The sequence below is a fragment of the Sphingomonas sp. GW821-FHT12D09 genome, from assembly GCF_058807215.1.
In genome coordinates, this window is the sequence record NZ_JBXAQL010000001.1 from 109,107 (window position 1) to 166,777 (window position 57,671).

The following is a 57,671-nucleotide window of genomic DNA, read 5'->3' on the forward strand; positions in this document are numbered from 1 at the left end:
CGGCGCAACGCACAAGGTGGAAGTCTATCCGCCGCACGTCGCGCAGTACCGGCACCACATGATCGAGAAGACCCCGCCCGACATGAGCCGCTTCCTGCTCGCGCCGATGCCGGGCCTGCTCACCCAGCTCCATGTCGGCCCAGGCGACAGGGTCGAGGCGGGCCAGCCGCTCGCCGTGGTCGAGGCGATGAAGATGGAGAATATCCTGCGCGCGGAGCGGGCAGGGGTGGTCAAGGCTTCCAACTTCGCGCCGGGCGAGAGCCTGGCGGTGGACGCGGCGATCCTCGAGTTCGAATGAGGCGGTGGGGCCTGCTCAGGGATCGAGCAGGCCGTACTGGATCAGCGCATCGTTCCAGAAGACGCGTTTGCCGAAGGGCGTGAGCAGAGAGTCGCGCGTCTGGCGCCAGCGGCAGATCAGCGATTCCGGGTCGCGCGGATGGCCGTAATCGGCATGGACCTTGGCGAGGTCGAGGTCGCCGAGCTTCGCCCAGTGCATCGAATAGCGGATGCCGGCACCATCCAGCGCGCCGCGCACCATCGCGGCGCCGGTGGGCAGCGTGGCGGCCAGCACGTCGAGCGCGTCGGCCAGCGCCGGGGCGTAGTTCAGGTTCTGGTTGATCCGTGCCTTGGTCGCCAGGCAGATCAGCGGGGAGAGGCCGTCGATCTCGATCACGGCGTTCTTCTCGAACCGGGTGAAGGCCAGGGTGCCCGCCGCCTTGTCGACGAAGCGCAGCGTGAACACGAAGGACGGGGCCAGCCCCTGCACCGCGGCGCAGATCAGCGGGATCGCCTTGGCGACCTGTTCGAGCGGTATCGCGAAGGAAGCGTTGTAGAGCGCGCCGGGCTTGCCGCCGGTGATCGTGCCCTTGTGCAGCTCGCTCCACAGATAGGGCTTGGATCCGAGCGGGGCGTCGGCTTCCGGATCGAAGGGCGCATCGGGCGTGTCGTAGGTCTTGAGGCCGCGATAATAGCCGAAGATCGATTCATCTCCGATCAGCATCGGCAGCACCCAGGGCGGAATGGGTTGGGCTGCCGGCGGGACAAGCGCCTCGGGTGCGGCTGCCTTTGCCGTCTCCATCCCCGCCGAGACCATCGATGTGCCGAGCTGGGAGATTGCGTCGGCCGGGTGGAGGATGTCGGCGGGGCCGGAGGGCATCAGCGCCTGGCGGCTGGTGGCGAAGTACATGATGTTCGTCGCCGGATAGGCGAACGGGGCGTGCGGGTTGATCGTGAGCTCGTAGAACAGGGGCTCCGCCGCGCAGTTCAGGCGCACGGCGATCTCGTTGAACTTGCCATCGGCGAGGTCCTGCAGGAAATCGGGGGTCAGCATGGTGACACGCTGCATCAGCGCGAACTTGTGGTTGTCGACCAGTTCGATCGCCATGCCGTTGACGATGCCCATCGCACCCAGATGGACCAGCGCATCCTCGAACTGGTCATCGTCGCGCACCAGCCGGGGCAGCTTGCCGTCGATCGCCAGCCTGGCGAGCCCGGCCTTGCTCAGCACCGGCGCGCAGGCGGGCTCGATCCACACATGCTCGCCGCTGCCGACGATCAGGTGCATGCCCAGCACCATGTTCTGGATGCCGCCAAAGCCGAGACGCGAGCCGTGGCTGGACGTGGCGGCGCCACCGGCGATACTGGGGTAGAGGTAGGTGCCACTGCTGTGGAGCGCGCAGCCGTTCTGCTCGGCCCATAGCGCGATCGTCTCCATCGTCGTTCCGCCGCTGGCGAGTGCGACATGGTCGGCGGGCGCACGGCAGCCGGGATCGCGCTCGTCCTCGGCGAGCATCGTCACGCTTGCCAGCCCCAGCGCGTCGAGCTGGGAGACCGGCGTGCCGATCAGCGGGGCAAAGCTCCAGCCCTGGCCCACCGTGCCGGCGGCGAAAGACGTGGTGTCACCGGGCACGTCGAGCGTGCGCAGATGGCCGAACAGCGCCGCGCCGGTCGCCGCGAAGCGCTCCAGCCCCGATGGCTGGTTGGCATCGCTGGCGTCGATGCTGGCCAGGCTGTGGATCAGCATTTCCGGCCCGTCCGGTCCCATCTGCCCGCGCGTGAGGTGGAAATTCTGCCAGGCGACGTCGTTTTCGTAGGTGACGTGAGGCATGGGAATTGTCCTGGAGATCGGGGGTCAGCGGGGCGTGGCGGACAGGGGCTTCATCTGCAGTTCCTGCAGCTCGATGAAGCCGGGGCCGTTCTTCGCCTTGTAGACCCCCCAATCGGCCAGGCAGCGCATGAAGGGGGCGTTGAACAGGTCCGAGGGCCGCGGGCCGCAGGGCTTGGGATTGGTCGGCGCGTTGAAGCCGTCCGCCGAGATCACGCTGATCGGCCCCTTCGGGTAGTTGAGGCGCAGGCTGGCGACCGACATCAGTTCGTTCTGGTTCACGATCGTCGAATAGCCGCGCATGCCCAGGCGCAGGATGTCGGGCCGGGCATCCACCTCGGCGACCTTCTCACCCTTCGCATCCACCGTCTCGGCATCGCGGAAGACGATCGTCGGGCCGTTGCGGATCACATAGAGATGGGGCCGGGCACGGGCCTTCGCGCTGGCCAGGAACTGCGTCATCCGCTTGCCGATGCCGGTATCGAACACCGAGCTGCGCACGCCGCCATCGGTGTAGGTGTGCCCGTCGATCTGCACGGGCGTGAGCCGCACCGGGATCGAGCTCGACGCGATCGCGGCGCCGGCGACGCATTCTGCCACGCGCGGCAGCGGCTGATTGGCGTCTAGCGCGCGGCGGACCAGCTGGGTGATGTGGATCACCTTGAGGTCGCCGCTGCGAGCCTCGACCGTGGCGACCGAATAGGCTGGGCTGTCGGGCTGGGCGATGCGGACCAGCGGCGATTGCGCGCCGCCGGACGGGAGCAGATAGGCCATGACCTTGGCCCGGAGCGGCGAAATATCGTTTTCCGATCCGCGCGAGAGCATGCGGAGCAGCCCGTTCGGCTTGGCCAGCTCGCCCCCGTCGCTGATGCGATAGGCAGCCTCCAGCCCGGCATAGTCGCCGGCGGCGATAAACAGCCCCTGGAGCGCGCCGGTGCTCACGCCGGTGACCACTGCCCAATCGCGCTTGCCGAGCGTGTCGAGATAGCCGGCGCCGAACGCGCCCCAGGCGCCGCCGCCCGAAAGCATGAGCACGGGCACTTCGGGCGCAGTCTCTCCCTCTGCCGAAACCAGGCCCGGCCGGCGCGCCTGCCAGCCCTCGAGCGCGCCAAGGATCGGATCGTCGCCGCTGGTGCTGTTTTCGGCATGCAGCGGCACGCCGCCGCAATCCGGCCTGCCATTCGGGCATTCGTCGAACCCGGCATCGCGCTGCAACTCGGCGAACAGCGGCGTCGCCTGATAGGTTTCGATGTTTCCGGTCAGCAGGTCGCCGCAGGCGAACCGCATGGGCCGGGCATCCAGATGGACGCAGCCCCCCAAAAGGACCGGGACGGAGATGATTGCCACGATTCGCATTTCGGTTGCCCCTCTTTGCCGTTAGGAATGAAGCATCGCTGCCCCGGGGCTTAGGCAGCGCAGAGTCCGAAAAGCGTGAAACGGGTTTGGTGGCGTAACGCGTTCGGCAACGGCCTGTGGGGGGCGGGGAATTGGGGATGCAGCGTTATCGGCTCAATCTGGTGGGCCCCTTCGGGTTGTTCGCGCCCGATGGGAGCCGCATCGAGATCAGCAGCCAGAAGGCCGCGGCGCTGATCGCGATCGTCGTCGTTTCTTCCGGCGGCGTGCGCGCGCGCCGCAAGCTGGAGGCGATGCTGTGGGGCGCCCGCGCGCCAAAGCAGGCGCAGGACAGCCTGCGGCGAGAGCTTTCCAATCTGCGCAAGGTGCTGGCCGAGCATGGCGCGGGCGACCTGCTAATCTGCGAGACCAAGCGCGTGGCGCTGGCGATCGACCGGCTCGAAGTCGATGTGTTCGCGCTCGGCCTGAGCGCGCCGGACGCCCGTACCCGCTTCGCCGGCGATTTCCTCGAGGGGATCGACCTGGCCGATTGCGACGCGTTCGAGGAGTGGCTGCGCGAGGAACGCGAGCGGGTGCGCGACATGATCGAACTGTCGCTTCCCGAGCCGTCCGAACCGCTGCCCAGCGCGGACGAGATCTTCGGCGGCGCCGTGCCGAGCGCGCGCGAGACGCTGGCTTCGGGCACGCGGCCCCTGCCGCCGCCCAAGCCCTCGATCGCAGTGCTGCCCTTCACCGTGCTCGGCCCCGATGCCCAGGCCTGGCTGGGCATCGGGCTGGCGGGCGAGATCAGCGTGTGCCTGAGCATGTTCCCACAGCTCTTCATCGTCTCGAGCAACGCCTCGCGCATCCTGGCGGAAGAAGGCAGGTCGCGTGCCGAGATCGCCGGCCGGCTGGGCGTGCGCTATCTGCTCGAAGGCACCATCCTGAGCGACGGCGACAATCTGCGCGTGCTCGCCTCGCTGATCGACGGGCAGAGCGGTGAGCAATTCTGGTCGGACACCTTTGTCGGCCAGGTCGATGCAAGCTTTGCCTTCCAGCAGGAGATCGCCGGCAAGATCGCCCCGCAGATCTGGACCAAGGTCGATAATGCCGAGCGCCAGCGAAGCCTGAGGCTGACCGGCCCGATCTCCGGCGACTATGAGCGGTATTGGCGCGCCAATGCGCTGTTCCGTAGCTGGGAGAAGGAAGCGATCACCGAGGCGCTCGACCTGACGCTCCAGCTGGTCAACGACGATCCGACCTGTCCGTGGTCGACCTCGCTCGCCGCCTATTGCTGCAGCATCGCCTATCTCATGAACTATTCGCCGGACAGCGAGGCGACGCTGCGGCGTGCGATCCAGAACTATCAGGCGGCGATGCGCTTCGGCGCCGAGAATGTGGAAGCGCTGGGCTATTGCGCGGGCACGCTGATGAACATCGGCGGCGACCTGGATATGGCCGACCGCATCGTCGCCAAGGCGCTGCACTTGCTGCCGGCCCACCAGCCGACCTTGTTCTGGGGCGGCTGGGTGGACGTGCTGCGCGGCGATGCCGATCGTGCCTCCGAACGGTTCGAACTGGCGCTGCGGATCAATCCGGCGACCGGCGCACTGGGCCAGACCCTGTCCGGCATCGGCTTCGCGGCGCTCCAGCGCGGGGCGATCGAGGATGCCTATCACTTCTTCGTCGAGGCGGACCATGCGACGCCGGGATTCCCGCCGACACTGCTCGGCTTGTGCGTGAGTGCGCAATTGCTCGGCAAGCAGGAACAGGCGCGCACGCTCGCCGGGGCGCTGGCGAGCGGGCCGGGGCTGGCGCTGGCGCGGCAGATGCGCCGTCCCGAGCATCGTCAGATGCTGGAAGCCATCCTGCAGGCGGCGGAAGCCTGACCGGGATAGTCTTATCCGTTTCGGAGCGAATTCGCTTTTCACGCACGGCGGACAGGAATTTCACGCTGCCCGGACCCTGATGGGCAGAGGGTGCCCCTTGTTGCGATCGACCGGATCGCGGAGGGCAGGAGACCCGACCCATGGCTACCACCCGTTTCCGCATGCGTGCGGCCTGTTCGCTGGGCGCCGTCGCGCTGGCTCTGTCCGGCTGCGCCAGCGTGCCGCGCGGCCCGGCGCTCAGCCTGGCCAATGCCGGGATCGACACGACCAACGCGTTCGGCACCGAGATACGCAGCACCGCGCAGAAGGTGCAATATGTCGATGTGACCGAGGCGTTCGTCGCCACCTATCTACGCTGCAAGAACCCGAACCTGACCTGCTCCTCGCAGCTCCAGCCCAGCGCGAACTTCCAGCTGCGCCAACAGCTTGGCAGGGCGATCCTGCTTCGGGCCAAGGCCGTGGACGCGCTGGGCAAGGCCTATGCCTCGTTGAAGACCGAGGCGGAATATGACGCACGCGGCGATCTGGTCGGCGCCACCAACGACGCGATCGATGGGGTGAACAACTTTGCGACCGCAATCGCGGCGATCGGCGGCGCGGCGCCTGCGGCGGCGCTCATAAGCGAGCCGCTGAAGCAGATCACCGGCTTCGGCGTCGGCTTGCTCGCCGATCGCAACCAGCGCAAGCGGCTCGTCGCCGGCAGCCATGCCATCGCGCAGGCGACCAAGCGGCTGCGCGATGCGCTGGAGGTCGAGGCCTTCGTGTTCGACAGCCTGGCCGAGTATCTGGTGAAGACCCGTTCCGAGGCGCGGCAATCGCTGCTCGACGCCGGGCTGGTCTCGAATGCGGATGCACTCCAGGCCTTCACGACCAATCTCGAGCTGAAGCCGGTGAGCACGTCCGACGCCGTAGTCGCCAAGTCGCCGGCGGCGAAGCAGGCGATCTTCGCGATGCTGGAGGCCCAGTCCCGCGCCGATGTGATCGCCGCGCGCAACAAATACCATGCCTCGATCGCGGCGCTCGATGCGCTGCTGCGGGCGCATGACGAGCTCGAAACGGGCCAGAGCGTGTCGCTCGCCGATGTCGAGCGCTTCCTTGCCGAGCTCGATACCGCGCTCGGCGCCGCCAAGAAGGAGTAAGGGACATGGCCAGCACAGCACAGGAGCGCCTGGACGCGGTCTACAACGCCTATAGCAAGGCATATGACCGGCGCGATGCGGACATCGCCGTGGCGACGAGCGACGCAGAGGCCGACAAGATTCAGGCCAATGTGGACGCGCTCGACGCGCAGTTCCTCGACGCGAGCGCCAAGGCGCTGGATGCCAATGGCCAGGCGGTCGAGGATGCCTATGACGCCGCCGTGGCGGCGCAGGAGAAGGTCGACAAGGCCTATCAGGACGCCAAGGGCATCGCGGAGAAGATCCGCCTGGTCGGCGGCGTGATCGGCAAGGTCGGCGATCTCATCGACAAGGCGACCGGTGGCGGCGCCGCCGCAGCAGCGGCCGCTGCCGGCTGACCCGATAGCCGCGCCCGCTCGGCCGAGGGAGCGGCCGCCATATTCCAGAAATATCATAGACCCTTGCGTGAAATATTTGAGATAGTGCCGGGCCCTATCCATGATGCAGGCTGGCCGGGGCGCGGGGAAACGGAATATGGCCGGCGCGGCAAGGGGGCAGTGCGGGTGCGGCTAAGGCAAATCGAGGTTTTCCACGCGGTTTACGTCAACGGCTCCATCAGCGCGGCAGCGCGGACGCTGAACGTTTCGCAGCCGGCGGTGAGCAAGGTGCTGCATCATACGCAGGACCAGCTGGGATTTCGGCTGTTCCATCTGGTGCGGGGACGGCTGGTGCCGACGGTGGAAGCGCATGCCTTGGCGCGCGAAGTCAGCGACGTGTACGGCAGGGTTTCGTCGCTCCGGCAGGCGATCCGCAACATCAAGAGCGTCGGGATGGGCGGGCATCTGCGCATCGCCGTGGTGCCGTCGCTCGGGCTGGCGGTGGCGCCGCTGGCAGTGGCGCGCTTCCGCGAGGAATTCCCCGATGTGACATTCGACGTGCAGACGCTGCACCATGTCGATCTCTTCCGGGCGCTGTACGAACGCGAATGCGACATCGCGTTCGCCTATGATCCGCCCTCGCATCCTCGAATGACGCGCGTGACGCTTGCCAAGGGGCGGCCGATGCTGCTGCTCCATGAGGAAAGCTATCCCGACCTGCCCGATCCGGTTCCGCTCAAGCGACTGGAGACGGAGGACCTGATCGGGCTGGGCACCACCGGGCCGGTGGGCGACCTGCTCGCGGCCGAGATCGTCCGCCAGGATCTGATGATTCGCGAAGTTGTATCGGCGCAGACCTTCTACATCGCCGCGGCGATCGCGCGTTACGCCCGGGGCATGACGATCATCGACGAGTTCACTGCGCGGGCGTGTGCTGGCGACGGAATGGGATTTCGCGCACTCGAGCCGAAGATGGAATTCGCCGTCCAATATGTATTCCTGGAAGACATACCGCCATCGTCATTGGCGAAAAAGTTTATAGAAATGTTCCGTAAGTCATTGATTGACCAGCAGATAGGCTCTGCTGCGAAACCATAACCCTGCGTTATGTCATGATAATGTAATCTTGGGTTTGCTCGCAGCCATTTCGGATCAATCGTTAACACCTGGCTCACGCTCGCCAGGGGCCGCCCGATTCCGGCGGTAGCGAGTGGGGTCCGAAAAGGGGTGGGGTTACATATGATCGTTGGGGTCAGGGTTCGCCGCGCGTGCATGTGCGGCGCGTCGGTGTTTGCGTTCGCAACCGCACAGGCGCACGCGCAGGATGTTCCGCAAAAGGCCGCGGCATCGCCACAACAGCACGTCGAGGCGGCATCGCCCGCGGCGCCGATCGAGGATCCCCAGAGCCGGGGCGCACAGGTGACGCCGGCGCCCGAACCCGAATCGAACATCGTCGTCGTCGGCAGCCAGATCCGCGGTGTGCAGATGGAGGGCATCCTGCCCGTAACGGTGGTCGACAGCACCGATATCGAGGCGGTCGCGGCGACGGACGGCGACGACCTGTTCCGCGCAATCCCGCAGAACGGCGACGTCGCGTTCAACGAATCGCGCGACACCGGCGGCATCAACGATGCGCGCGGCGATGTCGGCTCGGTCAACCTGCGCGGCCTGGGCACGGGCAACTCGCTGGTGCTGCTCAACGGCCGTCGCCTCGTGCTGCATCCCGGCGTCCAGTCCGAGAACCTGATCCCGGTCGTCAGCGTCAACACCAACGCCATTCCGGTGACGGGCGTGCAGCGCGTCGAAGTGCTGCTCGAGGGCGCCGCGGCGATCTACGGCACCGATGCGGTGGCCGGCGTGGTCAATACCGTCCTCAAGACCCGCTTCGACGGCCTCAGCGTCGAGACGATGGTCGGCCAGGCGACCGGCACGCAGCAGACCGAGCGCCAGATCAACTTCGAATGGGGCAACACCTTCAACGGCGGCCGCACCAACATCTCGATCTTCGGCACCTACAACAAGCGCGACCCGCTCTATGCGAGCGAGCGCCGCAACTCGCGCTCGAGCGACCTGCGTCCGCTGGTCGCGAAGACGGCTTTCGCGGGCGACGGCGACTTCGACAATCGCAGCCTCGACACGATGTGGGGCGAGTTCGTCCGCCTCGATTCGAGCTATCAGCCGGTGACGACCACCGCCCGCTATAACGGCACCGCGCTCACCACCAGCGGCGTCTTCCACGTCCAGCCCGCGACCAACGAGGGCTGCATCGCGCCGGCAGGCAACGGCATCTGCTTCGACAACAGCACGCTTTCGACGGCCAGCACCGACTCGAACCTGAAGTACGAGACCAACGCGGACCGCACGATCCAGGGCGAGAACGAGCGGCTGAACCTGTTCGGCTTCATCAACCACGAGTTCAGCCCCAGCCTGAACTTCTATGGCGAGGTCGGCGTCTACAAGTCCGACTTCAATTCGGAGCGTGAGCAGGAGACGCCGCTGGCCACCCAGCGCGTGATCATCCCGGCCACCGCCTATTGGAACCCGTTCGGCGTCGCCGGCAGCCCCAACCGGCTGCCCGGCCTGACCGGGGTCGCCAACGAGGGCGTCGCGCTCGAGCTGCAGGACTATCGCTTCGTCGACGCCGGGCCGCTCAACATCAACGTGAAGAACACCACGCTGCGCTTCCTGGCTGGCCTGCGCGGCAATTTCGGCGCTTTCGACTTCGATACCGCGGCGCTCTATTCGCGTGCCGAGACGACCGACACCATGGAAACGATCAGCATGACGCTGCTCCAGAAGTCGATCGCGGGCACCACGGCAGCGGCGTACAACCCGTTCAACGGCGGCGATCCCACCAATCCGGGCAGCGTCGACAGCACGCCGAACCCGCGCACGACGATCGACAGCTTCCTGGTCGACGTCTATCGCAAGAACAGCACTACGCTGGCGCTGTGGGACTTCAAGGTCTCCAACTCGCGCCTGCTGCGCCTTCCGGGCGGCAATGTCGGCTTTGCCGCCGGCGTCGAAGTGCGGCGCGAGACCTACAAGGACGATCGCGATCCGCGCCTGGACGGAACGATCACCTATACCGCGCTCGACGGCACCTTCAACGGCAGCGACGTGATGGGCGCCAGCCCGACGCCGGATTCGGGCGGTGCCCGCACGGTCGAGTCGGCATTCGCCGAGCTGGCCGTGCCGCTGGTCTCGCGCGGGATGCGCGTGCCGTTCGTCCGCAGCCTGACGATGCAGCTTGCGGGCCGCGTCGAGAACTACACCAGCTTCGGCCTGGTCGCGAAGCCCAAGGTGGCGGTGGGCTGGACGCCGATCGACGGCCTGCAGTTCCGCACCGCTTGGTCGCTGGGCTTCCGCGCGCCGAACCTGCCGCAGCTCTTCGAGAACGGCGTACAGCGCAGCAATACGCGCACCGACTGGATCAACTGCGAGGCCGATGTCCGCGCCGCCCGGATCGCCAATTTCGACGCCTGCACCCGCTCGGTCGCGGTCGTATCGAACCGTTCGGGCAGCCAGTCGCTCAAGCCCGAGGAATCGAACAACTTCACTGTCGGCGCGGTATTCGTGCCGCCAATGCCGTCGGGCCTGGGCCGGTTGACCTTCACCGCGGATTACTGGCGGATCCATCAGACGAATCTGATCGGCCTGTTCGGCGACAACAACGCGCTGACGCTGGATTATTACATGCGCCTCCAGGGCGCCTCGAATCCGAACGTACAGCGCGCCACGCCAACCGCTGCGGAGATCGCCAACTATGCCGGCACCGGGCTCACCGCGCCGGGCCGGGTGATCCAGGTGATCGACAATTATGCCAACCTCAACCCGCGCACCGTGCGCGGGCTCGACCTCGGCATGGCGTACCGCCTGCACAAGACCCCGATCGGCGACTTCGATTTCAAGGTGAACGCAGCGCACCTGATCGAATTCTACCAGGAGCCCGATGCGCAAAAGGCAGCGCTGATCGCCGCCCAGGCGGCGGGCGCGATCGACTCGACGATCTCGATCAGCGGCGCGGAAAGCCTGTTGCGCCAGAACGGCCGGCCGACCTGGCGCTTCACCAGCACGATCACCTGGCGCAAGGACGGCTGGGGCTGGGGCTATTACAACAGCTATGTCGGCGGCGTGGAGGACACGTCCGCATCGCTGCCGGACGGCACGCTCTGGCAAGTGAGCGACGTGCTGACCCATAATTTCTATGGGCAGTACACGTTCGGCCGCAAGGCCGGCCTGCTCAGCCGCACCCGCATCAAGATCGGCGCGCGCAACATTTTGAACACGCTGCCGCCGATCGCCGACGGCTCCTATGGGTATCTGGGCGAACTGCACAGCATCCGTGGGCGCTACGTCTATGCCTCGCTCCGCAAGCGGTTCTGAGGGGTAGGCCGATGAAGCGGATCTTCCCGCCCGCTGCGCTTGCCGCATTGTCGCTCCTCCTCGCCACGCCGGCGCTTGCCCAGGTGGCGGCGGGGGATTCTGAAGCCGATGAGGCGCCCGGCGCCGAAAAGCCCAATGCCGACGCGAAGGTTAAGGTCGAGAGCGTCAAGTTCCTCAGCGTCGACGGCAAGAACATGATCAACGGCTATGTCTTCACCGCCGAGGGCGGGGCAGGGCGCAAGCCGGCGATCGTGATGGAACATGGCCGAGGCGGCGCCTATTCGAGCCTGGCGGACGGCGTCTACAACGCCAACACGCTTTCCTCGCGCCACAAGATGTGGGGCAGGATGTGGGCGAGCCGCGGCTATGTGGCGATCATGGTCGATGACTTCGGGCCGCTGGGCTATCCCCAGGGCTTTGGGCGCTTCACCTATGACAGCCGCCCGGCCGCGCTCGACGAAGTCACCAACCGGCCGCTTCATGCCTATGGCGCGCTCAAATATCTGAAGACGCGCAGCGACGTCGATCCCAAGCGGATCGGCCTGATGGGCTGGTCGAACGGCGGCAGCCTGACGCTGGCGGCGATGGCCAACGACAAGCCCGAGGGGATCAAGGAAGCCGGCTTCCGCGCCGGCGTCGCCTTCTATCCCGGCTGCGGTCTGAAGAACCGCTTCGATAAGACCGGCTACCGGCCATATAATCCGGTGCTGCTCATGATCGGCACGGGCGATGTCGAGGTGTCGGCCACGCTGTGCGATCGGCTGGTGTCGCGCAGCCGCAGCGGCAAGGGCGATATCGAGATCGTGCTCTACAAGGACGCCGAGCACAGCTTCGACACGCCTACCAAGTCGCGTCAGTCCGTGCCCGCCAACGCGGCCGCCAAGGAGGACGCGATGCAGCGCACCGTCACCTTCTTCGACGAGAAGCTGCGCCCACGTCCCTGACCTGATCCATCTCCAGCGGGAAGGATCGGTCGAGATCCTCCCGAACCTTCAAATTCATTCCGTTTTCCGGGGGAATCTCCATGACCGCTGTCGCCGCCAAAACGCCTTCGCCGACTCGCCGCCGCAATTTGCGCCCGCTGCTGCTCGCCTCCGTGTTTGCCGCGGGCGTGGTGCCCGGACTGGCGCATGCGCAGGATACTACAGTTGCGGCGGGCACGACGCGGACCACGCAGATTACGATTGGCGGTGAGAGCACGGTGACCGTCGAGGCGGGTGCCACCGTTACCTACAGCACCAGCGGCAGCACCGCGCGCGCGATCACGTATCCCACGACGACTTTGCCGACGAACGCCGGGCCCAAGATCATCAACAGCGGCACGATAAAGGCGGTCGGCGCCTATATCGTCGACACGACCGGGACGACGAGCAACGGTATCCGTCCGCTCACGGTGATCAACAATGCCACTGGCCTGATGGAATCGGGCCTGGACGTGATCCGCATCTATAATGGCGGAAACGACGTCACCCAGCCGACCGCGATCAACATCACCAACTACGGCATGATGACCTCTTACACTGGGGATGTGCTCGATCTGAACTCGGTGCCCAGTGCAGTCCTGACGCTGATCAATACGGGCACGATGCAGGGCGGCGCGGGAACGCCCGGCACGGGTGGTTCGGTTACGGCAAGCACGACCGGCAATGGCGTGATCATGGGCGCAGGCACGATCACCAATTCGGGAACGATCAAGGGCATCTACGGCGTTTCCGGCGTCGGCACGCAGACCCGCACGATCACATCCAATTCGGGCTCGATCCAAGGCGTCACTCGCGGCATCTCCTTGGCTGCGGGTAGCAGCACTGTTGCGCTGAACGGCACGAGCCTGGTCTCCGGCAACTACGGAATCTATCTCGGCGGCGGCAACAACACCATCACGCTGTCCGGCACTTCGAGCGTTACCGGCGTGACCGCCGGCCTCTATATGGTCACCACCGGCACGAACCTGGTCACGGTGGGTGCGAACACCAGCGTTACGGCCTCCGGAGCCGTCGATACCGACGGCAATGCCGACAGCGACGGCATGTATCTCACCGCGGTGACGCTCAACAATTACGGCACGATCAGCGGCACCAACTACGGTATTTCGGGACAGTCCTCGACGGCTTATGTCCGCGACATCACGCTGCATGCCGGCAGCACCACCAGCGGCGGCACCAGTGCGATCGACTTCTACGGCGGAATGAACACGATCTCGATCGAGACCGGCGCGATCGTGATCGGCGAGATCAGCGGCGGCGTGACCAGCACCAACGGGTACGACACGCTGAAGCTCTACGGCAACGGCGTGGCCGTGATCCCGACCATCTCGAATTTCGAGGCGATCCAAGTCAATGGCGGCGACTGGACCGCGACCGGAACGCTGAACGTCACGGCTGCCGGCGCGACGGTCGCCAGCGGCGCGATCCTTCGCCTCGGCAATGGTGGCACCCTGGGCAGCGTCAACGGCGCGATCGTCAACAACGGATCGCTGATCTTCAACCGCAGCGACACCTACACCCAGGCGGCGGCGCAGACGATCAGCGGCGCGGGCACGCTCGCGATCACCGGCGGCACCTATTCGCTGCTCAATGCCAACAGCTATACCGGCGCGACGACGATCACCGGCGGCGCACTTCGCGCCAGCGCCGACAACGCCTTCTCGGCCGCCTCGGCGATCACGATCGGCGCGGCCGGCACGCTGAACCTCAACGGCTTCAGCCAGACCGTGACGGGCGTCGCCGGCGCCGGCAACATCCAGCTCGGCACTGCCAATGCCACGCTCACCTTCGGCAGCAACAACGCCGATGCGACGCTTTCGGGCGTGATCTCGGGCAGCGGTAACCTGACCAAGACCGGCACCGGGCTGCTGACGCTGAGCGGTGCCAACAGCTTCCTGGGCCTGACCACGATCAACGGCGGCAGCCTGCGCGTGACCGGTTCGCTCGCCAGCGACGTCGCGATGAACACGGGCACGCTGAGCGGCGCGGGCACGATCGGCGGCACGGTGACGATGGCCGCGGGCACGGTGATCGCGCCGGGCGGGGCGGGCACTGCCGGCACGCTGTCCACAGGCACGCTGCTGCTCAACGCCGGCACGACGCTGGCCTTCGACCTCGGCGCGCCCGGCAATGCGAACGCCGCGCTGAGCGACCGCATCGTCGTCACCGGCGACCTGACGCTCGACGGCACGATCAACGTCAACGACGTCGGCGGCTTCGGCCTCGGCGTCTATCGCCTGATCAGCTACAGCGGCACGCTGACCGACAACGGCCTGCTCGTCGGCACGCTGCCCGCCGGCACCGATGCCAGCCTGGTCACGATCCAGACGTCGGTCGGCCAGCAGATCAACCTGGTCTATGGCGATGCCAGCACGCTGGTGCCCGCGGTGCAGTTCTGGGACGGCTCAGGCACTTCGGGCGACGGCGTGATCAGCGGCGGCTCGGGCAGCTGGGTCAACGCCGTCGACAACTGGACCCGCAGCAACGGCGTGCTCAACGATGCCTGGGGCGAGCAGTTCGCCGTGTTCGGCACCACTGGCGGCACGGTGAGCGTCGACGATGCGATCCGCTTCGGCGGCATGCAGTTCATGACCAACGGCTATGAGATCGCCAGCGGCACCGGCACGCTCCAGGCGATCGAGGCCGTCACGTCGATCCGCGTCGATCCGGGCATCTCGGCCACCATCTCGGCGGCGATCGGCGGCACCGGCGGGCTTGCCAAGCTCGACAGCGGCACGCTGACGCTTACCGGCGCCAACAGCTATACGGGCGGCACCGTGGTGAATGGCGGGCGCCTGCGCCTTGCCGGCGCCGGGGCACTGCCGGGCGGCTTCACCGTAGCCTCGGGCGCAGTGGTGGAAATCGCCACGGCGCAGAACGCGACGACCATCGCGGGCGACGGCACTGTCGAGCTTGGCGCGACGCTGACCATCGGTGCCGGCAACGCCGACAGCAGCTTCGCCGGCACCCTCACCGGCACCAGCGGCATCGCCAAGACCGGCACGGGCACGCTGCTCCTGAGCGGCGCCAACAGCTATACCGGCACCACCAGCCTGACCGGCGGTACGATCCGCCTGGCGACGGGCGGAGCGCTCGGCACCGGCAATGTCTCGATGACCTCGGGCACGACGCTCGACCTGGCCGGCATCGCCACCCAGATCGGCACGCTCGCGGGTGGCGGCACGGTCGCGATCGGCACCGACGGTTCGCTCACCACCGGCGGAAGCGGCAATACCAGCTTCGCCGGATCGATCACCGGTACGCGCGGCGCGCTGGTCAAGACCGGCACCGGCACGCTGACGCTGAGCGGCTCGAACAGCTTCAGCGGCGGCACGACGATCGCCGGCGGAACGCTGCTGATTGCTGCCGCCAACTCGCTGTCGAACAGCGGCACGGTGCGGATCGAGGCCCCCGGCACGCTCCAGATCGGCGTCAGCAAGACGCTGGGCGGCGTCAGCGGCAGCGGCGCGATTACGCTGGGCGCCAACACGCTGACCGTCAGCACCAGCGGAACCTATGACTTCTCCGGCATCGCCAGCGGCACTGGCGGCATCACCAAGGCCGGCACCGGCACCTTCACGCTGAGCGGCGCCAACGCCTATATCGGTGCGACCGCAGTGAGCGCGGGCACGCTGCTCGTGAACGGCAGCGTGGCGGGCGACGCAAGCGTGGCGAGCGGCGCGACACTGGGCGGCAGCGGCACGATCGCCGGCACGGTGACCGTGGCGAGCGGCGGCAACCTCACCGCCGGCACCGCGGGCAGTGCCGGAACGCTGACGCTCGGCAACCTGGTGCTGACCAGCGGCTCGAACCTGAATTACGATCTCGGCGCGGCCAGCATCGCCTTGGCCAGCGACCGGTTGAACGTGCTGGGCGACGTGACGCTCGCCGGCGCGCTCAACATCACCGATGTCGGCCAGTTCGGCACCGGCGTGTACCGCCTGATCGACTATGGCGGCACGCTGACCGACAACGGCATCGCGTTCGGCACCTTGCCGACCGGCGTCGCGGTCGCGCAGCTCGATCTCCAGACGAGCGTCGCCAAGCAGGTGAACCTGGTCGTCTCGGGCACGCTGCCCGAAGTGCAGTTCTGGGACGGCAGCGGCACCGCCGGGGACGGCGCGATCGCGGGCGGCGGCGGCAGCTGGAACAACAGCGCCTATAACTGGACCGGTGCGAGCGGGCTGGAGAACACCCGCTGGGGCGCCCGGTTCGCGGTGTTCCAGGGCACTGGCGGCACCGTGACGGTGGACGCCGCCATCGCCTACACCGGCATGCAGTTCATGAATGACAGCTATGTCATCGCCGCCGGTACGGGCACGCTGACCACCACCACCGCGGACGGCAACATCCGCGTCGATCCGGGCGTCACCGCGCGCATCGATGCGAGCATCGCCGGCACCGGCGGGCTGACCAAGCTCGACAGCGGCACGCTGATCCTGGGCGGCCAGAACAGCTATACCGGCGCAACCCTTGTCAGCGGTGGTACGCTGCGCCTCGCTACTAGCAACGCGATTGCGGCGGCATCCGGCGTGACGGTGGCGAAAGGCGCGACGCTCGATGTCGCCGCCGCCAACACGCTTGGCGCGCTTTCGGGCGAAGGTTCGGTGGTGCTGAACGCCAATCTCGCGGTAGGCATCGGCAACGCGGCGAGCGCGTTCGCGGGCGTCTTCTCGGGCACCGGCCTGCTCAGCAAGACCGGCACCGGCGTGTTCACGATCAGCGGCACCCAGACGCATAGCGGCGGCACGAATGTCGATGCCGGCACGCTGCGCCTGGCCGGCGCGACGGTGCTGGGAACCGGCGCAGTGAGCGTCGCCACGGGCGCAACGCTCGACCTGGCCGGCAACAGCCTCACGGTCAGCCGCCTGGCCGGCACCGGTGCAGTCACGCTGGGCACCAACGGGGCGCTGACCGTGGCGGAAGCGGCGGCGGACGGCAGCTTCGGCGGCGTCGTCTCCGGCGCGGGCATGCTGATCAAGGCAGGAGCCGGCACGCTGACCCTGACCGGCGCCAACACCTATACCGGCGGCACGCGCATCGATGCGGGCACGCTGGCGCTCACCGCGAGCAACTCGATCGGCACCACCGGCGCGGTCGAGATCGCCGCGGCCGGCACGCTGTCGATCGCCAGCGCCAAGACGATCGGCGCCCTGAGCGGCGCCGGCAGCGTCACGCTGGGCAACAACACGCTCACCGTGGGCAGCGGCAATGGCAGCAGCAGCTTCTCGGGCGTGGTCTCGGGCACCGGCGCGCTGACCAAGACGGGCACCGGCACGCTGACGCTGTCCGGCGCCAACAGCTATACCGGCCTCACCACCATCTCGGGCGGCACGCTGGCGCTGGCGGCGAGCGGCAGCATCGCGGGCGGCGTCAACATCAGCGCGGCCACCGGCGTGCTCGACCTGACTGCGGGCACCCAGACAGTGGCGGGCTTGCGCGGGGTCGCGGGCGCGCAAGTGCTGCTGGGCAGCTCCAACCTGACTATCGCGGGTACGGCGACCGAGACGTGGAGCGGCGTGATCAGCGGCACCGGCAATGTGACCAAGGCGGGCACCAACACGCTCACCTTCTCCGGGGCCAACAGCTACACCAGCACGACCACGATCAGCGGCGGCATCCTGCGCGCCGGCGCTGCGAACGTGATCGCGCTGAGCGCACTGAACATCACGGCGGGGCGGTTCGACCTGGCGAGCTTCGACCAGGCGATCGGCAGCCTGTCCGGCACCGGCACGGTGACGCTGGGCACCGCCACGCTCACGGTGGGCGGCAACAACGGCACGACCACCTATGACGGCGTGATCAGCGGCACCGGCAATCTGGTGAAGACCGGCACGGGCACGCTGACGCTCACCGCCGCCAACACCTATTCGGGCTTCAGCCGCGTCGATGCCGGCAAGCTGGTGGTCAACGGCACGCTCGCCAACGCGGCGATGATCGTCGGCAGTGGCGGTCGCCTCGGCGGAAATGGCAGCTTCGCCAGCCTCGACGTGGCCGGCACGCTGACGCCGGGCAATTCGGTGGGTACGATCACGACCACCGGCAACGTCACCTTCCGCGCCGGGTCGGTCTATGAAGTCGAGACCAATGCGACGATCGGCAGCGACCTGGTCGCCGCCGGCGGCAATGTCGTGATAGAGGGCGGCACGGTGCGCGTGATGCCGCTGGGTTCGGGCTACAACGCCTCGACCACCTATCAGATCATCAGCGCGGGCGGCTCGCTCACCGGCCAGTTCGCCGGCGTCACCAGCGACCTGGCGTTCCTGGCACCGAGCCTGGTCTACACCGCCAACGCCGTGAACCTGGTGCTGCGCCGCACCGACACTGCCTTCGACACGGTGGCGGTGACGCCGAACCAGGTCGCGGTGGCGAAGGCGGTCCAGGCGGCGGGATCGGGCACGGTGTTCAGCCAGGTGCTTGGCCAGGACACCGCCGGTGCCCGCCAGGCATTCACCCAGCTTTCGGGCGAGATCTACGCCTCGCTGCCGGCGCTGGCGCTCCACCAGGCGCGCCAGGGCCGGGACGCGGTGCTGGATCGCCTCGCCGAGCCGATCTCGGGCGGCGTGTGGCTGCAGTACAGCTCGAGCGACATGGACATCGATGCGGACGACGGACAGGCGGCACTCGATCGCCGCATGACGGGCGTGCGCGGTGGCTTCGACTCCTCGATGGGCAAGCTGCGCTTCGGCGCGGTCGCCGGGCACGGGACCAGCAATATCGGTTCCGACGCGCTGGCGAGCCGTGCAACGCTGACCGCCACGCAGTTCGGCGTCTATGCGGGCTATCGCCTCGGCGCGCTCAAGCTTCGCGTGGGCGGCCTGATCGAGAGCAGCCTGGCCAAGGCCTACCGGTCGGTGTCGATCGGCGGCTTCGGCGACGCGCCGGCCGGGCGGGGGACGACCAACATCCTCCAGACCTTCGGCGAAGTCGCGTACACGATCGCGCTGCACCGCTGGAACGTCGAGCCCTTCGTCACTGCCGGCGCGAGCCGGGTGGCGGCGAAGCACATCGTCGAGACCGGCGGCCTGGCCGCGCTCGAGCTCGGCAAGGTCGAGGCCGGCGTGTTCGGGGCGAAGGCCGGCATGCGCTTCAACGGCGCGTTGCCGATCTTCACCGGCAGCAGGCTGCGCCTGACCGGTGCCGTGGCGGTGCAGAGCCAGGACCTCGACAAGGTCGCGACGCGCGATGCCCGGTTCGTGGCGACCGGCCAGTCCTTTTCGATCTCGGGCAATCATCCGTCGAACACCAGCGCCGCGGTCGACCTCGGCATCTCGCTGGATGCGGCGGGCGGCACGCTCTCGGTCCGCTATCTCGGTGAATATGCGCGCAACGCCCAGGATCACGGCGTCCGCGCCACGCTGGGCTGGCGTTTCTGAACTTGCACAGGGGGAAAGATATCATGTTGAAGTCGTTGGCGATCGCGCTGCCGCTGCTCTCCGGGGCTGCGGTGGCCAGCACACCGCAGCCCACCGCCATCGAGGCGCAGGACAAGGCACCCGCGCTCCAGTCCGTCTGGGGCGAGAAGGGCTATATCGAATATCTGCCTGGCAACGGGCCGGTGATCATCACCGCTCCGCATGGCGGAGACATGATGCCGGAATCGATCCCGGACCGCGCCCCCGAGAATTGCGGCGGCAAGGCCGTGGTGGTGCGCGACACCAACACGCTGGAACTGGCGAAGGCGATGCGCGACAGCTTCTATCGCCGTCACGGCTTCTACCCTTATGTCGTCGTCAGCCATATCGCGCGCAAGAAGCTGGACCCGAACCGCCCGCTCGAGGAAGCCGCCTGCGGATCGCCGGAAGCTGCCAAGGCGTTCGACGAATGGCACGGTTTCATCGAGCAGGCCGAGCGCGAAGTGATCCGCGACTTCGGCAAGGGCTGGTACATGGACATTCACGGCCATGCGCATCAGATCCAGCGCGTCGAGATCGGCTATCTGCTGACCACCGCCCAGGTCAATTCCTCGGATGCGACGCTCAACGCCGATCGGGCGCTGCGTGACCGCGTGTCGATTCGCAACCTGCTGTCCGACAAGGTTCAGCTCGCCGATATCCTGCGCGGGCCCGACGCCCTGGGATCGGCGTTCGAGCGGGACGGCTTCCGTGCGGTGCCGAGCGACGCGGATCCGGCGCCCGGCGCCAACAAGTATTTTTCGGCAGGCTACAACACGCTGCGCCACGGCTGCTCCGCCGACGCTGCTGCGGCGGGTAACAAGACCGACGGCAAGATCTGCGGCGTCCAGTTCGAGACCAACTACAAGGGCCTGCGCGACACCGCCGAGAACCGCCGCCGCTTCGGCGACACCGTGGCGATCGCGGTGGGCGACTATCTGAAGCGCTATTACGGCATGGATATCCGCGCCAAGAAGGGTCGTCGCTGACGCTTCCGCTCCCGCCGCGCGAGGTGATGCCTCGCGCGGCGGGAATTACGGAGCCTGAAAGCCCGTGGTTGTGTGCGAAGCGCGCGAACGGCTGGCCACGGGTTCGCGTTAGCGGAACAGGCCCAGCGGAATCGCCTCACCCATCTTCGTCTCGCCTGCGCCGTTCGGGTGAAGATTATCCCCGCCCTGCAACGCGCTGGCCAAGCGCTTCGGATTGGCGGGGTCCGCTACGACCTTCTCCATGTCGATCACCGCGTCGAAGGTGCCGGACTTCCGCATCCAGTCGTTGATCGCCGCCCGCAGCGCCTCGCCCTCGGGCGTCTGGTAGCCGGCCCCCTCGAACGGCAGGATCGTCATCCCGATCACCTTGATCCCATGCGCGTGCGCGCGCTGGACGAGCTGGCGATAGCCGGCCTTGAGATCGTCGGCAGTGATCACCGGACTGTTGTTCCGGCCCGAGCCGCCGATGTCGTTGATCCCCTCGAGCAGGACGACATGGGTGACGCCAGGGAGCGCCAGCACGTCGCGGTCAAAGCGGGCGAGGGCGTTGGGCCCGGCGCCGCTCGACAGGATGCGGTTGCCCGAAATAGCTTGGGTCACCACCACATGCGGCATCCCCGCCACGACGATCCGCCGGCCGAGCACATCGCCCCAACGGCACGCCGGCACCGCTTCATTGGCGCAGCCGGTATTGTCGGTGATCGAGTCGCCATAGGCCACGATCACCGGGCGCTGCCTGGCACCCAGCACATCGACCCCGGCGAGCAGCGGGCGCGGACCGGACTGGCTGGCCGGCGTAAAATCCCTGTCGGTGAAGTCGCCCGTGGGCGAGATCGCGGTCTTCGCCCCGCCCGCGCCATGCACCGTGTCGATATCGACCTTCTCGGGCAGGAAGAGCGACACTTCGATCAGGTCGAACGCCTTGACCGGCAGCGCCACTGGGTCGCTGACCAGCGGGGCGCCGTTACGCAGCCGGCCCTCACCCTGACCATCGAACGTCACGCGCACCGGCTTGCCGCCGGCTATCCGCACGGTAGCCGCGCCGATCCGCATCGCCGGGCCATAGTCGTTCGCCAACCGGATACGGAGTTTGCTGCCCGCCGCGCCCACGCGGACCTGCATGCGCAGCGTCGCATTCTCCACCGACACACGCTGGGCGGGCGCCGTCGCCTGCCACATGCTGGCCGTCCAGGCGGGCGTCCAGCCGTCGGGTCCGGGTCGGGCATCGGCGGGGTTCGCAGCAAGCAGCAGCAGCGGAGCGATCATCGCTCCAAGGGGCATCCGGCGCATGGTTTCTCCTAAGGGTTGTCGGCGTGAGGGTTTCATTCGAACAGGCGAACGTCTGGGCTATTTCTGCCGCGCTTTGAAGTCGTCGATCGAGGCAAAGTCGAACGCCGCGCTGCCGTCCGGATTCCGCCTGGCGGGCATCGGACGACGACGTTCGAACGGGATGGCGCCGATGACGGGCTTCGCGGGCAGGGGCTTGAACATACGCGACCTTCGGGACTGGCCGGGGGCCTCAGCAGCCCTGCTGTTCAGAATTTCAGGCTGAGCGTGGCGCGACCTTCGTGCTCGCGGGCGCCGCTGCCCAGCAGACCGCCATAGCCGAGCCGCAGGCTGAGCGTGTCGCTCAGGTCGGCGGTGAGGTTGAGGTTGGCCGCTGCCGCAAAGCGATCGATTTCCGCCGAATGCCGTTGAGCGCCTGGTCGGCTCGACCAGCATAGCAGCAATCTGCCATTTTCCACTTGCCGCTGGTGACCCCTACGAGAATCGAACTCGTGTTTTCGCCGTGAGAGTACACGCAACGGGGGGTGTTCGGGTCCATATGGACGCCTATGTATTCGTTGTAAGTCAATCGGTTATGGAGATTTCGGTCCTTCCGCGTCCAAGCCAATTCTGCTACGGTTTTGCAGTAAATTTGCAGTAAGTCCGTGAGGCAGACATGGCGCGCATTATCCGCAACCAACGGCTCGACAGCAGGAGCGCGCGTGCGCTGCTCCCCAAGCGCCATGCGCCCTATTGGCACTTGCTGACGCGGGGCAGGGCGCTCGGCTACCGCAAGGGCGCCAAGGGCGGCATCTGGCTCGCCAAGTACCGCACCGCCGACGGCAAGCGCGAGCAGCTGCTTCTTGGTGCCGCTGACGATGCCTTCGACGGCGAAACGTCCGACGTGCTGACCTTCGCCGCCGCGCAAGCCAAGGCACGCGACTGGTTCGAGGCGCTCGATCGCGACGCGGGCAGGCGGCGCCCGCGCTACACGGTCGAGGACGCGCTCGACGATTACATCGCCAACTTCGCCGGCAAGTCGCTCGACAAGACCCGCTACGTGATCGACCGGCTCGTGCGACCGGAGTTCAAGAACGTGCAGGTGAGCGATCTCACCACCGAGCGCTTGCGCGAGTTTCTGGAGAAGATCGCTTCGCGGCGCTCAGTCTACCGTGCGAACAAGAAGGGCGTGCGCAAGGAGCGCCCGGTTCGCGACGATGCCGTGCGTGTCCAGCAAGCGAACGCCAATCGCGCGTTCACGCCGCTTCGCGCCGCGCTCAACCGGGCGTTCGCGCTGGGCAAGGTCGCGGACGACAGCGCGTGGCGCCGGGTGAAGCCCTACGCCAAGGTCAGCGCTCCCAGGATCCGGTACTTCACAGGGCCCGAGATCCATCGGCTGATCGAGCATGCGCCCGACTGGTTCCGCCCGCTGATCCAGGCCGCGCTGCTCACGGGCGCGCGCTGGTCTGAGATTCACCGCGTTCGCGTGCGGGACGTCGACTTGATGAGCGGCGTGCTGACGTTTCCCGACACCAAGAGCGGGCGGCCGCGGTTCGTGCACCTGAGCGATGAGGGCATCCAGCTTTTCCGAGGGCTCTGTTTGGGCAAGAGGACCGACGAGCTTGTTTTCTTGAACCAGCATGATCGGGAGCTCGGTACATCGCACCAGATCAGGCCGATGCGTGAGACCTGCGAGGCGGCGGGGGTGGAGCCTGCGGGGTTCCATATTCTGCGGCACACCTATGGCTCCCGGCTGGCTATGGCTGGCGTGCCGATGGCGGTTATTGCGGAAGCGCTCGGGCACGCCGACGAACGGATTACCCGGAAGCACTACGCGCATCTCTGCCCGTCCTACGTTCGGGAAGCAGTGCGGTCGGGGCTTGGGGACTATGGAATTGTTGAGAAGCCGGTGGGTCTGCGTCTCGTCCAATAAGCTGGATCAGTTCCATGGTGGATGCCATTAGAGCCGACGTTGGAGAGGCAGCGCATAGTCGCGCTGGAGGGGCGCAGCACCCCGCCAAGGAAGCGATTAGGACGCCTCGGCGAGACGAAGTACCTCCCGAGGTAGCGGCCGAACATCCTCTGCGCTGTCAATAATCGCCGATCCGTTTGGCCCGAAAGACAGGTCGAAACGGCGGCCCGTTTCCTCCGGCGTGCTCCGCAGCCGTCGGCACAAGAGGTCGGCCAAAGCCGGGTCTTCCACGGCAATAATGACTTGCCGCCCCATCCGCCGGATCGCGGACAGCACCTCGACCAGATTCAAGGCGCGATAATCGTCAATATGCTGGACCGGGTCGTCCAGCAGCAGCGAACTGAGCCGGCACCAGGGCCGCGAAAGATGGATAGCGAGCAGGAAGGCGAGACCCGCCGCCCGCCGCTGCCCGCTGCTGAAAAGGAATTGCGGGTTCCGGCCGTCGCCCACCGTGAAATTGAGCGACGCTCGCACCTCACCGCCAAAGTCGGTCTCAATCTCCCGCCAGTCCGTATGGGGGCGGAGGCGCTGGTACAGCTCCTTCAGGAGCGGCATCACCGTGTCGAACTGTTCGGTGAGGATCTGGTTGGCTACGGACTTCGCGGCCTTGTCGATCTGCTTCGCGGCTTCAACGGCCCGGTCGGCGGCGGTGGCGCGCAGAGATTCCTCTTCCACATTCTCGCGGAGCTGCGCGATCCGCATCTCCAGCGCGGTGACCCGGTCGTGCGCGCTGGACGCTTCAAGGATGAATAGCGCATGTTCGAGCTGCGCCGTCTCCTCCTGCCGTTTCAGTACAAGGCTACGAATCTGGTCGGTATCGATCGGATCGGTAAGCAGGTCATAACGTTCGAAGACGGCGCGAACCGCGGCGAGCGCCTGAGAGGAGCGGGCCCGCCGAGCATCGAGATCTTCGAGCGCCCGCTTCGCGGCCGCAAGCTCCTGCTCGGCCTGGCTGGCTAGCAATTGGGCCTCCGTTAAAGCGTCGGCCGTCCGGGCCGCCGCCTCGCCTCGGGCCTGTAGCCGCGCCCGGGCCGCCTCGATCGCGGCGGCAAATTCGGCATCACCCCGAACGGCGTTGCAGAGCGGGCAATGTCCCTCGACCAGCCCAATTTCTTCCCCATGTTGAAGCAAGGCGATCATATGGGCGGCAAAGGAATCGGCCTCCTGTTCGGCCGTAGCCGCACGTTGAGCGTCGGCGACGGCCGCCAGCGCCTGACTCTGGCTCTGCTGGAGCGCTTCCGCCTGCACTGCAAGCGCGAGCGAATTGGCGAGGCCCTCTTCCGAGGTGAAAAGGCGTTCCTCCGCGACTGTCGCTTCTGCCTGGACGATAGCATCCATCAAGACAGGGATCGATTGCTTGCGTTCCGCGACCCAGCGCCTGAGTGCTTCGGATCGATCTCCCGTCGCGACGAGGTCGTGGGCTATCCGCTGGATGATCGCTTCAGCCTCGGACACGTCGGCCTGACGTTCGGCGATGCTGCGCGCTTCGGTGAGCGCCGAAAGAGCCCGGCCAAGCTCGGCCTGCGCCTCGGCAAGCTTAGCGTCCTGCGTCCGCTTGGCCGTGGCGGCGGCTTTGCCCAGCTCGCCCGTCCGCTCGTGATGATCCGGCCCGGTGAGGCCGCCGATCGCGGCGCGAACGGCTTCGAAGCGCGCCTGCTCTGGAAGGTCGAGGCTGAGGCCGGACAACGTCTCGTCCCGTATGAGCGTGGTCTGGACGAGCGTCTCCTGCCACGGGCACTGAGCCATTTGATCGGAGCAGATTTGCTTGGCCACATCGTCGAGGGAGGTCTGCAGGCCGCGGTCGCGGCTGCGTAAGATCTTGAACGACTGGCCGTTCGGGGCGATCAGTCCGACCTCGACATATTGAGCCGCCGGCGTGCCATCGCCAACCCACCAGATATGGCTGTCGAGGCCGCCGCCCTTGGCGCCCTTGACCGCAAATTTGTTGATCGTACCGGTGAAGGCATAATCGATCGCATCGAGGACCGTGCTCTTGCCTGCGCCGTTGCGGCCAGTGAGCACAACGAACCCGGCGGGGAAGTCGAAGCGTGTTGCGTCCTTGAATCCCCGGAAACCCGCGACCTCTACATAAGAAAATTTCATGGCCGTTCCCCGAGCAGGCGAACCGCCTCCGAAACCGGGACCTCTAGATCCAATATGGTATGCGCCGCCTGGGGCGCGATGTCGGCGATCCGTTTTTGCAAGCGTGCCGTCAAATCCTCATGCTGGAGCGCCGGCTGATATTGAACTGGTAGGACTGGCAACAGGGCCCGCACCAGATCCTCGCGGCTTGCGATGTCGCAGGCAGCGACCTTGCGCGTTCGTTCGAGATCCTCCTCGATCCAGCTCACTGCGCGTTTTTGCCTCCCATCGCCCGCACCGCCGCACAGGAATACACAATAGACGTTCCATGCCTTCTCACCTGCGGCGCGAATGTCGGGTGCGAAACGGTTTAGGATCTCGCGTTCGAGGGCCTTCCACCCTTCGATCAGCTCGTCCGTTTGCACGAACGAACTGCAGAATCCGACCAGCGCATTGTCCTCGAAGCAGACCACCGACCGGTGGCCCACCGAGCTGAGGCGGACAGTGAAACCGGCGTCGCGTAGAAGGATCTGCGAGGTGGAGAGCAGGTCGATCACAAGCCCAGCTCCGTGCGTGCCTCGGCGCGGGTGAGCCATTTCGCGCCGCCACCCGGAGCTGGGCTGACGATGCTCGCGCCCTTACCGGTTGCGATCAGCCTGGCTGGGACGCCGAGATCGATCGCCCCGGCGCACAAGACGATGTCGGGCTGGGTCAGGTTGGGCGGCTCCTTATGTGCTTCCTTCACCTCGCTGAGACCGCGGCCGGCCCCGTTGACGATCCGCACCGTCCGTCCGCCATGCTCCAGCCACGCGCCGGCTTGCACGGCGCCGTTATTTCCAAGCTCGATATGGGCGAAGGCGGCTTGGGCGGTGTCTGCTGGGGGCGCCTTCTGCATCGCCGCCCGCGTATACGGCACGCCCTCCACATCCCGCCGCAGATCGTAGAGCTCATCGCAGGTCAGGCCGTTCGGGGACGGCACATGCGCAATTCCGCTCCCCGTCGCGAGCGGCTGCCCCAAGGCATAAAATTTCCTAGCCCAACTTTTTGAGTATTCGACTCGCAGCTCCTCGAGGATGTGGTCGCCTGACTCCTCAATATGCTCGAACGCAGCGCTCAAAGTCGTCAATTTGTCCCACAATTGCGGCGCCTTGGCTTGGAGGTCGGCGCTTGACGTCGGGTCGATCACAGTCACGGACAGCGCGTTGGTAATGGTGAAAGCGTTCGCCAGCACATCGTTGAGATAACCCCAATCGGTCCAGAAACCTACCACCACCAGGTGTCGGTCCGGCAGATGCAAGTTCATCCATTGGGAACAGCTCTCGACCCGCGCGTGGACGGCGGGCTCAGCTAATTGCGCCGTCGTCCATAAAGTCGCCCGCCGACCCCGCTGCATGCAGCCGTGAAACTTGAGGAGCGGACTGGTGTCGGCGGCGAAGCTGGTCGCCTCTTGGCCCGTGAGCGCGCCTTGCATCGCAACTTTGCGCTGTTCGGCCCAACGTTCGATCATCGTGTCGAAATTAGCGGAGAGCGCGGCATGCGCGGCGCGGCTCACGAGCAGATCGGCGATGGCGGCGTGCCCCTTGTTGGGCGCGCCCGACAGATCATTCCAGGGCACCAACGGAATGAAGATGGATTCGAAATCGTTGCTGGCGTGGAAATGGCCCGCTAGCTTGTCGACGTCATATTTGAGGCTGGCATCCAGTGCCTCGTTGGCGACCCATTTGTCGTAGCAGATTTCAGCGACGCGGGCTGCGTTCGGGAGATAGCTTGGAGAAGGCATGGACAGGCCGGCGCCACAGAGGAAGACCAATGTGTCGGTGTCGATCGCGCCGAGCAATTTTGTTCTAAGTGCGGCGCTGATCGCCATTTCTGCCCCCTCCAATGTCAGCCCTAACCTAATCCAGTTTCGCCGGATGTTGTCAGGATGACGCCCGGCGATGTTGCACCGTCCGAGTTGCCCGCTCTCGGACTTACCGAAGTCAAAGCCGAACGACCGCAATTTAGGCGCCTTGCCGACAATGAGCCAGCTCTCTTCCCGCGAGCAAGCGGACTTATGGTAACCGGCGCGCGAATGTCAGCGAAGGCTGTCGAACAGAGCGGCCAATGCTTGGTCGTCGAAGGCTTGCACCGTCCGAGGGGCCTGGAGGGCCTCGGGCTCACTTGATTCCGTTTGCTCTTCCACGACCTCCTCTCGACGACTCTCTACAGCCTTCAATGCCGAAGACAGGATCAGAGCTGGCACAGGCGCAGAGTTCGCCAGCTTTCTTAGAGATGTCACATGGTCGTCGAGTTCCGATTCCGATGTCAGGTTCGAACAGGCCTCACCCGTGTTTTCGATCTCGGTAACGATCGCTTCTTGTAGCGCCTCTAAGACGCCAGATGAATAATTTGCATCACGATCTTCAACCAGTTCGGCCACGCGGCCGAGCTCATCAATGGCCATTCCCGATTCAAGAAGAGAGATGACCGCCCCTTCAAGTGCATCCTTCAATTGTCTAGCGTCCTCGGACGGTTCGAAATAAAAATCGTCGCCCAGCTGGCGCGCAAGCTCCAGCAATTTCGTCGCGTCGCGCCACGATACGAACCCCTGGGGTGGATTCTGCGAGATGCTAAGCGCTGCTTCGTAAAATCTGCGATCCTCACTGACCGCCCACCATTCGAGCAACAGATCGATTCGGTCGCTATTGTCGATGTCGTTCTTTGGAGACTTGTTTCGAAACTGGCGCTGCGGAGCTTTCGTGAGGCGCGAGACGAGGTGGACGAAGCCCGCTGCAACGACGCGTTGCCGATCAGGAGACAGCAGTCGGCGACGGGTAAAATTCCAGATTTGCTGGGCAACATCACCGCTGGGAGCAGTTTCGGCTAGCTCCGCCAAGAGCCCGCCGTCGGACAAATAGTCCGAAAGATAATCGCGGACCGAAGGGTTAATGAAATCAACAGAGCCATTCCGGATTTCAATGAAGCCACTTTCGACGCGCCGGAGGCTTTCCTCGAAATCTTTTGGATCTCGAGAAACGCCCAGCTTTTGGCTAAGTCGCTGATGGAGCGGCTCGAATGCGGCGCGCAGAGCCTCGATTGACGCTCCAAAGCCGGGTGTAAAAAATAGAGCGATCAATAAATGCCGACAGGACGCTGAGATGTGGTTTCGAAAGGCCTTGTCCCAAAGGTCCTTCGGATTGTCGAGCGCGGCAATGAAAGCTTTCGGGTACATTCCTGGGGCTAAGTCTTCAATATGCGTGCTGTCGGTCATCCACTCGATGATACGCGGATTGTAATTCCTATGGTCTACTATATTTGCCAGCTTGCCGCTGTTAAGCAGCGCGAGAAGATGCTTTCGGGGCACGTTCCGGACCAAGAGATGATTATAGAGGATGCGAGCCCGGATCGCCCTGGTGTAGCTTGAGAGGTCGAGCAGATATGTCGAAACCCCGACCCGTCGGTCGGCGAGCCGCTCGGACGCACTTTTGGCTTCGTTCAAGATATAGGCACGCGTCGTGAGGACGAAGCGCGCGTTTGGGCTGTTGCGAACTCGGTTCATGAACATCGCGAGCGCGGAATCGGTCGCGGCGAGAGCGCGTTGATCGAACGCGATCGAACCCAGGAAATCGTCGAAGAAGAATATCTGCCGCTTGGCATCGTCGATATGACCAAATCCATCCTCGAGACTTCGTATCGCGATAAGCTCCCATCCCTCACCAAGATACGCAAAAGACAAGATCTCAGCGAGTGTGGTCTTTCCTACACCAGGCGGCCCCGCGATAATAAGAACGTGGCGCTTGTCCAATATTGTCCGAGCGTCGGCGAGACTGGGGTTTTGTGCGTACACCCGCACCTTTGCGGCAATCTCCTGTTGCGTGGTCGCTGTGAACCCGTGGAAGGCGGAGTGTACAATCGCGTCGACGATCGATTCGAGGACCGTAGTGCTAGAGAGCCAGAGTTTGAGGTGAGCTCTTTCGATCTTTCGGTTGTCGCGCAGTAACTGATTAAGATCGTTTGGACCAAGTATGTCTGCCTCTTCACGAAGCGCCGGACCTATGACTTCCGAAAGTGCTGCTTTGTTGGCGCGGGTAATGGACCGTGAAGTAACCAGACTATATCTGTTCGGCGCCATTTTATCGATCGCCAGCCGCTCCCGCCTCATGATGCGCTTCAGGCTGGAAAAGGATGAGCCCACCATGTGTTTGGCTTGGAGAATGAAGTCGCCCTGAGCTGAGGAATGACGGCCGTCGGCGCCACCATCGGGTCCCGGTCCAAATGCCTCAAAGCGGCAGCAAAACGCCTTTCCCGCCAGATCGCGCGCCAAATCCTCAAAATCGGCAGGGAGGAGCGATCGGAAGTCGTATGACATGCCGCCAGACTTAGGGCGCAAAGTGACCGGACGAAAGAGGGCGAGCAACGGCCGTTTCGCGCCTCTGGCGCGACCGTGCTCTATTCCGCTTCGCTACACCGAGCCCCTGGCGGGTCTCGGCCGCTGACGCGGTGACGATCACATAACGCAGAAAGCCGGCGACACGCCGGCAAAGCGGACAGCGCTGGCGCGCTGGCGTCGCCTACCGGCCGCGGCCAAGGGGGGTGGGCGTCGCTACCCTCTAGTCCCGCCGCGGCGGGCTGCAACCCGCTGCGCGGGTCCTCCACGTTGTTCCGGCCCTGCGGGTGCTGCCCGCCGCTCAAGCGGGACTGCCGGTCCGCTCCTTGCCGCCCACCCCCCTTTTCCGGGGCCGGTGCGGTGTTTGAAGAGGAGCAAGACAATGGAACTCAAGCATATCGACATCGCCAAGCTGAGCGTTTCGCCTGTGAATATGCGTGCCGGCAGGAGGGCGCCGGACCTGACCAACATCCTGCCGTCCGTTCGGGCGCGGGGCGTGCTGGTGCCGCTGATCGTGCGGGCGAACGGGAGCCCCGACACCTACGAGATCGTCGCGGGCAAGCGGCGCTATCAGGCGGCGCTGGCCGTGACCGGGGAGGGCGGGGACGTGGACGCGCTGCCCTGTGCCGTCATGGACGCGGGCGACGACGCGGCGGCGCTGGAAGCGTCGCTGATCGAGAATATCGCGCGGCTCGATCCCGACGAGGTTACCCGGTGGGAGACCTTCACACGGCTGGTTCGTGAGGGCCGCAGGCCCGAGCATATCGCCATCGTCTTCGGTCTGACCGACGTGCAGGTGAAGCGTACGCTGGCGCTGGGCAACCTGCTTCCGCGCATCCGCAGCCTATATCGGGCTGAGAAGATCGATGCGGTCACCGTTCGGCATTTGACCTTCGCGTCCAAGGTGCGTCAGCGCGACTGGCTGGCACTGCTGGACGATCCCGAGGCCCGGGCACCGGTCGGGCAGGCGCTCAAGTCCTGGCTGTTCGGTGGGGCGTCCATCTCGACCAAGGTGGCGCTGTTCGACCTTGCCGGGTTCGGAGGCGAGGTGGTGGCGGACCTGTTCGGCGAAGACAGCTATTTCGGCAGTGCCGAGCAATTCTGGGAAGCGCAGAATGCCGCCATCGCCGAGCGCGCCGAGGCCTATCGCGAGGCGGGCTGGCGGGAGGTCGTGTCCCTCGAGCCGGGCCAGTTCTTTCAGAGCTGGGAGCATGAGAAGCGGGCCAAGCGCAAAGGCGGCAAGGTCTATGTCGCCATCGGCCACCGCGGCGATGTCGCCTTCCACGAAGGCTATATCAGCCTCAAGGAGGCGCGAGCGTTCGCCAAGGGCGCCATGGGTGAAGCCGCCGTCGAGAAGCCGAACCGTCCCGAAATCACCACTGCCGGCAACGACTATGTCGACTTGCATCGCCATGCGGCGGTCCGGGCGAGGCTCGCGACGGAGCCGGGCGTGGCGCTGCGCGTCGCCGTGGCGCATATGATCGCCGGTTCGCCGCTGTGGTCGAGCCGGGTCGAGCCGCAGCGTGCGAAGAGCGATGCCGTCACCGAAAGCGTCGAACTTTCGGCGTCCGAGACGGCTTTCGATGCTCGGCGGCGCGAGATGCTGGCGGTGCTTGGGTTCGATGGCGACACCCCGACGATCACCGGCGGGGACGGGGAGGGGCTGGCAGCGATGTTCGTTCGCCTCCTGCCGCTCGACGATGCGCAGGTGATGGCGATCCTCGCCGTCGTCATGGCCGAAACCCTCTGGGCCCGCAGCGACTTGGTGGACCTGCTCGGGGTGCATCTGGCGGTGGACATGGCGGCGTTCTGGCAGCCTGACGATGCGCTGTTCGACCTGATCCGCGACCGCGAGGTGCTGCTCGCGATGGTCGAGGAAGTCTCGGACAAGCAGGTGGTCGCGGGCAATGCCAAGGAGCCTGGCAAGGTGCTCAAGGCCATCATCCGCGATTGCCTGAACGGCGCCAACGGCCGGACCAAGGTCGAGGGCTGGGTGCCGCGCTGGATGCGGTTTCCCGCGACTGGCTATACGCCGCGCGGCGGCGTCGCTGCAGCCGATCGCTCGGTCGCGGTGGCGTCGTTGATCGCCCGGGAGCCCGGGACGGTTGAGCCGCACGTCGAACCGGTCCGCGAGGCCGCGTGATCATCCTGTCCATGCCAGCGGCGCCCCGGTGCCGCTGGCTCCCTGTCGGAGGTTGGATCATGGAACAGGAACTCCCACTCGCAGAGGTCCTCCGGCGCATCCGGTGCGCGCTCGACACGATGGACGAACTGCCCCGCGCTGTGTTCGATCTGCATCGCTATCGCGATCTGGATTACCACCGCATCGCCCTCGAACTGGGCATCAGCGTCGCGGAGGTGGAGCGCCACCTTGCCGCTGCGATGCTGCATATCCTACGACACACGGACGGCGGCGGGCCTTGAGCCCGCCGCTTTTCCTTCTGCGCTTGGTATTCTAAGCCACTGGCATGAGACTGAAGCCATGAAGACCAGCCTCGATCATCTGCCCGCCGCGAAGCAGCGCGAGCTGGAACGCGTCGTCCAGATCCTGTTCGAGGAGTTCGACGACGCGAAAGCCATCGCGACTTCGGATTGGAAGAAGCAGGCGCGCATCCTCAAGGTCATTCTCTACGGCAGCTATGCCCGTGGCGGCTGGGTCGATGAGCCGCACACGGCCAAGGGCTATCAGTCGGATTTCGACCTGCTCGTCATCGTCAACAACGAGAAGCTGACCGATCGCATCGAGTTCTGGTCGACCGCCGAGGATCGGCTCAACCGTGAGCTGGCGATCACCAAGACACTGCGCACCCCGGTCAATTTCATCGTGCACACGATGCATGAGGTGAATGATGGGCTCGCGCATGGGCGCTATTTCTTCATGGACATCGCCCGCGACGGCATCGCGCTCTACCAGAGCGAGGACACCGAATTCCACGAGCCCAAGCCCAAGACGCCGCAGCAGGCGTTAGCAATGGCGCGGGAGTATTTTCAGGAATGGCTTCCCAGCGCCGAGGATTTTTTACAGGGCTTTCGGGATGCAAGCGCGCGAGGGAACCTCAAAAAAGCTGCTTTCGACCTGCATCAAGCGACTGAGCGGCTCTACCACTGCGTTTTACTGGTCTGCACCTTCTACACGCCGCACGTCCACAATCTCGGGTTCCTGCGCACCCAGGCCGAGCGCATCGATGCGCGCCTGATCGATGCATGGCCTCGCGACACCCGCATTGACCGGTCTCGCTTTGAGAAACTCAAGGAAGCCTATGTGAAGGCGCGCTACTCGAAGCACTACCGCATCAGCGCGGAGGAACTGGCTTGGCTTGGCGACCGGGTCGAGGAACTCGGTCGCATCGTCATGACGGTCTCCAATGAGCGGATCGACGCCCTTGCTAAGGCTGCCTGACGCTTATTCTACCTGCACCTCACGGTCCTCCGCCTCGGGGGTACATCCCGACCTCCCAAAGCGCGAATGCTCGATAGTTCTTCTCGGGCGTGTCGAGGACGGAAGGCGGCCATTCACGCAGCGGATCGATTCGGTCGGCCTGCGCCAATGCCCAAGCCGCCCAGCTCCCGTCCATACCTAACGCATCGCTTCGTGCGGCCACAAAAGCGCGGATCTCTTCTGCTCGTCGCCAGTTGCGGCCGTCTTCTTCAAGCTTGGCGATTGCTACCCGTTCGGCCTCGATTTGGTCCCTGAGGGTCGCGCGCCGCTGTTGTTCCCGTTCGTGGCGTTCTTCCTTGCTGCGCTGGACGTCGCGCTCGGCTGTCCGCCATGCGGCCAGTCTGCGCAGGCCCAGCATAACTTCGTCTAGGCAGTCCTCGACCTTTCGGGTTTGCCCATCGGTCCAGCTCTGTCGTAGCCCTGAACCATATGCCGGATCGATCTTGAGCGTGAGCGCGCCGGTCGGCACATGCTGATATTTCGGCGACCAGTCGAAACCTCCACGGTCGCGCCTTGCCTGCTCTGCGGCGGTCATCCGATAGGGCTCCCGGCGCATGCGCTCCTCGATTGAGAACGCGAAACCCATTCCATCGACGACGACACGCAACTGCCCCTGCCAGCGCGATCCCTCGCGCCCGGGCTGCAACTCGAACCCACGCTTTTCGCTCGCTTTGGCGAACGCGTCCGCGATCCTGAGAGCGCGCTCTTTGGAATCTGGGTGAACGCGCACGAGAAACGCACCCGCTACGGTGCTGTGAACTGCCCCATATTCATCCGGCTTTCTTGCGTTGAGCGCCTTGCGCAGTGCCTGCGTCGCCACGTGCGGACGATCAAGCCGCTTCGGCACGGTGATCGCGGCCGCCGACTTTTCAGCGGCAGCGCCAAGGTCTTCGGGCTTTGAACCTGGCGTCGAAATCGGTGCCTTCGACTTCACCTGAATGTCGATTTCCCGCGCATCTGACCATTCAAGGAGAGCAATTTTGCTCGGCGACTGACCAGCTTCTAAGCGCTGCCAATAGCCCTTCGATGGCACTGGAATGCGGTTTTTTACGCAGATCTTTTTGAGCCCAACATCGGACAGCGCGTAGCGGGACGCGACCGCCTTCATGGGCTCGGACCATACTAGATCGTACAGCTCCTGGCGGCTCAGTAGTACAGTCTGAATGTCGAAACCTCCTTTATCACAGGCGCCCGGCTACCCGCGCGATGCACTCGTCGCCGCTTTCTACGGCAGGCGCATGACGAAGGGCCAGCATGTCCGTTGGCATCCAGTGACGTCTGATGTTCGGAGTTGGGGAGGGCGCGGGTGGGATTGGGCAGATAAGGCAAGATAAAAGCTGTGCCTCCATGAGGCCCAGGAAGTGGCGTCTGCACGTCGTTTTCTATGGAGGCATGCTCACAGTCATGCCTCCAATTGCTGGGGTGGTCGTTCGAAACATCAGCATTTCTGCGGCTCTCCGAGGTTGTTGATTGGAGGCCCTTGAAGGGTCGTCCTGGCGCACCCTCATCTGACGTTTTTCGGTGAGGAAGCGTCATGGCCCAGGATGATTTCGAACTCTGGCTTGGACATATCGGCAAGGATCGCCCGTTCGCGCAGCAGGTCCGCAAGGCCGCCAACCTGGCGGGCGGCGTACAACGATCTTCGGCCGCCCGTGCTCGTCGCTTTGACGGTAGCCGCATCGGCCGCGGTGCCAGCATTGGTCGGATCGTCGGATCGTCGGATCGCTTTTCCGGCTTCCGGGCCCGCCGCGTGGTCGTGAAGGCGCGCTTCGTGAAGCTCGCCGGCAAGGGCGCCAAGGCAGCGGTCGCGCACCTGCGTTATCTGCAACGCGATGGCACCACGCGCGAGGGCGAGCGCGGCACGCTCTATGCCGCCGATCATGACGTTGCCGACGGCAAGACATTCCTCGAGCGCGGGGCCGGCGACCGACACCAGTTCCGCTTCATAGTCGCACCCGAGGATGGCCCGCAATATGAAGATTTCAAGCCGCTGGTGCGGAGCTGGATGGCCCAAGTCGAGAAGGACCTCGGCACCAAGCTCGATTGGGTGGCGGTCGACCACTTCAACACCGGTCATCCGCACAGCCATATCCTGGTGCGCGGCGTGGACGATCGCGGCAAGGACCTGATCATCGCCCGCGAATATATCAGCCGCGGGCTCGTCGGGCGTGCCACCGAGCTGGTCAACCTCGACCTCGGGCCGCGCACCGATCGCGAGATCCTCGAAGCGCGCTGGCGCGAGATCACGCAGGAGCGGTTCACGAATATCGACCGCAAGCTGCTGCTCGCGCGTGAGGCCGATGGGCTGGTGTCGTCCTGGCATAGCGACAGCATCGAGCAGAGCCACCGCGCCGGGCGCCTGGGCACGCTGGTTCGGATGGGACTGGCGACCGAGGAGGGCAAGGGGCGCTACCGGCTCGCCGACGATCTGGAGGAGACGCTGCGCACCATGGGCCGGCGCGGCGATATCATCGCGGCCATGCATCAGCTCAAGCGCAATGCACCCGAGGTGCCGCCGCAGGACTATGCGATCTACGACCCCACCGAAGGAAAGCCGCTGGTCGGCCGCGTGATCGCGCGTGGGCTTTCCGACGAGCACAATGACCAGCACTACATGATCGTCGCGGCTACCGATGGGCGCAGCCACTATGTCGAGCTCGGCGAGCGATCGATATCGGAGATGCTCAGCCATCCCGAGATCGTGAAGGTGGATCCGATCGTTCCGGCGGTCCGGCCGGCAGACCGGGTCATTGTCGAAGTCGCCGCCGCTAATGACGGCATCTACAGCATCGAGCGGCATCTCCAGCACGATCCGACTGCCACCCGGCGCTTCGCCGAAGCGCATGTGCGACGGCTCGAGGCAATGCGGCGCGGTCGCGGGGGTGTTGAGCGGCTACTGGACGGTAGCTGGAAGATCGCGCCCGACCATCTCGACCAAGCGCTTGCATTCGAGCGCGGCGTGGCTGCGGCTCGGCCGGTCGATGTCGAGACCTTGGCCACGCAGCCGCTCGCGCTGCTCGTCCGTCACGATGGCGTGACCTGGCTTGACGAGCAGCACGCGGCGAAAGAGCCTGAGACCCTTGAGCGCGGCTTCGGTGCTCAGGTGCGTCGGGCGATGGCGCTCCGTCGCCAATGGCTGATCGAGCAGGATCTCGCGTGGCGGGACGGGGATGTGATCCGCTTCCGGGCTGGCTTGATGGACGAGCTTCGCCGACGCGAACTGCGGCAGGTGGCTGGGCAACTCTCGAAGGAAATGGGCCTGGAATATGTCGAGCATCGCGGCGGCTCGGTCGAAGGCATCTATCGCAAGGCCGTGCAAGTCGGCTCCGTGAAATACGCGGTGATCGAGAAGTCGAAGGAGTTCACGCTCGTGCCCTGGCGCCCGGTGCTGGAGAAGCAGATTGGCCGCCGTGTCGCGGGAATCGACCGGGCTGGTTCGATAAGCTGGACGTTCGGACGTCAGCGCTCGGGGCCGGAGATGGGCGGGGTCTGAGAGTCCTCGAAAACGTATCTGGAGGCACCAGCGAGACACTGTTGCCCGAACTAAGAAGCGCGGACTCTGCGTCTCATGCAGACGAGCAAGACCCGCCATCAATTCTACCTGCCCGACGGATTGTCGGCCAAGCTCGATGCGATGGCGGCGCAGCCGGGCTCATCCAAGACCGCGATCCTTACCGATGCGCTGACTGCCTGGTTCGATCGCCGTGCCGGCCACGAATTGGATCAGCGGTTCGGGGCTCGGCTCGACCGCCAGAACCGGATCGCCGACCGGACCGAGCAGAAGCTCGATTACCTCACCGAGGCACTCGGGCTGTTCGTCCGCTACCAGCTTACCCTTACCGCGCACCAGCCGGCATTCGATGCCGAGACCAACCGGCTCGGCCGCCTTCGCTACGATGAGTTCATGAAGCGCGTCGGGCGGATGCTCGCCCACGCGACGCCGACCCAAGGCTCACCCGCCGTCAATTCCCCAGAAATGGGGATAGACAAATGAAGGACCGCGCCATGCGTCACTCGCCGCATCGCCAGCACGGCAATCTGTCTCCCATCACGCTGAGGATTGCGGACGCCTGCCGCGTCACCGGCATCGGCCGGTCGAAATTCTATGAACTGATCAAGGCTGGTGAAATCGAGGTGATCAAGGTCGGCGCGATGACGCTCGTGCCGGTGTCCGGCGTCCAGGCGCTGCTTGAGCGTGGCGGGTCCAGAGTGCACGAACGTGCGAAACCCCTCCTGACCGAAGCCATGCATCCATTCCTGGCGAACGCTATACTGACCGCGAGCATTGCGGAGACGCCGGAGGCAGTTCGCCGCGACCTGTCATCGAACGACGAGGCTGCGCGAGCGAAAGCCGAGGACAGCATCGTCGAGCGAATGATCGCGGCGCTTTATGATCTGAGTTAGTCTGCGTCAGCAGTGATGTCGGTTCCAACTATCGCCCGGAGGTGGCTCGCAAACTTCGGCATTCGAGCGACGCCAAGTCGAAAGTCACAGGCCAGCTAGCGAAGAGGGGCTTGATCGCACAGCCGTGATGGGATTCCATCTGAGACAATGTCTATTGGTATGCGCGCCTATATCACGCCTTGGCGAACTGAACTCCTCGCCGAACTTGCGGCGGCAGAGTCGGACGTCCTGCTTGTCTGCCCATATATCAAGAGCACCGTCATCCGCAGCATCCGGGGGATATTGCGCCCGAACGTTCGGGTTCGGACATTATCGCGTTTTGTCGAGCGTGAATTTCGAATGGGATCGTCCGATCTCGAGGCTCACTACTGGCTGTCCGGCCACGACGGCTGCATCGACTTCGAATTGCGGCGCCTCGATCACGTCCATGCGAAGGTTTTTATCATCGACGGGCGTGTCGCATTCGTTGGGTCGTCTAACCTTACGATCTCGGGACTGCTGAGAAATTTCGAGAGCACTGTGCGGATCGAGGATCCTGATTCAGTCCGGCTTGTCGCAGATCAAATGGAAGCGCTTTGGGATCGCTGCCCGCCAGTTGCTGCGGTGCATTTTGCTGCCATGGCGCAACTGCTCCGCCGGCCGACGCTGATTTCGGTCGAGCGCGAAGAAGAACATGTCTACCCGGTTGTCGCACTCCCAGCATTCGCTGCAGAGGCGGAGGCGAAACCGTCGGATTTTACGGATTTGCAGCAAGCCCTGGCCGAGCCGGTGACTGCCGACAATGTCGAACTCGCGTCGGTGCCTGTCGTCCGCCCGCTAGATGAATCTGCCGGGCAGATGGAGTCGTCCGTTCCCAAGGTCGAGCAGGCGGCTCGGTTGGTCGAGGAATTCCAGTCGGCGCTGCTTTCCCGCTTCGGCGGCCTTGTCGTTCCGCATTCGCGCGCGCTTTCGCTCGCGGTGCGCAGCGACTATCTGCCGTCGCTCGCTGCGAAAGCTGGAGCGCTCGGCGATCGCACTTTTGATGTGGCGCCTTTTTTCTCGGCATCCTTAGAAGCGATCGAGATCGTGGGGCGGCAAGTCTACGAGCTCGCCTGCCTTTCGACAGCGATGCGCTCGGGGCTGCTGAGCGCCTACGGCATCCCGGCCGCGGAGATGTTTTTGCGTGAGGCGGAAAAGCCTGAGCATCTCCTCCGCCATTGGGATCGAGCCTTGCTGGGCCCGGTGCCGTCGCTTGAACCCGAGCCCTCCCGAGGCGAGCGACTGCAGGCGATCCGACGCCTTCATGGGCTGATGGTTAAACATGCCGGGCTCGAGGCGGCGCTCGCGCTTATCGAGGATGGCTTCAACGCGCTCGACGCAGTCGCTCCTGATATCGATGATGTGCTCGCGGTCCGCGATCCCAAGAGCACCTTGCAGGAAATTCTCGCACTTCGCGGCAGCCGGCCCCCTCTTTATGCTGAGCATATTCAGACCGGTGCCGACCACGATCCGTTATGGACCTGCAAAGTCAAGGCAGCAAAGTTTAGCGCGGAGGGCAGAGGTGCCAAGCGCAGCGAGGCCGAGACGGATGCGGCACGGCGATGCCTGCGAGCGATGGAAGCGGACCCGAACTGGGCGCCTCATGTCGAGAATTGGCGGCAGGCCTATTTCGCCCGCGCGCGGCGCGACCGGCCAGTCCCTCTCTACCCGCGTGTCAGACTGGATGCGGACACCGCACTCGCGATTGGGCATGCTGCGGCGCAGGCGCTGCCGCTGGCGGTTGCGCCAGGCATGGTTGCGGTGGCCGTCACAGATCCAGAGGCTCGATTGCTTGCACGCGCCGTCAATGCGGACAACCGCACGCTCGCTGCTATCGGAGCGCGCCTCGTCCAGATGATATCAGCGCTCGAGATGGACGCCGGACGCATGCCGGACCACCGCGCCGGCGTCGTGGCGGTCGGCGAGATGGGTAAGCTTCTCGATCTAGGCACGTTACGACAGTCAGCGGGGATCACGGCAGAACCGACAAGCCGACAGGTTATCGAAGGAGTACAGGCACTGGTCGCCGCGATGTTCCTAGAACATGGCTTTGAGCCGCTGCGGGATTGGTTGGGAGCTAGGCTGGTCGAGGCCGCGCAGCCGCGGGGCGCTGGCATGCCGACGCACGACAATCTGCGGGTCTGGCTGCAGGATAATTGCGTCGCTTTCGTGCCCGGCGCGATTTACACATCGGCGCTTCAGAACCTTCAGCACATCCTCGGCGCCGAGGAGCCCGTTTTCATCGACAATAGGAGCGGCCCAGGACATGCGCCGGTCTATACGGTTCGCGCGTCATGGCAGGGGCTACACGGCAGTGGGCAGGGCCCCAATCGCAAGGCAGCGCGCCAGCAAGCAGCATTCAACCTGCTCCAGAAGGTGGTGGAGAGGGGCATCGACTGGCCGGCACGGGGCTAGCCAGCGGCGGAATGTTCTGGATCGGCTATGGAGGCCAAAGCTCGTCAGACAGCCTCTTCCCACTTATTGTCGTATATCTTCAACTGATCGCCTTTTAGCCTGTCCGTTAGCGTAGCAATGATGGCCTCGGCACGCTCAGGCTCAAGATCGACCACCGCGGCGGCCTCGGCAAGTACTCCTTCGAAGGCCTCCGCTGGCAGGCGAGCCGACAGGCGCACACCGAGCGCCGTGGGAAATATGCTGCGATAACTCTCGACGACTTCGGCATGTTCGGGCGCGAGGCTAATGTAGTTGAGCAGGAACTCGGGCCGCATCATGAAGCGTACGCCGTTGCGCTTTGCCACCGCCGGCGCAGCGGCCCTCCTGACTTTTCCGTCCTGCGTGAGCCACCAGGTTTGGTACCCGAACGGGTTGCCGGGGCTTTCTTCGCCGCTCGTCTGACGGCGGCGGTAGACACGCAGAACCTGCAGGGCGTCGTTGTACGACAGCACGTCCCCCTCGGGCCGATTACGGAACTGCGATTTCAATTCGTGCAGGCGCTTGGTGAGATCCTCAAGCTCTTCCTTATCGACACCATCCAGCATCTGTTCGGTCGTTTCATACGACATGCCGAACTTGCGCGTCAGGTAGGCCCCAAGTTCCTTGTCGCCCCGGTCGGCCCGAATGTCGCCATAGGTCGCAAACTGGCCAATATAGGCGCGCCATGACTTAGGTACCGGGGCCCCTTCGGCCGGTGCCAGCCTTGAGTAGAAGTATGCCCGAATCAACAATCTGTCGAAATATTCCACGAGTTCGAGCGGTATCCTGGATTCCAGCGATTCGTAGTGGTTTTCGAACTCTTTGATCTGCGCACGAAGATGTGTAGCGACCTCCTCTACGGTTTTCTCTGTCAGGATCAGGTCCGCGCCGGCAGACTTTAGTACCTTGAACATGTTCACGGTAACTTGGTTATCCGTACCAAGATGGTGCTCAGAAAGTGCTCGCACGATAAGGTCTGTGCCGATGTATAGACGGAACGAAGCTGCCACACTCTTAAAGTACTCAACGACGCGTGGTTCGTTCTTCAACAGCAGCAGTAGGACATATGTTCGGCTTAGTTTTTGGAGATAGCGACGCTCTGCGTCGGTGCCGAGATAGAATGTTCCGCGCAGCACCGTCGTGCATAGCCGCCGTACGATGGACTTCTCCTCTGGGAGCAGATCGAGGCTATCCACGACATCGGCTAGAAGCGCCGCCACATCCGTGTAAAGTTCGTCGTCCTTAGCGCCCTCAGTGGCGTAGATCGCCACCTGCAGGCCCTGACGCTCGAAGGTCCGCTCCAGGGTCTCGTGACAAGCCGCGACGATGGTTGCCCGGAGGTTCTCGGGTCCGGAGTCCGGGAGCGCTGACAGTCGATCCTCGAACACACAAGACACCTGCAACCGCAGCAAATCGTCTTCGGCATTCTCCGCAGCGACGAGTCGCCTAGTTTCAAACGGTAGGCAGTAGACTTGCTCTTTGCGGTAAATGCGGATTTGCCGCCCGCCGGGAGCATCTTTGGCGCTCAGGACCGCGAGGCGGCGATCCAGCACGCCCCTGATGAACTGCTTGGCAGCCGGAAGCGCTTTCTCGATGCGGAGTAGAATCTCGGAGCGATCGAACAGCACGCCCTTGTCCGGATCAGTATCGCTGAGCGACCAGAGCACAAGACTATCGGCGACTTTCTCGAGGAGGTCAGCCCGGCCGCGTCGGTGCTCGACCTCTTGCCGAAGGAAAACGGCCAGAGCGGGATCCGAGTACCCTCCAGTCCGCGATCCGGTCGAAGTCACTCCTGGCTTATAAAGGTATTCGACGCTCGGTTCCAAGTAGCTCTTGAATGCGGCTTGGATGGTCGGGCTGGCGTTGATGTTGACAGCAATGAGGTTGCCGTCACGGATCGAGACTCTACAGCCTAACTCCTTGGTGAGCGCGACCTCCTCCTTGTCGATGTCGGGTATGATCTCGGATGTGACGTAGGTCATTACCTCGGGAGAACGGCCGTATTCTCGCAGGCGTTTGACCGTCGACCGGATCTTAGCTCGAAACGTCTTCTGCTTCGAAACCTGCAGAAAGCGGGTCGCTGCCTCATCGGCAAACACCTCAGGATCGATCATCGCGTCGAAGCCCTCGGCGCCTCCGTCGTGCATTCCGCCGAGTGGAACGAACTCTCTGTCCTGAAGTGCGCCGTAGAATGTCTGGCCAAAGCGCTCGAAGTCGCCTGTGCTGACCTTCTCCAGCGCCAATGGCACGAGTCTGATGTCGATCATCGCCGCAGTTTAGCGAAGAAAAGTCAGGAGACTAGTTCGGCTCAAATCTTCGGCTGCAAAACCGGTGTAACCTGCGCCCTTCGAATCGCCTTATCCCTCGGCACTTTCCACAATGGCGGCTAGCTTGGTCGCGCTATAAGCGGACAGGCGGATAGCGGCCTAATTCCGGTCATGCGGTGACATCTCCGAATCGACACCGGAGAGGCAGGACGGATCGCCGCTCACGAACCGCGATTTCGTCCGGATGGGGCCGCGCGCATCCGTAGAAAGATATTTGATGAATATTTGACATGTGGCTGTCGATGACAGCTAACCCATTGAAAACAATGGTGACCCCTACGGGAATCGAACCCGTGTTTCAGCCGTGAAAGGAGGGTAGCGCTGTATTCGGCCGGTAGCGGCTCGATCGCCTTAAGAGATTCTGCCCAAAGTGGACAAAAGATAGAGACCCCGGCGCGCCGCTAGGTTTCGCCAGTGGTGCGCCCGCGAGGGCGCCCCCTCCAGCAGTATTAAAGTAAAGCGCGGGACAGTCTTCGAATTGATTGCGTATCGAGTTGGGCCGCCACGACGGCCACGCTGCCTACGACAGGGACGAATAAAGTGATCATTCTGCCATTTTTTGGGCAAATCCGCCTGCGTTTGTTGATTGTGGCGTCCCGGACGCAACGATAGCCTGCTCAAACTGCAGACTAGATGTGGTGCGATGCTGGGCGATCTGGCACCGTAGTCAGATTGGGGAGAGCATTTATGAGCTTGCCATTGACTAAGCGCTGGCGGGGGCGGATCGATGGCGTGAGCGCCGGGTTTGCGGCGATCATCGCTCCGGATCTTGACGACGGCAGTCCCTCGTCCAGTCGGTCTCTCGACAGAGAAAACGGTGTGCGCGCCTATCTCGGCGAAACCGTCCGTCGCGCGGGTAGTGTGCGTACAATCCTCTACCGCGACGCGGGCGTGCCGCTTCACCGGATGCACGTGCCTGGCACGTTCTCGATCGACGGCGCAACATTAAGCGAAGCCGAGCTTTATCGCCATATTGCCAGACGACGCCGCATTATCATTTCAGGCAATGCTGGTACTGGCAAATCAGTGTTCACCAAAAAGCTGGCGTTGCGCCAACTCGAAACTACAGCAGCGCGGTTCCCAATTCTGGTCGAGATGCGCTACATTAGCGCGCTGGATTTCTCGATACTGCATTATATCCGCGACGAGATCTTCGGCGTGCACATGCCCGGGTTCGACGAGATGGCGCTCGACGCGCTGATGAAGTCGGACAGCGCCACTCTGATTCTCGACGGCTTCGACGAAACGCATTTCAGCCGCCGCGATCTATATCGGCGCGAGATTGATTGGATCGCGCGGCGCTATCCGCTGATGGAGATCATCTTATCGACGCGACCCGAGGAGGAGACACTCGGGCTTGACGATTTCGAAGTCGTTCGCGTGCTTCCCCTAACGCTCCCCGCCGCAGCCCAATTGGTTGGAAAACTAGCTTACGAGCCGAGCCTCCGCGAATCCTTCCTCGACGCCCTATCAGCGATCTTCGAGCAACATTATGAACTCGCCTCCAACCCGCTGTTGTTGACGATGCTTCTGCTTACCCACGATCAAGTCGGGGAGATCCCCGGCAAGATGCACATTTTCTACAATCAGGCTTTCGAGACGCTAGTGCTCAAGCATGACCGGCTCAAGGCTCGCTATGTGCGCATAACGCGTTGCGCGATCGATCTTGAGACGCTTAAGCGCACCTACGCCTATTTCTGCGCGGTCTCATATGCGACATTCGAGTTATCATTCACCGAAGCGCGCTGCATCGAACTGCTGCGAGAAGCGCTGGAATTTGCTGGCGAGCAAGTCGATCCCGCCGATTTCCTCGATGATCTGCTGTTCAGTTATTCGATGCTTAAGCGGGATGGTATGTATATTAGCTTCGTTCACCGCTCGTTCCAGGAGTTTTTCTGCGCCTTGTTCGTCTCCACGATGTCGAGCGCCGAGCTTGGCGAAGCATTCGACCAGCTAGTAGAGCGCGAAAGTCGCGACAATTGCGTAAAGATGCTATGCGACTTGGCGCCTGACAAGGTTCTCTTCGGCTGGGCAAAGCCCTTCCTCAGACGGCTAGCTGACCGCTGTCAGCGCTTGATCACCGAGCAGGCGCCGGCGAGCTTCGGTCGCGAGTTCTATGGCACTTTGCGCATATGCCCGGATAACAGGCTCTACGCGGTGGGTGCGACGCCGATGCTCGCCAAGCTGCGGCTATATTTTCAGATCGCTGATGACGCCGAGGGCCACGCTTTGCTCGAAAAGCGTTCGGGCAACTTAGATGCCAAGCGCAGGAAGGCTTTTTTCGGCGAACGCCGACCATTCGATTACAAGGAATTTGAGCCGACCGGCGAGGATGATGCCTGGCTGCGCCAGTCTTGGATCGACAAGCAACTCGGCGACATGCTCGAGCATCTTCGCCATGCGCTCGAATGGATCGAACGGATCGAGGAGCGGCGCTCGGAAAAGATCAAGATTAGCTTCGCCGCGCCCGAAAAGGCCAAGCCGCGGACGAACCAGGTCCCATTCACCGTACGCGGCAAGCCGTTGGAGATCCGGGATAGCAAAACCGGCGAGACTAAGCGGGTGCCGCAGGATCTGATTACCTTTCGCCGCGTCCCCGAACCGAAGCCGCGTAGTGGGCGCTGAATGATGGATTCAGGTTCCAGTGACATCGAATGGGCGCGATGGGCGCTGGCTTATCTCGCGCAGGCGAGGCGCGCGACACAGCCGCAGTTCGCAGCGTTGACACTCGAAATGCGCGAAGCCGCGCCGCATTCGCGCTCGCTACAATGGTTCGCGCCAACGAAGAACATAATCCTGACGCTCGGCCACTATGCCGCCGAGTTTCCAGCCGACTGTAAGGTGCCCGGCGAGAAGTTTGGATCGCCGGGTGATGTGGCAGCAGGCATCGATGAGTATTGCGCGTTTTTCGGCAAAGCCCGCGACGACCTTGTCGCACTCGGCGACGCCTTCCGCCGCGACACCGATACTGCCAACTACCCTTCACTCGTCGAAATGACGCTAGAGCGTATCCGCCATTTGCTGGCGGCCGTCGATTATGTGGCCCGCCATCGGCAATCGCGGGAAGGAAGCGCAGCGTCAGAGATCGATTTGCTCATCACCGTCGTCCGTCGTTTCGACGAAGCGGTCGCCGCCCTCGCCGCGCATCCCCATGGCAAGCCCACGTGGGAAATCGCCGATGAATGGGACTGCCAGTACCTGCTGCGCGCGCTGCTTGCGGGATTCTTCCGTGACGTTCGTTTTGAGGAAGGAAATCCGTCCTTTGCCGGTGCGGCGTCTCGCTGCGAATTCTTCATTAAGCAGCTGCGGGCAATGATCGAAGTCAAATTTGTCCGCAAAGCCGCCGACCAGAAGCGCATCACCTCCGAACTAGCACTAGATATTGCACAATATGGCGCTAACCCCCAAGTTGATCATCTTATTGCGCTGGTCTACGACCCGAGTCGGCAGCTCAGAAATCCGGTGCAATTGCAGAATGATCTCAGTGGCTCGGCCCAGAGCCTTGATGTGTGCGTGATCGTTTCGCCACCGCGCTAGCGAGCGAGGCCTCCGCTCAATGTGGCCCGACTTACTCTCTCCAAGCACCAATCTCCTGCGAATTTATCCAATATGGCGGAAGTCCGCTTCCGCGACCGGCGCTAAAGCTATCGAACGGTTGCAATGAGCGCGCGAATCGGACGTTCTCGAGCGCGGCATGGGAGCGGGGACTCAGCTGCCCGTCCGGGAGTAATCCGTGAAAATCCGCCGATTTCCAGCTACGGTTTTGCAGTAAATCTGCAGTAAGTTGCACGATTGTGCAGTCATTCGACGGCTAAGTCGTTGAAATCGCTGGTGACCCCTACGAGAATCGAACTCGTGTTTTCGCCGTGAGAGGGCGACGTCCTAACCGCTAGACGAAGGGGCCGTGCGCGATGGAAGGCGGGCAATTAGGGGTAGGTTCGATGCCCGTCAAGCGCCTTGCCGGCTTTTATTGCGATGCCGTGATTTTCATCCGGCGACGGGCAGGCGCAGCGTGCCGTCCGGCTCGTAAGCGACCTCGCTATACGCCGTCACCGCCTCGAGCGGCAGCGGCGCATAGAGGTGCGGGAAGAGCTGGCCGCCGCGCGACGGCTCCCAGCGTACCGCATCGCCCATCGCCTCGATGTCGACTGCGGCGAGCCACAGGCCGGTCTGGCCGGCGAAATGCTTGTCCAGCGTCTCCCGCGCCTGCGCGGCGGTGGAGAGGTGGATATAGCCGTCCGCCAGGTCGATCGGCGCGCCCGCGAACACGCCTTCCTGCTCCAGCGCGTGCATCTGCTCCGCGGTCAGGATCTTGAAGGCGGTGTTCGGGACGTCGCTCACTGGCCGCCTTCCGGCCCGCTGGCGAGGTCTTCGGTCGTGGTGCCGTCGGGCGTGGGCTCGCCGGCGACTGCGCCGTCGCCCAGATCCACTTCGGCCTCGTCCTCGCTCTCCTCTATCCGCGCGGCCGAGACGACATGCTCGTCCTTGGCGACACGGAAGAGGATCACGCCCTGGGTGTTGCGCCCGGTGACGCGAACCGAGCCGACCGTGGTGCGGATCAGCTTGGCCTGGTCGGTGACGAGCATCAGCTGCTCGCCATTATGCGCCGGGAAGCTGGCCACCACCGGGCCGTTGCGGTCCGAGCTGACGATATTGGTGATGCCCTGGCCGCCACGATTGGTGCGGCGATATTCGTACGCCGATGTGCGCTTGCCATAGCCGTTGGCGGTGACGGTGAGGATGAACTCCTCCGCCGCCTCGAACTCGGCCATGCGCTCAGGGGACAGGGTGATTTCGCGGTCGCCTTCCTTCCAGGGAGCGGACTTGAGATAGTCCTCGCGCTCCTGCGGCGTGGCGTCGAAGCCGCGCAGGACGGACATCGAGATCACCTCGTCGCCCTCGGCCAGGCGCGCACCGCGCACGCCGGTCGAATCGCGGCTCTGGAACTCGCGGACATCGGTGCCGGCGAAGCGGATCGCGCGGCCGCCCTTGGTGGCGAGCAGCACGTCGTCGGTCTCGGTGAGCAGCGACACGCCGATCAGACGATCCTCGCTGCCTTCCTCGAACTTCATCGCGATCTTGCCGTTGGTGCGGATGTTGGCGAACGCATCCATCGAGTTGCGGCGGACCGAACCCTTGGCAGTGGCGAACATGACGTGGAGCGCGCCCCATTCATTCTCGTCCTCCGGCAGCGGAAGCACGGTCGAGATCGTCTCGCCGCTGGCCAGCGGCAGCAAGTTGATCATCGGCCGTCCGCGCGTGGCCGGCCCGCCCTCGGGCAGGCGCCAGACCTTCATCCGGTAGACCTTGCCCTCGGTGGAGAAGAACAGCACCGGCGTATGCGTCGACGTGACAAAGAGGTGCGTCACCGCATCCTCGTCCTTGGTCGCCATGCCGGCGCGGCCCTTGCCGCCCTTGGCCTGGGCGCGGAAGGTGTCGAGCGGGGTGCGCTTGATATAGCCTTCCATGGTCACGGTGACGACCATGTCCTCGCGCTCGATCAGGTCCTCGTCCTCGATCCCGTCGGCAGCGGCGGCGATCTCGGTGCGGCGCGGCGTGGCGTAGAGGGCGCGGACCGTGGTCAGCTCCTCGCGCATCACTTCGTAGAGGCGGGCGCGGTTGCCGAGGATCTCGAGCAGCTCGGCGATCGAGTCGGCCAGGCCCTTGAGCTCGTCGCCGATCTCGTCGCGGCCGAGCGCCGTAAGGCGGTGCAGGCGCAGGTCGAGGATCGCGCGGACCTGGGTATCGGACAGGCGATAGACGTCGCCGGTGACCTCGGTCTCCACCGCTTCGACCAGCTTGATGTAGCCGGCGATCTCGGCGATCGGCCATTCGCGCGAAAGCAGCTTGTCGCGGGCATCGGCCGGGCTCGACGACCCGCGGATGATGCGGACGACTTCGTCGAGGTTGGTGACTGCGATCACCAGGCCGAGCAAGATGTGCGCGCGCTCACGGGCCTTGGCGAGCTCGAACTTCGAGCGCCGCGTGATGACCTCTTCGCGGAACTTGACGAAGGCCTCGATGATGTCGCGGATGTTGAGCAGCTCGGGGCGACCGCCGCGGATCGCGAGCATGTTCGCCGGGAAGCTCGATTGCGCGGGGGTGTTCCGCCAGACCTGGTTGAGCACGACCTCGGGAGTCGCGTCTCGCTTGAGGTCGATGACGATGCGCACGCCTTCGCGGCTCGATTCGTCGCGGATGTCGCTGACGCCTTCGATCCGCTTGTCCTTGGCGGCTTCGGCGATCTTCTCGACCAGGGCGTTCTTGCCCTGCTGGTACGGGATCTCGGTGAGCACGATCGAGCGGCGATCGCCGCGCTGCTCGAACTCGTGGCGCGAGCGGACGATGATCGAACCGCGGCCGGTCTGGTAGGCCGAGCGGCAGCCCGAGCGGCCGAGGATCAATGCGCCGGTCGGGAAATCCGGACCGGGGACGATCTCCATCAGCTCCTCGACCGTGACGCCGCCATTGTCCATGTACGCCAGGCAGGCGTCGATCACTTCGCCGAGATTGTGCGGCGGGATGTTGGTCGCCATGCCGACCGCGATGCCGCCGGCGCCGTTGACCAGCAGATTGGGGAAGCGCGCGGGCAGGACCGCCGGCTCGCTCTCCGACCCGTCATAGTTCGGGACGAAGTCGACCGTGTCCTTCTCGATATCGTCGAGCAGCGCCGAGGCGACGCGGGCAAGGCGCGCTTCCGTGTAGCGCATTGCCGCGGGCGGATCGGGATCCATCGAGCCGAAATTGCCCTGGCCGTCGATCAGCGGCACCCGCATCGCCCAATCCTGGGCCATGCGCGCCATCGCGTCGTAGATCGAGCTGTCGCCGTGCGGGTGATACTTACCCATCACGTCACCGACGAGGCGGGCCGACTTGCGATAGGCACGCCCGGCGACATAGCCGCCTTCCTGGGCGGCGTAGAGGATACGGCGGTGGACCGGCTTGAGACCGTCACGGACGTCGGGAAGCGCGCGCGCCACGATCACGCTCATCGCGTAATCGAGGTAGCTCGTCTTCATCTCGTCGACGATCGAGATCGGCGTAATGTCGGAAGGGTCGTCGGCGAGGATGGTCTCGTCGGTCAAAGGATCACGCTTTCGGGTTTGTTACGATCTAACGGCTCTAACGATGCCGATGCATCCTGCCAACCCCGCTCGCGCGCGTGCGCGTACGTGAGGGAAAGCGGTGGATAACTCTGAAAGGCCGTGACACGTTGTCCGAGAGGGAGCCCGGGATGCAGGCAGTCGAGGAATTCCGGGCTGGGCTGGATGGCACCACCCTGGCGATGATCGACGCGCTCCGCGGCATCGCCGCGGCTGCGCATCCGGACGTGGTCGAGCATATCAAATGGAATGCGCCCAGCTTCGCGATCGGTGGCGAGGACCGGATCACGCTGGGGATCGAGCGGAAGGGCGGCGCGCGCATCGTCTTGCACCGCGGCGCCAAGCCGAAGGCTGCCGACGGCTTTCGGTTCGAGGATTCTGCGAAGGTGGCGAAATGGCCGGCGGCTGACCGGGGCGTGGCGACCTTTGCCGATCTGGCGGCGATCGAGGCAAGGCGCGAGGCGCTCATGGATCTTTGCCGACGCTGGATCGCACGCACGGAAGATTAAGGTGGCCGATGGCGGGGCGGGAGGAGGTCACCCCGCCACCGGCACTTGGGGAAAGCGCGCTGTGCCGGCGCGCGTCCCTTAGCGGTTGCCTGCGTGCGGCAGGCGAATGACGTACTGGCCGTTGGCTTCGACGCCGGTGGAGTCGTCCTCCACCTCGCCGTTGACCAGCTTGCCGAGATTGGCGAGCGCGCCGACCATGCCGAAGCCGCTGCTGAACGGGCGGCCGCGCGGATCGCGGCGCGGGACGGGCCGGGCGTTGCGAGGATCGCGGCGGCGCGGCGGGGGCGCCATGCGGGCCATGCGATCGGCGACCGAGGCCGCGTCGCCGGTGCGGCCGAACTCGCGCCACACGACCTGGAAGCCTTCGGGGACTTCGCTCCACTCGCCGTCTTCGGGGCGGACGAGGTCGCAGCCGCAATGGTGGCAGACCGCGAAGGTGAGGCCCTGGTTATGGTGGTGGCGGGTGCCGGCGGTGTGGCCCATCATGTTGCAGCGGATACTCATCTCAATGCACTCCAGTGGTCTTGGTGCCGCGCATCCGCAGCCGGAATTCGGCCAGGGCGCGGAAATGCTCGTCGTCGCTTTCGAGGGCGAGCGTGGGGTTCCAGATTTCGAAGCTGTCGCCGGTGCCGACGAACAGCGCGAGGTCGTCGATGCGGCCGAGATGGCGCATCGCGGCCGGGATGCGCAGGCCCTTGCCCTCGCGCTTCATCCGCTCGGACAGGCCGAAGGTGCTGCGCATGCGGCGATAGTGGTTGCGGGCTTCCTCGCCGCGCTCTTCCTCGGCCTGACGGCGTCGCTCGGCGCGGCCTGCGAGAGTGGAGAGATGGTCGCTGCCATAGCCGACCAGGCAGCTATCGGCCTGGTGCTTGGCGACGATGATCTCGGGGCTGGCTTCGGGGCTCAGTGCGTCTTCGATAAAGGCGGGGATGGCGACGTTTCCGTCGGCATCGACCTCACAAAGTGCGCTACCGTGGTAAAGGCTGTTCATGGGCATCGACTCTTCAGAAACGGGGAGTGTTCTGCTGGTAAGTCACTGAAACCTTATCTGGTTTCTCTGCTTGCCTTATGTTCGCCATAATAACGCCCAATTCTGATCCGTCGATGAACCGTTCTGTTTCATCGGCGAAATGTTTACTGCCATTAACCATCATCTGGAGCATCGGGCGCCCGGCCGCCATTCCGGAGAGCACCCGTCCGAGTCTGCGCGTAGGGGCAAATCCTGAGCCGAAACGCTTGAAAATTGTGGACAACGCTCCCCACGGGTGGCGCTCCCGAGAGCGGGACCCTATTCTGGGTCGATGCATTCCGGCTTCGTTCCACTTCGGGTCTTTTCGTCCTTCACCATGCTGGAGGGCGCGATCGAACCGAAAGGGATCGCCAAGCGCGCGAAGGAACTGGGTTTTCCGGCCGTCGCGGTGGCCGATCGCAACGGACTCTATGCCTCGATGAGCTTCGGCGATGCCTGCTTCAAGGCGGGCATTCAGCCGATCATCGGTACGCTGCTGGCGGTGAAACGCCCCGATATGCCCGACGGCGTGACCGCGCCGATCGACTGGCTGGCGCTCTATGCGCAGGACGAGGCCGGCTATCTCAACCTGTGCGATCTCGTCTCGATGGCGCATCTCGATCGCCCGATCGAGGAGGATGCGCACGTGCCGTTCGAGGCGCTTGAAGGGCGCACCGACGGGCTGCTCTGCCTGACCGCCGGCCGCGAAGGCGCGCTGGCGCGGCTCTATGCCGAGCAGCAGGATTCGGCCGCCGACTCGTACGCCCGCCGACTCGAGTCGCTATTTCCCGACCGGCTCTACATCGAGATCGTCCGCCGTCTCGACGAGATCGAGGGCAAGGCCGAGCCCCGGCTGCTCGACCTCGCCTATGACCGCGGCCTGCCGCTGGTCGCGACCAATCCGAGCTGCTTCGCGGAGGCGAGCTTCCACGAGGCGCATGACGCGATGCTGTGCATGGCGAACAGCTCCTACATCGCCTCCGACGATCGCCCGCGCTCTTCGCCGGACGCCTGGATGAAGCCGGCGACCGATATGAAGAGCCTGTTCTCGGACCTGCCGGAGGGCATCGCCAACACGCTCGTCGTCGCGCAGCGCTGCGCCTATGCCGCGCCCAAGCGCAAGCCGATCCTGCCCAGCCTCGCCGGCGACCGCGAAGGCGAGGCCAAGATGCTGCGGGAGCTTTCGTGGCAGGGGCTCGACGCGCGGCTGGAAAAGGCCGGCATCACCTCGCCCGAAGCGCGCAAGCCCTATGAGGACCGGCTCGAGTTCGAACTCGACGTTATCATCCAGATGGGTTTTCCCGGCTATTTCCTGATCGTCGCCGACTTCATCCAATGGGCGAAGGCGCACGACATCCCCGTTGGCCCGGGCCGCGGCTCCGGCGCGGGCTCGGTGGTCGCCTGGGTGCTGACCATCACCGATCTCGATCCGCTCAAGCTCGGCCTGCTCTTCGAACGCTTCCTCAATCCGGAACGCGTGTCGATGCCCGACTTCGACATCGACTTTTGCGAAACCCGGCGCGGCGAAGTGATTCGCTACGTCCAGCAGAAATACGGCGCCGATCACGTCGCGCAGATCATCACCTTCGGTACGATGAAGGCGCGCGCGGTCATCAAGAGTGTCGGTCGTGTGCTCCAGATGAGCTACGGCCAGATCGATCGCCTCGCCAAGCAGATCCCGAACCACCCGACCGATCCCTGGACGCTCGATCGCACGCTGAACGGCGTGAGCGAGTTCCTCGCCGAGTACAAGGCGCACAGCGAGATCAAGCATCTCGTCGATCTGTCGATGCAGCTCGAGGGCCTGCCGAGCCACTCGTCGACGCACGCTGCCGGCGTGGTGATCGGCGACCGTCCGCTCGCCCAGCTCGTGCCGCTCTATCGCGATCCGCGCTCGGACATGCCGGTCACCCAGTTCGACATGAAATATGTCGAGGGCGCGGGCCTCGTGAAGTTCGACTTTCTCGGCCTGAAAACGCTGTCGGTGCTCAAGAAGGCTGTCGAGCTGCTGTCGGATCGGGGCATCGATGTCGATCTCGACACGCTCGAATGGGACGACATCGAAGTCTACGACCTGCTCCAGCGCGGCGACACGGTGGGCGTGTTCCAGCTCGAATCGGAAGGCATGCGGCGCACACTGACTGCGGTGCGCCCAACCAATTTCGGAGACATCATCGCGCTCGTCTCGCTCTATCGCCCGGGCCCGATGGACAACATCCCAAGCTTCGGCCACCGCAAGGGCGGGCGCGAGGAGATCGTCTATCCGCACGATCTGCTCGAGCCGATCCTGAACGAGACCTACGGGATCTTCGTTTATCAGGAGCAGGTGATGCAGGCCGCCCAGATCCTGGCCGGCTATTCGCTGGGCGGCGCCGACATGCTCCGCCGCGCGATGGGCAAGAAGATCAAGGCGGAGATGGATGCCCAGCGCGAGACCTTCGTGAAGGGCTGCGCCGAGCATAATGGCATCAAGCCGGCCAAGGCCAATGAGCTGTTCGACTTGATCGACAAGTTCGCCGGCTATGGCTTCAACAAGTCGCACGCCGCGGCCTACGCGCTGCTCGCCTACCAGACGGCGTGGCTGAAGGCGCATTACCCGCACGAATTCTTCGCCGCCTCGATGGCGTACGACATCCACCAGACCGACAAGCTGGCGATCTTCGCCGACGACATGAAGCGGCTGGGGATCGCGTGCCTGGGCCCCGAGATCAATTGCAGCGAATCCGATTTCTTCGTCGAGAAGACCGAGGATGGGCTCGCGGTGCGCTATGCGCTGGGCGCGCTCAAGGGCGTGGGCGAACGGGCGATGGAGCTGCTCGTCGAGGAGCGCGAGGAGCGCGGTTCGTTCAAGTCGCTCGATGATTTCGCCAAGCGCGTCGATCCGCGGCTGATCAACAAGCGCCAGGTCGAGACGCTGGCGGGGGCAGGGGCGTTCGACAGCCTCGACGACAATCGCGCCGGCGTGTTCGCCGCGGCGGAAACGATCCTCGCGGTCGCCCAGCGCACCTGGCAGAACAAGACCAGCGGGCAGGGCGGGTTGTTCGGCGAATCCGAGCCGAGCGGCGGGGCGATCCAGCTGCCGCAGAGCGCGCACTGGTCGCTCGCCGACCGGATCGGCGCCGAGCGGGACGCCTTCGGCTATTATTTCTCGGCGCACCCGCTCGACCGCTTCCAGCATCTCGCCAAGACCTTCGGCGCACGCGAGATCGCGACGCTCGGCGAAATCGACGTGCCGCCCGGCGCCCGCATCGGCGCGACGATCGCGGCGCTGATCGAGGATTGTCGCCCGCGCACCTCGGCGCGCGGCAACAAATACATGATGGCGACGATTTCGGACAAATCGGCGCAGACCATCGCGACCTGTTTCGAGGACAGTGCCGTCCCCGATCTCGAGCGTTGCGCCCGCGAAGGCGGCTGCGCGGTGCTGACCGTGGAGCTCGACAAGCGCGCCGGCGAGGATACGCCACGCGTCTCGATCAAGCGCGTCCAGCCGTTCGAAGGCCTGGCCAACACCGCGCGCCTGGTGCTCGACGTGGCGATCGACGACGTCCGCGCGATCCCGGTGCTCGCCGGGATCATCGGTGAACAGCGAGGCGGCCGCGGCGAAGTGCTGGTGCGCGTCGGCATCCAGGGCGGCGAGGCCGAACTGGTGCTGGGCCGCGACTTCCGGCTGGACGGCGAGCTTCGCCAGAAGATCGAGAATGTGCCGGGGGTCCGCTGGGCGAGCCTCAAGAGCGCGGCGGCGAAGCTGGCCGAAGCGGCGTAAGCTTCCAATCCGTCATGCTGAACTTGTTTCAGCATCCAACCTGCCTCCAGCGATATCCTTGCGGAGAGTTGGACCCCGAAACAAGTTCAGGGTGACGGGCGGTGCATGACGTTACGGCATCCTCCCTTCTTCCCGGCGCACTCGACACCCGGCGCTGTCCAAGGTTACCCTCTCGAAAAAGCGGTATGGAGAGTGTGATGCTGGGCGGGATGCAGGATTTCGAACTCCGCGTGACGACGTTGCTCGATCACGCCGCGCGCGAGCATTGGGGGCGGGAGATCGTCACCCGCTGGGCGGACGGCAGCGAGACGCGCACCACCTGGGCCGGCATCGCGCGCGACGCGAAGAAGCTCGCCCAGGCGCTCGAACGGCTCGGGGTGCAGAAGGGCGACCGCGTCGCCACGCTGGCGATGAACCATAGCCGCCACCTCGTCGCCTGGTACGGCGTGGCGGGGATGGGCGGGCTGATCCACACGATCAATCCGCGCCTGTTTGACGACCAGCTCGCCTTCATCGCCAATGATGCCGAGGACAAGGTGCTGTTCTACGACCGCGCCTTCGCTTCGATCGTCGAACGGATGAAGCCCTACTGGACGACGATCGAGCATTATTACTGCTTCGACAGCGACGGCCCGGACGGGTTCGAGGCGCTGCTCGCGGCCGAGGACGGCAATTATGACTGGGTGACCGGCAACGAGCGCGAGCCCTGCATGATCTGCTACACCAGCGGTACCACCGGCAATCCCAAGGGTGTGGTCTATACCCACCGCTCCACCGTGATCCACGCGATCACCGAGCTGCAGCCCGATGTGTTCGCGCTGTCGGCGCAAGCGGTGGCGATGCCGATCGTGCCGATGTTCCACGCGGTCGGCTGGGGCCTGCCCTGGGCCGGCGCGGCGGCGGGGATCAAGTTCGTCTTCTCGGCGGTCAATGATCCGCTCGTGCTGTGCGGCCTGATGAACCGCGAGAAGGTGACGCACACCGCTGGCGTGCCGACCGTGTGGTTCGCGATGTTCCAGCACATGGACTCGACAGGCGAGGAGCCGGAATACCTCAAGATCGTCACGATCGGCGGTTCGGCTGCGCCGCGCGCGATGATCGAGCGGCTGATGAAGATGGGCATCCGCGTCAATCACGCCTGGGGCATGACCGAGACCAGTCCGATCGGCACGATGGGGGCGCCGTCCTTCGACTGGGACGATCTTGGCTTCGAAGCACAGGTCGACCAGGTCTCCAAGCAGGGCAAGGTGCCCTACGGTGTCGAGCTGCGCGTGGTCGATGACGAAGGCGTGGTGCAGCCGCGCGACGGCAAGACCTCCGGCCGGCTCCAGGTGCGCGGGCCGTGGATCGTCAGCCGCTATTTCAAGGCGGACGCGCCGGCGGTCGATGGCGAGAACTGGTTCGACACCGGCGACGTCGCTCTGCTCCATGCCGACGGCACGATGCAGATTACCGATCGGGCCAAGGATGTGATCAAGTCGGGCGGCGAGTGGATCAGCTCGGTCGAGCTCGAAAATGCCGCGGTCGGCTGTGCCGGGGTTGCCGAGGCAGCGGCGATCGGCGTCTATCACCCCAAATGGGACGAGCGTCCGATCCTGCTGGTGGTCCGCAAGCCCGGCAGCGACGTGACGGCCGAGGAAGTGCAGGCGCATCTGGCCAGGCACGTCGCCAAATGGTGGCTTCCCGATGAGGTCCATTTCGTCGAGGGACTGCCCCACACCGCCACCGGCAAGCTGCTCAAGACGGCGATCCGTGCGCAATACAAGGACTTCAAGCTGGCCGCGGCTTAGGCGCTGCCATCTGCGGGTTATCCCTGCCCGATCAAGCGGGTTCCTACCGATGGTGGAGGGGGCGCCCCCGATGTCTAGTTCTCCCGGCTCTTCGGGAGATCGTCATGCTCAACAGATATCGCCAGATCACCGGCTTGTGCGGGGTGGCAGCCCTGATCTTCGCCACGCCATCGTTCGCGCAGAAGAAAAAGGCACCGCCCAAACCCGCGGCGACCACGGTGGTCGATACGGAGATCCGCGGTGCGCTCGGGCGCATGGCCAACGCGCTCAAGTCGATGGACAGCTTCGAGGTGCGCGCCGACATGACCAGCGAGGACGTGCTGGACGGCGGCCAGAAACTGCAGAGCTCCAGTACGATGACCGCCCTGGTCCGTCGCCCGAACCGGCTGCAGATCAACCTGGACTCGGAACGCCGCAACCGCCGCTTCTATTATGACGGCAAGCAGCTCACCATATTCGGTCCCGCCACCGGCTATTACGCGACGGTGGCCGCGCCGCCGACCATCCACCAGATGCTGCGCCTGGCCGCGGACCGCTATGCCGTCGAAACGCCGCTCGCCGACCTGATGGAGTGGGGCGAAAGCGCGGTGCGGCTCGAACAGGTCACCAGCGCGA

At 64.6% G+C, this 57,671-nt stretch carries 39 protein-coding genes and 1 tRNA gene (2 of these 40 cut by a window edge); 23 read left to right on the top strand and 17 right to left on the bottom strand.

Annotated elements, in window-relative coordinates; all coding sequences use genetic code 11:
- Window positions 1-298 carry the 3' portion of an ATP-binding protein gene (locus tag AC1RPL_RS00580; RefSeq protein WP_493067313.1) on the top strand. Its footprint begins 1,721 nt before the window's first position, so the window shows 298 of its 2,019 coding nt (coding positions 1,722-2,019); the start codon falls outside the window, past its left edge; the stop codon is at window positions 296-298.
- Window positions 299-313: 15 nt separating this feature from the next.
- On the opposite strand, the gene AC1RPL_RS00585 is transcribed toward AC1RPL_RS00580, so the two are convergent.
- Together AC1RPL_RS00585 and AC1RPL_RS00590 are read right to left on the bottom strand one after the other, a co-directional pair.
- Window positions 314-2,107, bottom strand: a complete 1,794-nt coding sequence (locus tag AC1RPL_RS00585) for a hypothetical protein (RefSeq protein WP_493067314.1) — start codon at window positions 2,105-2,107, stop codon at window positions 314-316.
- Between the two features lie 24 nt (window positions 2,108-2,131).
- Window positions 2,132-3,391, bottom strand: a complete 1,260-nt coding sequence (locus AC1RPL_RS00590) for a patatin-like phospholipase family protein (RefSeq protein WP_493067315.1) — start codon at window positions 3,389-3,391, stop codon at window positions 2,132-2,134.
- Window positions 3,392-3,597: 206 nt separating this feature from the next.
- Here AC1RPL_RS00590 and AC1RPL_RS00595 point away from each other — a divergent pair, with 206 nt between their 5' ends.
- The 8 genes from AC1RPL_RS00595 to AC1RPL_RS00630 all read left to right on the top strand — a co-directional run bounded on the left by AC1RPL_RS00595 (window position 3,598) and on the right by AC1RPL_RS00630 (window position 20,572).
- The gene (locus AC1RPL_RS00595) at window positions 3,598-5,325 is read left to right on the top strand and encodes a hypothetical protein (RefSeq protein ID WP_493067316.1); all 1,728 of its coding nucleotides are present in this window, start codon (window positions 3,598-3,600) and stop codon (window positions 5,323-5,325) included.
- Between the two features lie 140 nt (window positions 5,326-5,465).
- Window positions 5,466-6,464, top strand: coding sequence for a hypothetical protein (locus AC1RPL_RS00600; protein WP_493067317.1), 999 nt, complete (start codon window positions 5,466-5,468; stop codon window positions 6,462-6,464).
- Window positions 6,465-6,469: 5 nt separating this feature from the next.
- On the top strand, window positions 6,470-6,841 hold the full coding sequence (locus tag AC1RPL_RS00605) for a hypothetical protein (protein ID WP_493067318.1): 372 nt from the start codon (window positions 6,470-6,472) through the stop codon (window positions 6,839-6,841).
- A 165-nt stretch (window positions 6,842-7,006) separates the two neighbouring features.
- On the top strand, window positions 7,007-7,918 hold the full coding sequence (locus AC1RPL_RS00610; RefSeq protein ID WP_493067319.1) for a LysR family transcriptional regulator: 912 nt from the start codon (window positions 7,007-7,009) through the stop codon (window positions 7,916-7,918).
- Between the two features lie 189 nt (window positions 7,919-8,107).
- Window positions 8,108-11,206, top strand: coding sequence for a TonB-dependent receptor domain-containing protein (locus tag AC1RPL_RS00615; RefSeq protein ID WP_493067320.1), 3,099 nt, complete (start codon window positions 8,108-8,110; stop codon window positions 11,204-11,206).
- 11 nt (window positions 11,207-11,217) lie between these two features.
- Entirely contained in the window at window positions 11,218-12,150 is a 933-nt protein-coding gene (locus AC1RPL_RS00620) for a dienelactone hydrolase family protein (RefSeq protein WP_493067321.1), read from the top strand.
- Between the two features lie 80 nt (window positions 12,151-12,230).
- Window positions 12,231-19,565: an autotransporter-associated beta strand repeat-containing protein gene (locus AC1RPL_RS00625; RefSeq protein WP_493067322.1), complete on the top strand. Its 7,335-nt coding sequence runs from the start codon at window positions 12,231-12,233 to the stop codon at window positions 19,563-19,565.
- A gap of 23 nt (window positions 19,566-19,588) precedes the next feature.
- The gene (locus AC1RPL_RS00630) at window positions 19,589-20,572 is read left to right on the top strand and encodes a hypothetical protein (RefSeq protein ID WP_493067323.1); all 984 of its coding nucleotides are present in this window, start codon (window positions 19,589-19,591) and stop codon (window positions 20,570-20,572) included.
- Between the two features lie 108 nt (window positions 20,573-20,680).
- Here AC1RPL_RS00630 and AC1RPL_RS00635 read toward each other — a convergent pair whose 3' ends face one another.
- From AC1RPL_RS00635 to AC1RPL_RS00645, 3 genes are read right to left on the bottom strand one after another with little or no spacing between them, the layout of a single operon-like run.
- Window positions 20,681-21,862 carry an SGNH/GDSL hydrolase family protein gene (locus AC1RPL_RS00635; RefSeq protein WP_493067324.1) on the bottom strand — a complete coding sequence of 394 codons (1,182 nt, stop codon included), beginning with the start codon at window positions 21,860-21,862 and terminating at the stop codon, window positions 20,681-20,683.
- A 57-nt stretch (window positions 21,863-21,919) separates the two neighbouring features.
- Window positions 21,920-22,063 carry a hypothetical protein gene (locus AC1RPL_RS00640; RefSeq protein ID WP_493067325.1) on the bottom strand — a complete coding sequence of 48 codons (144 nt, stop codon included), beginning with the start codon at window positions 22,061-22,063 and terminating at the stop codon, window positions 21,920-21,922.
- Between the two features lie 44 nt (window positions 22,064-22,107).
- Window positions 22,108-22,317 (bottom strand): hypothetical protein, encoded by a 210-nt coding sequence (locus AC1RPL_RS00645; protein ID WP_493067326.1) that lies wholly within the window; start codon window positions 22,315-22,317, stop codon window positions 22,108-22,110.
- 197 nt (window positions 22,318-22,514) lie between these two features.
- Here AC1RPL_RS00645 and AC1RPL_RS00650 point away from each other — a divergent pair, with 197 nt between their 5' ends.
- On the top strand, window positions 22,515-23,771 hold the full coding sequence (locus AC1RPL_RS00650; RefSeq protein WP_493067327.1) for a tyrosine-type recombinase/integrase: 1,257 nt from the start codon (window positions 22,515-22,517) through the stop codon (window positions 23,769-23,771).
- Window positions 23,772-23,867: 96 nt separating this feature from the next.
- Here AC1RPL_RS00650 and AC1RPL_RS00655 read toward each other — a convergent pair whose 3' ends face one another.
- From AC1RPL_RS00655 to AC1RPL_RS00670, 4 genes are all read right to left on the bottom strand, one after another.
- Entirely contained in the window at window positions 23,868-25,913 is a 2,046-nt protein-coding gene (locus AC1RPL_RS00655; RefSeq protein WP_493067328.1) for an AAA family ATPase, read from the bottom strand.
- Entirely contained in the window at window positions 25,910-26,449 is a 540-nt protein-coding gene (locus tag AC1RPL_RS00660; protein ID WP_493067329.1) for a hypothetical protein, read from the bottom strand. The genes AC1RPL_RS00655 and AC1RPL_RS00660 overlap by 4 nt, the downstream gene beginning before the upstream one ends.
- Window positions 26,446-27,759: an SIR2 family protein gene (locus AC1RPL_RS00665; RefSeq protein WP_493067330.1), complete on the bottom strand. Its 1,314-nt coding sequence runs from the start codon at window positions 27,757-27,759 to the stop codon at window positions 26,446-26,448. Before AC1RPL_RS00665 ends, AC1RPL_RS00660 begins: the two co-directional genes overlap by 4 nt.
- Before the next feature lie 207 nt (window positions 27,760-27,966).
- Window positions 27,967-30,240 carry an ATP-binding protein gene (locus AC1RPL_RS00670; RefSeq protein ID WP_493067331.1) on the bottom strand — a complete coding sequence of 758 codons (2,274 nt, stop codon included), beginning with the start codon at window positions 30,238-30,240 and terminating at the stop codon, window positions 27,967-27,969.
- Window positions 30,241-30,640: 400 nt separating this feature from the next.
- Here AC1RPL_RS00670 and AC1RPL_RS00675 point away from each other — a divergent pair, with 400 nt between their 5' ends.
- Genes AC1RPL_RS00675 through AC1RPL_RS00685 form a run of 3 tightly spaced genes read left to right on the top strand, consistent with a single transcriptional unit; the run spans window position 30,641 to window position 33,658 of the window.
- Window positions 30,641-32,401 (top strand): ParB/RepB/Spo0J family partition protein, encoded by a 1,761-nt coding sequence (locus AC1RPL_RS00675; RefSeq protein ID WP_493067332.1) that lies wholly within the window; start codon window positions 30,641-30,643, stop codon window positions 32,399-32,401.
- Window positions 32,402-32,460: 59 nt separating this feature from the next.
- On the top strand, window positions 32,461-32,682 hold the full coding sequence (locus tag AC1RPL_RS00680; protein ID WP_493067333.1) for an RNA polymerase sigma factor: 222 nt from the start codon (window positions 32,461-32,463) through the stop codon (window positions 32,680-32,682).
- A gap of 58 nt (window positions 32,683-32,740) precedes the next feature.
- Entirely contained in the window at window positions 32,741-33,658 is a 918-nt protein-coding gene (locus AC1RPL_RS00685) for a HEPN domain-containing protein (RefSeq protein ID WP_493067334.1), read from the top strand.
- A 19-nt stretch (window positions 33,659-33,677) separates the two neighbouring features.
- Here AC1RPL_RS00685 and AC1RPL_RS00690 read toward each other — a convergent pair whose 3' ends face one another.
- A complete protein-coding gene (locus AC1RPL_RS00690; RefSeq protein WP_493067335.1) occupies window positions 33,678-34,805 on the bottom strand; it encodes a hypothetical protein in 1,128 nt (375 codons plus the stop codon).
- 426 nt (window positions 34,806-35,231) lie between these two features.
- Here AC1RPL_RS00690 and rlxS point away from each other — a divergent pair, with 426 nt between their 5' ends.
- The 4 genes from rlxS to AC1RPL_RS00710 all read left to right on the top strand — a co-directional run bounded on the left by rlxS (window position 35,232) and on the right by AC1RPL_RS00710 (window position 40,534).
- Window positions 35,232-37,190 carry a relaxase/mobilization nuclease RlxS gene (rlxS, locus tag AC1RPL_RS00695; RefSeq protein WP_493067336.1) on the top strand — a complete coding sequence of 653 codons (1,959 nt, stop codon included), beginning with the start codon at window positions 35,232-35,234 and terminating at the stop codon, window positions 37,188-37,190.
- A 75-nt stretch (window positions 37,191-37,265) separates the two neighbouring features.
- Complete coding sequence (locus AC1RPL_RS00700; protein ID WP_493067337.1) at window positions 37,266-37,691, top strand: CopG family transcriptional regulator; 426 nt, start codon at window positions 37,266-37,268, stop codon at window positions 37,689-37,691.
- Window positions 37,688-38,101, top strand: a complete 414-nt coding sequence (locus tag AC1RPL_RS00705; protein WP_493067338.1) for a helix-turn-helix domain-containing protein — start codon at window positions 37,688-37,690, stop codon at window positions 38,099-38,101. Before AC1RPL_RS00700 ends, AC1RPL_RS00705 begins: the two co-directional genes overlap by 4 nt.
- 147 nt (window positions 38,102-38,248) lie before the next feature.
- On the top strand, window positions 38,249-40,534 hold the full coding sequence (locus AC1RPL_RS00710; RefSeq protein WP_493067339.1) for a putative dsRNA-binding protein: 2,286 nt from the start codon (window positions 38,249-38,251) through the stop codon (window positions 40,532-40,534).
- 44 nt (window positions 40,535-40,578) lie between these two features.
- On the opposite strand, the gene AC1RPL_RS00715 is transcribed toward AC1RPL_RS00710, so the two are convergent.
- Window positions 40,579-42,819 (bottom strand): hypothetical protein, encoded by a 2,241-nt coding sequence (locus AC1RPL_RS00715; RefSeq protein WP_493067340.1) that lies wholly within the window; start codon window positions 42,817-42,819, stop codon window positions 40,579-40,581.
- 747 nt (window positions 42,820-43,566) lie between these two features.
- On the opposite strand from AC1RPL_RS00715, the gene AC1RPL_RS00720 reads away from it, so the two are divergent.
- Window positions 43,567-45,504 carry an NACHT domain-containing protein gene (locus tag AC1RPL_RS00720; protein WP_493067341.1) on the top strand — a complete coding sequence of 646 codons (1,938 nt, stop codon included), beginning with the start codon at window positions 43,567-43,569 and terminating at the stop codon, window positions 45,502-45,504.
- Between the two features lie 3 nt (window positions 45,505-45,507).
- A complete protein-coding gene (locus AC1RPL_RS00725) occupies window positions 45,508-46,416 on the top strand; it encodes a PD-(D/E)XK nuclease domain-containing protein (protein ID WP_493067342.1) in 909 nt (302 codons plus the stop codon).
- A 292-nt stretch (window positions 46,417-46,708) separates the two neighbouring features.
- On the opposite strand, the gene AC1RPL_RS00730 is transcribed toward AC1RPL_RS00725, so the two are convergent.
- From AC1RPL_RS00730 to gyrA, 3 genes are all read right to left on the bottom strand, one after another.
- Window positions 46,709-46,783: transfer RNA gene (locus AC1RPL_RS00730), tRNA-Glu, on the bottom strand.
- Between the two features lie 83 nt (window positions 46,784-46,866).
- Window positions 46,867-47,220: a DUF952 domain-containing protein gene (locus AC1RPL_RS00735; RefSeq protein ID WP_493067343.1), complete on the bottom strand. Its 354-nt coding sequence runs from the start codon at window positions 47,218-47,220 to the stop codon at window positions 46,867-46,869.
- Window positions 47,217-49,964 (bottom strand): DNA gyrase subunit A, encoded by a 2,748-nt coding sequence (gene gyrA, locus AC1RPL_RS00740; protein WP_493067344.1) that lies wholly within the window; start codon window positions 49,962-49,964, stop codon window positions 47,217-47,219. Before gyrA ends, AC1RPL_RS00735 begins: the two co-directional genes overlap by 4 nt.
- 149 nt (window positions 49,965-50,113) lie before the next feature.
- On the opposite strand from gyrA, the gene AC1RPL_RS00745 reads away from it, so the two are divergent.
- Window positions 50,114-50,491 carry a DUF1801 domain-containing protein gene (locus tag AC1RPL_RS00745; RefSeq protein WP_493067345.1) on the top strand — a complete coding sequence of 126 codons (378 nt, stop codon included), beginning with the start codon at window positions 50,114-50,116 and terminating at the stop codon, window positions 50,489-50,491.
- A gap of 78 nt (window positions 50,492-50,569) precedes the next feature.
- Here AC1RPL_RS00745 and AC1RPL_RS00750 read toward each other — a convergent pair whose 3' ends face one another.
- From AC1RPL_RS00750 to AC1RPL_RS00760, 3 genes are read right to left on the bottom strand one after another with little or no spacing between them, the layout of a single operon-like run.
- Window positions 50,570-50,995, bottom strand: coding sequence for a hypothetical protein (locus AC1RPL_RS00750; RefSeq protein WP_493067346.1), 426 nt, complete (start codon window positions 50,993-50,995; stop codon window positions 50,570-50,572).
- A gap of 1 nt (window position 50,996) precedes the next feature.
- The gene (locus tag AC1RPL_RS00755) at window positions 50,997-51,482 is read right to left on the bottom strand and encodes a hypothetical protein (protein ID WP_493067347.1); all 486 of its coding nucleotides are present in this window, start codon (window positions 51,480-51,482) and stop codon (window positions 50,997-50,999) included.
- A 13-nt stretch (window positions 51,483-51,495) separates the two neighbouring features.
- Window positions 51,496-51,744 carry a hypothetical protein gene (locus AC1RPL_RS00760; RefSeq protein ID WP_493067348.1) on the bottom strand — a complete coding sequence of 83 codons (249 nt, stop codon included), beginning with the start codon at window positions 51,742-51,744 and terminating at the stop codon, window positions 51,496-51,498.
- A gap of 48 nt (window positions 51,745-51,792) precedes the next feature.
- Here AC1RPL_RS00760 and dnaE point away from each other — a divergent pair, with 48 nt between their 5' ends.
- The 3 genes from dnaE to AC1RPL_RS00775 all read left to right on the top strand — a co-directional run.
- Window positions 51,793-55,266 carry a DNA polymerase III subunit alpha gene (gene dnaE, locus AC1RPL_RS00765; protein ID WP_493067349.1) on the top strand — a complete coding sequence of 1,158 codons (3,474 nt, stop codon included), beginning with the start codon at window positions 51,793-51,795 and terminating at the stop codon, window positions 55,264-55,266.
- A gap of 197 nt (window positions 55,267-55,463) precedes the next feature.
- A complete protein-coding gene (locus tag AC1RPL_RS00770; protein WP_493067350.1) occupies window positions 55,464-57,056 on the top strand; it encodes a long-chain fatty acid--CoA ligase in 1,593 nt (530 codons plus the stop codon).
- Between the two features lie 104 nt (window positions 57,057-57,160).
- On the top strand, window positions 57,161-57,671 hold the 5' portion of the coding sequence (locus AC1RPL_RS00775; protein ID WP_493067351.1) for a DUF2092 domain-containing protein. It continues 284 nt past the right edge of the window; the window shows 511 of its 795 coding nt (coding positions 1-511); it begins with the start codon at window positions 57,161-57,163; the stop codon falls past the right edge of the window.

What these genes read in the sequence shown, in the direction of transcription:
- AC1RPL_RS00630 (WP_493067323.1), top strand. Translation starts at nt 19,589, where the DNA reads ATGTTGAAGTCGTTGGCGATCGCGCTGCCGCTGCTCTCCGGGGCTGCG.
- AC1RPL_RS00770 (WP_493067350.1), top strand. Translation starts at nt 55,464, where the DNA reads ATGCTGGGCGGGATGCAGGATTTCGAACTCCGCGTGACGACGTTGCTC.
- AC1RPL_RS00650 (WP_493067327.1), top strand. Translation starts at nt 22,515, where the DNA reads ATGGCGCGCATTATCCGCAACCAACGGCTCGACAGCAGGAGCGCGCGT.
- AC1RPL_RS00690 (WP_493067335.1), bottom strand. Translation starts at nt 34,805, where the DNA reads ATGAAGGCGGTCGCGTCCCGCTACGCGCTGTCCGATGTTGGGCTCAAA.
- AC1RPL_RS00590 (WP_493067315.1), bottom strand. Translation starts at nt 3,391, where the DNA reads ATGCGGTTCGCCTGCGGCGACCTGCTGACCGGAAACATCGAAACCTAT.
- AC1RPL_RS00620 (WP_493067321.1), top strand. Translation starts at nt 11,218, where the DNA reads ATGAAGCGGATCTTCCCGCCCGCTGCGCTTGCCGCATTGTCGCTCCTC.
- AC1RPL_RS00595 (WP_493067316.1), top strand. Translation starts at nt 3,598, where the DNA reads ATGCAGCGTTATCGGCTCAATCTGGTGGGCCCCTTCGGGTTGTTCGCG.
- AC1RPL_RS00710 (WP_493067339.1), top strand. Translation starts at nt 38,249, where the DNA reads ATGTCTATTGGTATGCGCGCCTATATCACGCCTTGGCGAACTGAACTC.
- AC1RPL_RS00640 (WP_493067325.1), bottom strand. Translation starts at nt 22,063, where the DNA reads ATGTTCAAGCCCCTGCCCGCGAAGCCCGTCATCGGCGCCATCCCGTTC.
- AC1RPL_RS00745 (WP_493067345.1), top strand. Translation starts at nt 50,114, where the DNA reads ATGCAGGCAGTCGAGGAATTCCGGGCTGGGCTGGATGGCACCACCCTG.
- AC1RPL_RS00750 (WP_493067346.1), bottom strand. Translation starts at nt 50,995, where the DNA reads ATGAGTATCCGCTGCAACATGATGGGCCACACCGCCGGCACCCGCCAC.
- AC1RPL_RS00600 (WP_493067317.1), top strand. Translation starts at nt 5,466, where the DNA reads ATGGCTACCACCCGTTTCCGCATGCGTGCGGCCTGTTCGCTGGGCGCC.
- AC1RPL_RS00625 (WP_493067322.1), top strand. Translation starts at nt 12,231, where the DNA reads ATGACCGCTGTCGCCGCCAAAACGCCTTCGCCGACTCGCCGCCGCAAT.
- AC1RPL_RS00635 (WP_493067324.1), bottom strand. Translation starts at nt 21,862, where the DNA reads ATGCGCCGGATGCCCCTTGGAGCGATGATCGCTCCGCTGCTGCTGCTT.
- AC1RPL_RS00725 (WP_493067342.1), top strand. Translation starts at nt 45,508, where the DNA reads ATGGATTCAGGTTCCAGTGACATCGAATGGGCGCGATGGGCGCTGGCT.
- AC1RPL_RS00665 (WP_493067330.1), bottom strand. Translation starts at nt 27,759, where the DNA reads ATGGCGATCAGCGCCGCACTTAGAACAAAATTGCTCGGCGCGATCGAC.
- AC1RPL_RS00670 (WP_493067331.1), bottom strand. Translation starts at nt 30,240, where the DNA reads ATGTCATACGACTTCCGATCGCTCCTCCCTGCCGATTTTGAGGATTTG.
- AC1RPL_RS00705 (WP_493067338.1), top strand. Translation starts at nt 37,688, where the DNA reads ATGAAGGACCGCGCCATGCGTCACTCGCCGCATCGCCAGCACGGCAAT.
- AC1RPL_RS00605 (WP_493067318.1), top strand. Translation starts at nt 6,470, where the DNA reads ATGGCCAGCACAGCACAGGAGCGCCTGGACGCGGTCTACAACGCCTAT.
- AC1RPL_RS00700 (WP_493067337.1), top strand. Translation starts at nt 37,266, where the DNA reads ATGCAGACGAGCAAGACCCGCCATCAATTCTACCTGCCCGACGGATTG.
- AC1RPL_RS00715 (WP_493067340.1), bottom strand. Translation starts at nt 42,819, where the DNA reads ATGATCGACATCAGACTCGTGCCATTGGCGCTGGAGAAGGTCAGCACA.
- AC1RPL_RS00755 (WP_493067347.1), bottom strand. Translation starts at nt 51,482, where the DNA reads ATGAACAGCCTTTACCACGGTAGCGCACTTTGTGAGGTCGATGCCGAC.
- AC1RPL_RS00685 (WP_493067334.1), top strand. Translation starts at nt 32,741, where the DNA reads ATGAAGACCAGCCTCGATCATCTGCCCGCCGCGAAGCAGCGCGAGCTG.
- AC1RPL_RS00655 (WP_493067328.1), bottom strand. Translation starts at nt 25,913, where the DNA reads ATGAAATTTTCTTATGTAGAGGTCGCGGGTTTCCGGGGATTCAAGGAC.
- rlxS (WP_493067336.1), top strand. Translation starts at nt 35,232, where the DNA reads ATGGCCCAGGATGATTTCGAACTCTGGCTTGGACATATCGGCAAGGAT.
- dnaE (WP_493067349.1), top strand. Translation starts at nt 51,793, where the DNA reads ATGCATTCCGGCTTCGTTCCACTTCGGGTCTTTTCGTCCTTCACCATG.
- AC1RPL_RS00680 (WP_493067333.1), top strand. Translation starts at nt 32,461, where the DNA reads ATGGAACAGGAACTCCCACTCGCAGAGGTCCTCCGGCGCATCCGGTGC.
- AC1RPL_RS00675 (WP_493067332.1), top strand. Translation starts at nt 30,641, where the DNA reads ATGGAACTCAAGCATATCGACATCGCCAAGCTGAGCGTTTCGCCTGTG.
- AC1RPL_RS00585 (WP_493067314.1), bottom strand. Translation starts at nt 2,107, where the DNA reads ATGCCTCACGTCACCTACGAAAACGACGTCGCCTGGCAGAATTTCCAC.
- AC1RPL_RS00720 (WP_493067341.1), top strand. Translation starts at nt 43,567, where the DNA reads ATGAGCTTGCCATTGACTAAGCGCTGGCGGGGGCGGATCGATGGCGTG.